Source organism: Flavitalea antarctica, from assembly GCF_054461535.1.
Genome location: NZ_JBTLQG010000004.1, coordinates 173,014 through 230,684 on the forward strand (window position 1 = coordinate 173,014; position 57,671 = coordinate 230,684).

Below are 57,671 nucleotides of genomic sequence, written 5' to 3' on the forward strand. Positions count from 1 at the left end.
GGAAAATGGTCATTCATTTTTTCACAGTTTAAACGGTTCTTCCATATGATTTTCGGGTGACATAATAGATGATCATAAACGCGCCCAGTACACCGAGGCCGGTAAGGGCGGTCGCATAGTCATCAATTGCGATACTGATGCCCACAAAGGTATAGGCAGCAATAAAAATCAAAGGAAGTAATGGATAAAGTTTCATTTTATAAATCCCGGTATTGTCAAGATGTTTGGTTCTCTTCCTGAGAATAAATATGGTTGCTGCCGAAGTTGCCATGCCTATGCAATCAAGAAATATGGTAAACTTCAGGATCTTATCAAAAGTATCCGCAAAAAACAATACTATAATACATATTGCCGCAAAGACGGTAAGACTAACCGTGAGCACATCTCTCTTTTCATCCTTTTTCATGAACGCGGCCGGAAGAATTCTATCAAGGCTCATAGCATACATAACACGGGGATTGCTTAGCAATAAAACGTTTACATAGGCCAGTACCGCAAAAAACAATAATACCGAGAAAACGTAGCGGCCAGTTGGCCCGAACATTCTCTCTGCTACAATAGCAGCAATACCCTTTGATGTTTTAAGCTCCTCAAATCCGATCACCTTGTAGTAGGCAAAATTTACAGTGAGATATAAAAGGATGATGACTATTATACCGGTTATGATGCCCCTCGGGAGGATCTTTGGGGCATTTTTAACTTCATCGCCAAAATTAATGGTTTGCTGATAGCCGCCATAGGTAAACGAAACTGCAATTAACGCCAGCCCAAAAGATTTTATGTATTCGGTCCAGGTGTATTCAGGCATTTCAGTAATGGATGTATTGACAGGGGCATGGATGGATGGAAAAAACAAAGCACTGATCAGGAGCATCACCATCGCAATTTTGATAAGCATCAAAACATTCTGGGTTTTAGAACTCATCCTGAGACCCATGAGATTAATTCCATAGAACAATACAATGGCTCCCATTGCTATAAACGCTTTTATATAATTTGGGGGCGATATATCCCATATTACCTGGGAGATGTATTCACTTCCTATTAATGCTACACCAGATAAAGAAGATGCATTTGAAATAAGTATGATACAATTAATAGCGAAGGCAATTGATGGATGATATGCATATGCAAAGATCTTATAATATCCGCCGACAACGGGATACCTGGAACCAATCTCTGCATAGGTTAGCGCACCGCAGAGGGCTACAAGTCCGCCCGCAAACCACGCAATAAAAAAAACGGCCGGTGTTAAAGCTTCCCTTGCTGAATCCGAAGACGTTCTGAAAATGCCCATGCCAATAACAAGACCGATCACAATCATGGTCAGATCAAATAAATTTAGCTTGGCGGACTTCATTGCCGGAAGATAGAAAATATTTAGTTCTACCTTTATGATAAATCAGGCTAATCCATTATAAATGAGAAAAACTTTCTTAGCTGCTGCGGCATTGGTTATAACTAATTTTAGCCAGGCGCAGGTGAGACCATTGGCAACAGATTCTTCAGAGATATTGAAAGAAGTAGTTATATCAGCTTATGAGCAAAACAGGAAATTACTAAACCTGCCGGCACCTGTGAGTTTTGTTGGCAAGAGCCAACTTGAACGATATAATAATATCAGCATTTTACCGGCGCTGAATACTTTACCCGGTGTCAGAATGGAAGAACGATCTCCCGGGAGTTATCGGTTAAACATACGAGGTAGTTCGTTGCGCTCACCCTTCGGTGTTAGAAATGTAAAATTATACTGGAACGACATTCCGTTTACTGATCCGGGTGGCAACAGTTATCTTAACCAACTCGGTTATTATAATATAAGTTCTCTTGAGATCATAAAAGGGCCGGCGAGCAGTTTATATGGAGCCGGTACAGGTGGAGCCGTTCTTATCCGGAGTCTGCCTGCAAAATGGGAACAGATGGCCGCCGTAAATTATGGTTTTGGCAGTTTTGATACCCGTTCACTGAATGCTACCATAAGATTTGGCAAAGAAGATTTTCAGAATACGATAACTTATTCAACACAGGAATCGGATGGTTACCGCGTTCAATCTGCGATGAAAAGAGAAGTGTTGAGTTATGAAGCGAAGGTGAAGGCAGGAGATAAAGTCGTTCTGAATGCCTTTTTCCTTTATGGTGACCTGGATTACCAGACACCCGGCGGACTTACAAAGGCACAATACCAGGCAAACCCAAAAGCGGCAAGACCGGCAGGGGGTCCCTTTCCTTCTGCGGTTCAGGCACATGCAGCGATCGGCCAGAAGACATTCCTTGCCGGCTTTAGCAACAGGTACCAGTTTACCTCGAAACTGGAAAACGTGACTGCTTTGTACGGCGCATTTTCGCAGATCCGGAATCCGGCGATCAGGAATTATGAGAAAAGAAATGAACCGCATTTTGGTGGTAGAACTGTCTTCAAATACAATGAAGAGATCGGGACCTCGAATTTGAAATTAGTATTCGGAGCAGAGGCGCAACAAGGATTTTCGAATATCAAGGTTTATGGCAACAAGTCCGGCGTTCCTGACACTTTACAAACTGATGATGAAGTAAATAACCTCCAGTATTTTCTTTTTGCACAGGCAGAGCTCGAATTAAATGGAGGCTGGATATTTACCGCAGGTGCAAGCCTGAACAAATCATCGGTTGAATTCAGCCGGGTTTCGAGCGTTCCACCGGCAGACCAGGAAATTAAATATAGCAATGAAATAGCTCCACGGATCAGCATCTTAAAAAACATAAACGATTACTATGCTGTTTATGCGTCAGTATCAAAAGGTTTCTCACCTCCTACCCTTGCAGAGTTACTACCTTCAACCGGTGTGATCAATACGGCACTTGAAGCGGAATCCGGAATAAATTATGAAATCGGCCTGCGCGGATCATTTTTAAAGGATAAACTTTTTGTGGAGCTGAACGGTTTTGTGTTCCAGATGAAAAACACCCTGGCCCAACGCCGCGATGCAAGTGGCGCAGATTATTTTGAAAACGCCGGTTCAACGAGTCAGAATGGAATTGAGACAAACATCAACTACCAGTTGTTCCAGGCAAAACTAGGATTCCTTACTAATGCTAAGGTGTTCTTCAGCCATACCTTTAACGATTTTAGCTACGAAGAATATAAGCAGGTTAACAATGATTTCTCCGGTAATATGCTGCCCAGTGTCGCCCGTCACGTGACTTCTGCAGGGCTTGATCTTATGACACGTATTGGTGTGTATGGACATGCAACCTGGTACTATAGTGATCCCGTTCCGTTAAACGATGCCAATACAGATTTTGCAGCACCTTTCAATTTGCTGGGAGCAAGATTGGGTTTCCGCAGCCTCATCTCTTCATCGGTTACCATAGATGTTTATGGAGCCGTGGATAATATTTTTAACCGTACCTATAGCCTGGGTAATGATATCAACGCTGCAGCAGGAAGATATTACAATGCGGCTCCGGGAATCAATTATAACGGAGGTGTGTCCGTTCGTTTCGCATGGAAATAGTCATTGATATTTATTTCAGATCCTAAAATCCTGATCGCTGATTTTGTCTGAATCCAAAAATCTTAATCGCTGAGTTGTCTGAAGATGAAAATATAAGTAAGGCCTGCGGGAGATGTATGCGACCTTTTCAGTGTATGCCCGGACGGATAGCCGAATGCCAGTGCAGCAAGGTCCGGCTTACCGATGAGGAAAGAAATTATATCTCGCAACAGTATAAAGATTGTCTATGCCGGGATTGCCTGGAAGATCTTAAAATCAACTTTGAGTTATGGAACTGGAAAAACTCCTGACCGTTACCTTTACGCTGTTTGCAGTAATTGACATTATTGGATCCATCCCCCTGCTCATTACCCTGAAAGAAAAAATGGGCGGTATCCGCGAGCTTGCAGCAACCCTCATCTCCGGTGCACTGATGATCTTATTTATGCTGGTGGGAGAAAAATTTCTGAGCGTTCTGGGACTTGATACCGGTTCGTTTGCTGTAGGCGGCTCAATTGTTATTTTTATACTCGGGCTTGAGATGGTACTGGGTCACGAGTTTTTCAAAAGCGACCAGGACCTCAAATCTGGTACAATGGTTCCCATAGCTTTTCCATTGATTGCAGGATCCGGAACGCTTACCACCATCATCTCGCTGAAAGCAATATATGATAACACCACTATCCTGGTAGCCATAATTGTAAACCTTGCAATTGTTTATGCCGTGCTTAAATCCCTGCGTCACATACAAAAATTACTGGGACCAGCCGGATTGATTGCGGTTCGTAAATTTTTTGGCGTAATTTTGCTGGCCATTGCCGTAAAAATATTTACGAGTAATGTGGGTGAACTGTTGAAATAGAATTAGTTACCGGCGTTTTTTGACATAATGGCCTCGTCGTACAATGGATAGTATAAGAGTTTCCGAAGCTCCAGATTCAGGTTCGATTCCTGACGAGGCCACCATATGAGCCTGCAACTCATAAAAGTTGAGTGTTTTCCGCTTCGCTTTTCTGCACTGTCGTTTCGCATCACCATTTGATTTTCGTCATTAGTAACGTATTTTCGCAACTAGTGCAGGTGTTTTAGATCCAAAAGCCCTGAAGTAAAAAAATCTTATGCTGAGAGACAAGATACTAAGTAAAGAAACCGGTTTGATCTTTTATAGCCTGACACCCCCCAAGATCGATACTGCCCATGAGAAGGTGAAAGAGATCGCAAAAAAACAGGTCGACCGGCTCAAAAACTTAAGTATCGACGGGCTGCTGTTATATGATATCCAGGATGAATCTTCCCGGACAGAAAAAGAAAGGACCTTTGCCTTTTCACCGACCATTACGCCTGAACAATACAGCCGGGAATTTCTGACTGATCTCAACTCGCCGAAAATTATTTATAAAAGCATAGGAAATTTAACAAAGGAGCAATTTGTTGACTGGGCAAAGTTGAACCAGGATCTTGAATATGCAGTTTTTGTTGGCGCATCATCCAATCAACAATTACTGGCCACGAACTTCTCCTTAAATGACGCCTATGAAACCAGGAACAGTCATTTAGAATCTTTGTTGGTTGGTGGCGTAACCATACCCGAGCGACATACGAAAAAACGCGATGAGCATCTGCGTCTGTTCAACAAAGCTGATAAAGGTTGTAGCTTTTTTGTTTCCCAGTGCGTGTACAGTATTAATGATACCAAAAACCTGATGTCCGATTTCTATTTCTCAGCGGTTGAGAACGGAAAAGAGTTATCCCCTATCATTTTTACGCTCGCGCCTTGTGGATCGTTGAAAACATTGCAGTTTATGGAATGGCTGGGAATCGAAGTTCCCAAGTGGCTTTACAATGATCTTAAGCATTCAAAGGATATTTTGACCGCATCAGTGCATACCTGTCGAAATATAGCCATGGAAATCATGGAATATGCATCCAATAAAAAAATCCCAATCGGATTTAATATCGAAAGCGTCTCTATTAAGAAAGATGAAATTGAGGCTGCCAATGAATTGCTCATCGACGTGTTGAGATTATCAAAACTTTACCTGAAAGATAATAATCCGATTGTTAAACCAATTCACAGTATCAAGGCAGATATTATTCCTGTTGACAGTGAAGTGAACCAGTAGCTATTATGTAAAACGATGATAGCATGATGGCTACATCTTTGCAATATTAACGTTCGGAGGCAGAACCTTTATGAGTGTTCGTATAACGTTGAGGCATATCCGCGAATCGGGATGATAATTGTAACTACCCGGTGATCATGAGGCAACAGGTAACATATTTCTTATCGCACTGATCTTCCATGATCCTTTTTCAGACACAACGATAAAGGTACTCCACATCTTCCGGGGAGTTGGGGTTGCATTCTGAATCTCATACCTGCAGTCTATAATTGCATTGCCTGGATTCAACAGTTTTATCTTTTCTATGATAAGTGTCCTGGTGCCCGGCGTCGTTGCAGAACTGTTCAACATTCCCTTCACTGCTGCAACAATACCTGTTCTCCATTCACCATTAGAGACTAACTGGTCGATATCGTTGGTCAGAATCTCTTTTAATAAAACGGTGTCCCTGTTTTCTCTGGCTTTTGAATATTTATCAATCAGGGCATGAAGATCTTTCCTGCTTTTACTATCCCCCAAATCATTCTGACCGTATAAAATGTTGGTTATAGTCAGACTGACTACCAGCAATATGATTAAATTTCTCATAACGTATAATGGTAGTTAAGATCTCAGATTAAATCAAAATTTGTTAATAACGCGCGAGCCACGTCGGACGTTAAATTACAGGTTTAACGGTGAATAACTCCAATTATCTATTTAATCATCCTAACCTTTGATACTATTGTCTGCAAAAGGATAGCCTCAAAGAAAAAGTTGATCAGACCTTTATGTGCTGTGCTATATGATAAGCGGTGAGGGCCGCACTTGTTAGTTACGCACTTCGTCAGGAAAAGTATCCGTAAAATACCGGATCAAGCATATAAAAAAATCAGTTTTATGTGGGAAGAACCGCCAGGTGATTTTCAGTCGGAATCTCAGACAATTACAGAACGACTGGCTGCAGGGAAGGCCATACGTCAATCCGTTCCCCGGGAAAGGCTTGGAGATTTTAAGGTTTTGCCAGACAGGGCTGATCCTATAGCCATCCTGGAAGAACAGAATAAATCACGTCTACAGGATCTCGTCCCGATCCGACATACCCGCATGCTTAGTTCGTCCTTCGCTTTTCTTCGTGGAGCTGCAAGGATAATGACATCGGACCTGGCCGCCACCAATACTACAACGGGAATTACGGTCCAGGCATGCGGAGACATGCACGTTGCGAACTTCGGGGTTTTCGCATCTGCGGAACGGAACCTTGTATTCGGCATCAATGACTTCGACGAGACATTTCCGGGTCCTTGGGAATGGGATCTGCAAAGGTTAGTCACAAGTATTGTTGTGGGCGGAAAGTTCCTGGGAGCAGACAAGGCCTTATGCGCTGCCTCCGTTAAAGCGGCCGTTAGTACGTACAGGAAACGACTGCGGCAATATGCAGATATGGGTAATCTGGAGTTGTGGTACTCCACCATAAATGAAAAGGACATCATGAAAACGATTACCCCTGCGCAGCAGAAAGGCATGAAAAAGATAACCAGTAAGGCCAGGTCCAGAACGCATGTACAGGTATTGGGCAAACTGACAGACATAATAGAAAATTCACATCGCCTGAAAGATGATCCTCCCCTCGTTGTACATGAAACGCATTCAAAGGCTGGTGTACCTATTGAAATTGCTCTTGCATCTTTACTCAGATCTTATCTTGGCTCGCTCAACGATGATCGTAAAAAGCTGTTGAGTCACTATAAGATTGTTGATGTTGCAAGGAAGGTGGTTGGTGTTGGCAGCGTTGGAACAAGATGTTGGGTGATTTATCTTAGGGGTGCCCATTCCCGAGATCCTTTATTTCTCCAGGTCAAAGAAGCACAACAGTCCGTACTCGAAAGGTTTCTGCCAGGTTCAGTTTATGTTAACTGTGGCGAGCGGATCGTCCAGGGACAAAGACTTATCCAGGGTGCCCCGGATATTTTCCTTGGATGGGGAGAGCTGGACGGAATTCATTTTTATGTGCGACAACTGAGGGATATGAAAGGCGGGGTCGAATTTGATCCGCAGACCACTAAGCTCGAAAATATGCAGGCATACTGCAGCCTTTGTGCCTGGGCTCTGGCCCTGGCTCACGCAAAATCGGGAGATGCCGCAATGATTGCAGGTTACACAGGCAACAGCGATGTACTTGATCAAGCGATGGTCCGTTTTGCATTTGCCTATGCAGATCAGAATGACCAAGATTACAGGGCCTTGATTGCAGCGGCAAAAAGTGGCCGCATTCAGGTAGCACGCGCATAGACTGCGCTTTTTCGGCATAATATTATAAATCGTTTCAAAAGCAGGCCACAGCCGGCAATAAGATGCCAAGCTTTTGGCTTAATTGCACGTGCACATCCAATCCTGAACATCACCTTAATCTAAATTATCACGCGGCTTAATACGTAAAAAGATTTTGGATCCTGAGCAGAGGATTTTATGCATCTATTCGTAATAGCAAGGCCACGTTGGGAGAAACAAGGCTTATTATGAACCCCGATGAAACTGAACCGCGAACAACATAATGCTTTCTAAAATTCGAAGTATGAAAAATGTTGTCTTATTTATACTTGTCTTGCATACTTTGCTCCAGGCTTTGGTTGCACAAGAAAAGGTGGAAGGAGAAAAAACCTACAAGAACACCATACGTTTTAATATCACGAATCCGTTTATTTTAAGCACGAAATCGCTCATTTTCGGATATGAAAGGCTGATAAACAATCGCCAGTCTTTTTCGGTGAACGTTGGCCGAGCGAGTTTTCCTACGCTTAATCTCATAAGTACTGACTCCCTCAGAGCCAACTCAAACGAAGAAGAAAAAGGGTTCAATTTGTCGTTTGACTATCGCTTTTATCTTTCAAGAGAAAATAAATATGAAGCACCAAGAGGCGTCTATATTGGACCGTACTATGCCTACAATTTTAACGAACGAACTAATGAGTGGAGCTTAAAAAGCGCCAACGGAGGAGCCCCGCAGACGATTGAAACAAAGACTTCATTTTCCATCCATACGATAGGATTTGAACTGGGATACCAATTTATTCTCTGGAGACGGATTTCCCTGGATATGATACTTGCGGGACCCGGTTTGGGTTTTTACGATATAAAAACATCGGTTGGGGGTAATTTATCGGAATCAGACAGGCGGAAGTTCTTCGAGGCCGTAAACGAGGCTCTTGAAGAAAAATTTCCCGGATACAATAAGGTTATTGATGAGGGAGAGTTCAAGAGACAAGGTTCTGCCAATACAACCAGCCTGGGATTCAGGTACATGGTAATGGTTGGATATAGATTTTAGCCAGCCAATTTGTTGCTAACAAATAAATAAACCGATGGAAACTTTCTATTACGCCACCGCACTCTTAGCGTCCGGAATCGCCATAGCTATGGGACTTCTTAGCTTATTGAAAGCAATGCATAAGAGCGGAAAAAAGATTGATCTGTTTTTCTCAGTTTTGTGTTTGTCTGTTGTGCTTTTCATTTTGCTGCCACCTACCGGCTTCATTATAACGGATTCCGCTTTTTATCCAGCCAACCTGAATATTAAACGATTCTTCAGCTTTGCGTTTATAGCGATGCTCCCCTGGTTTGTTTCCCTCTACTCCGGGCACAAGGCCAGAATAATTCCTATAAGCGTAAGTGTTGCGCTCATCATTGCTTATATACTGATGACCCGGACACCCGCAGGAAGCTCAGAGAAACTATGGATAATAGCCTCAGCAGGCATACTGCTGGTGGTGTTTGCATATGGTTTTTATGCAGCGTACTTCCAGTTCAACGCCGGTGAAAAAAGCAGGGCATACTGGCTTTTTGCAGCATTGGGTGTCTTTACATTGTTTAACTTGTTTGGCGCTCTCAGCCAGTCAGGCAGCCTTGCTTCTTCACAACAATGGGCCGATATCTTTTTCCCCCTCAACCTTTGCCCCATTGCATTTATCGTGATCATAGGGATACAATTGCAAGCCAATCCGGATAAAAATTTTCACCTCGAAAGAATTATTGGCTTGAAGGAAAGCCGCTGGCAATCTATGATCGACGAAATTCAACTCATCATCATCAACACGGACATAGCGGGGAGAGTAAAATACATTAATCGTTTCGGTTTAAACCTGTTGGGCTACAAGCAGGCTTCAGAGTTAATAGATACCAACTGGTCCGATCACTGTATAAACGTCCAGGAAACGTCAGAAAATACAGCAGCTATTGATGATACAATGCTAACGGGTGGAGCCATAACAAAATGCAAAAATGCGGTCTTAACCAGGGATAAAAAACAAAGGATCATCAACTGGACAAGCGACCTGTTATATAATGATAACGGGGACATGATAGGCAGAATGAGTATTGGGTCAGATGTAACCCGTCTCGAAGATGCGCTTAAACAGATACAACAATTAAAAGCGGAACTGGAAAAAGAAAAGCTCGAACCACATGAGGATGGTATGCCGACCGGGATGCCGCAGAAAGTGGTCGGGAAAAGCCGGCCATTTATTTATGCCATACAAAAATCAAAGCAGGTGGCTCCGACAAATGCGAGTGTTTTACTGCTTGGGGAAACGGGGGTCGGGAAGGAAGCATTTGCCGATCTTATCCAGGAGACAAGTCTCAGGAATAAAATGCCTTTTGTAAAAGTGAACTGCGGTGCCTTGCCTGCTGAATTGATTGAGGACGAATTGTTTGGTCATGAAAAAGGAGCCTTTACCGGCGCCATCCAGTCAAGGGTCGGAAGATTTGAGAAAGCAAATGGAGGTACCATTTTTCTTGACGAGATCGGGGAACTACCATTGGTGTTACAACCCAAGCTCTTACGGGTATTGCAAAACGGTGAATTTGAAAGAGTCGGTGGACATCAAACCATAAAGGTGGATGTCAGGGTTATTGCAGCAACAAATTCCGACCTGGAAAAAGAGGTGAGAGAAAACCGGTTCAGAGATGATCTTTTTTACAGGCTGAACGTGTTTCCGATTACCATTCCGCCTCTCCGCAAGAGAAATGCAGACATTCCTTTGCTGATCCAATACTTTATTGAGCGAAAATCAAAAAAACATGGCAAGCAGTTCGAAAACATGTCTAGAGCCGATATGAATCGACTTTGTGATTATGACTGGCCCGGGAATATACGTGAACTAAAAAACGTTATCGAGCGGGCCGTCATTTCAAGTGATAATCATACGCTGAAACTGGACTGGTTCCATGAACACGTTGAAACCAGTAAATCCGAAGCAGCTCCAACAAATTCTCTTGAACAGGTGGAGACGGCACATATTCTCAAGGTATTGCAGGAGTGCAACTGGAAAATAAATGGCGAAAATGGTGCGGCAGAAAAGCTGGTAATGCATCCCAACACATTAAGATCCCGGATGAAGAAGCTAAAAATCTTGGTCCCATGGAAACATGAAACCGTGTAAAACAATCGTTCAGGATTAGCCACTTTTTACATCAATCTTCTCATTTTTACTGAATAACAAAACGAATTTCCCAGGTTGACTTACGATATTTCGTATATCTCCGATATGCGGTATTAGCGGCGTTTGAGGCATTTTATAAAGCATGTGAGTCTAATATTTTTCTTCTTCATCATTATCAATGCACTATAGGTTGTTTGTCGTTTTAGGTTTTTCATCTGGCATACAATTAGCAACTCCTGAACACCTGTTGCAAACTCTGCAAAGTGATTCGGCCCATTCTTCACCTCTACCGATATAAAACTGGTTACCAAGATGGAAAAAAACACACTGCACTTCCTAAGAATGTCTGGCGATGTTCCCGGTAACAAGCGTAAGGAATTTGAACAAACATTCAGGTTTGTATTTAATCAATTACCGCCCGAGTGTATAGAACACAGCCTTTCAGCAGATGTATTCAACGATGGTCATTACCATTTCTTTTCGCTTTGGCTGAACGGGAACTCTATGAAATTATTTATGTCTTCAATGGAATTCCAGTTATTGACAGGTGCTTATTTCACCCTTGGAGAAGATGAAAAAATAGTGCATGGACCTATAGCTGACATACAGGCGTTCCGGGTAAGCAATATGAACTGACTATCGGATTTTGAAGAACGGGAAAAAAACAGAGACAGGGATAAAGAATAAAATAGTAGAGAGATGCTAAACACAAAATCATGGCAAATATGACCCAGGTGCATTTTGTTCAGCTTGTCTGGATGTTCCTGCTCCCGCTTGCGGCAGTGATCATTCCGATACTGATGGGTCAATGGCTTGGGCTGGAACATCGTAAAAAAGACCTGGAGATCCAGAACATACCTATTGAATCTGTTGTGTCTGCTGCTTTTGCTCTCCTGGCGTTCATGGTGGCATTTACATTCCAGATTGCTGCTAATCGTTATGATTCAAGAAAGACCATGCTGATGGAAGAAGTAAAAGACATCAGAACCGGTTACCTCCGTGCCGGGCTTATTCCGGAACCATACCGGTCGCTGACGAGGAAACACCTGGTGAAATATGTTGACCTGCGAGTTGAATTGGTGAAGGACCTTTCCAAAATGGAGCAGGCACTTCGCAGTTCTCAGACCATACTCGACACTTTGTGGAGCTATACTGAGGCACTTTCGGCTCAGGACCGTAGTTCGGAATCATATGCATTGTACACGTCCTCGGTGAATGATATCATAGATGCATACTACATCCGTGTTACGCTGGTGATCGTGTATCGCATACCCAGGGCGATACTCACTGTGTTATTCATTATTGGATTTCTGTCAATGTTTGTGCTTGGTTACCAGTTCGGGGTATCCGGTAAAGGTAGTTTCAGCATGAACCTGTTGCTGGGAGTCACTTTTGCAGTAGTGATGTTCCTGATTTTTGCGTTGGACCGACCCGAAACAGGGCTGGTACCTGTTAACCAGGTGCCCTTGTTAAATCTTCATAAACAACTACATGAGAGACAGGCAGGCCTGGAGGTGAGCCTGCCGGGAAATTAATAATCATTGTAATCATTCATTAAAAACAAAAAAAATGAAACGAAGCTTTTTCTTCAACACAGTAGCCGGATTGCTATTCCCGGTGTTGTTTGCGGGTTTTTTTCAAACAGTTGCCGCGCAGGCACCGCCTGCTTTACCTGATACTTCGAAGATGACATATAACCAGATGTCAAATGGTTTGAAGCTGATTGTATTTCCGGCTAAAGGGCAAAGCAAGGATCAACAGAAGAAAGATGAATTCGAATGTTATAAATGGTCCATGGAGCAAACAGGTATTGATCCTTTAAATCTGCCAAAGGTGCAGCCGGCAGAAGTTCAGTCTGGTCCCACCGGAGCAGCTGTTGGAGGAGCCGCCAGAGGCGCTGCAGCCGGTGTGGCCATCGGTGCGATAGCCGGGGATGCAGGTAAAGGAGCAGCCATCGGAGCCGTAGCAGGGGGCCTGGCGGGAAGAAGGGCCGGAAAACAAGCGCAGGCGCAGGCAAACCAACAAGCCCAGGCAAACGTGAAAAGCCAGGAAGCCGAAATCAAAGCAACTTTCGTGAAAGGGTTCTCCGCATGTCTTGAAGGCAAGGGATATACAATCAAATAATGCTGATCAACAAAAACATTTAACTATCACCCCACAAAAACATCCGATTATGAAGCAAGTACTATTAATAGTCCTCATAAGCATCAGCCTGAATTCCTGTAAAGATGAAGCTCAAAACAAGGAAAAAGAAAATCTGGCCCTTGCCAAAAAATTTATGACAGCAGTAGAGTCAAAAGATGTAGCAACCATCGATTTTCTCCTGGCTGATAACTATATAGGATATGGGCCTTCGGTTGGTGATTCGACTACAAAAAAAGAAGCGGTCCAGGCCTTTAAATTCAACGCTGAAAACCTTTACGAAACATTTGAGTACACTAAACACAAGGAACTCGCAATCAGCTCTACAGATGGAGAAGCAATGGGTGACTGGGTGTTGAACTGGGCCTTTCTCACCATAAAATACAAGGACGGTCGTGGCCCGATCAATTTATGGGTGAATGCAGTCTATAAGATCGAGAACGGGAAAATTGTGCAAAGCAGAACTTTTTATAATGAAGCAGATGCATTGCGCCAACTGGGCTTCTCATTTGAAGCTCCTACCGGCGAATGATTAAAACTTAAGGCAACAAACACTTGAATGGAAAAATACACACTTAAACCTGAGATTATGTTTTTTATCAGCAATATCAAACCGTTTGTTCGCCATACGATCCTGGTGGCTTCCATGGCTGTATTTTCAACAACTGCTTTTGGCCAGGTCTACTCAAATATGGAAGTTGGTAAAAAGAACGTTGAATTAAAAGATAGCCTCACAAAGTCAGAGTATCCATACATTTTACCGATCCTTGGGAAGAAAGCGACGAAAAAAGGTTTTAATCTCCCCTATTCTGCCGGCCTCGGGATAAACACCGTCTGGCAAAAATCTGAGCTGATCATTGAAGACCTGAAAGTCGGATTTAATAATGCGCCACCATATGATCTCGATGAGGTCATCAGGTTTAACGAGGCGATATCTGAAGCTACAGCTTTAAACATCAGGCCCGATGTATGGATCCTTCCATTCTTAAATATTTATGGAATTATAGCGGTAGCCAACCCCTCGACTGTTGTCGACTTTGGCCTTTATGTTCCGGATAGCACTGATACCTGGAAGGAGGTTGCGAACTACAGAACCGAAGCAAATTTTTCAGCTACCACGCTGGGCTTCGGATTAACCCCGACTATAGGAATAGGTGGTGGCTGGCTGGCACTCGACATGAACTGGACCTGGAGCGATGTCAGTGCATTGGATCATCCTGTCAACACTTTTGTATTCGGGCCACGCTTCGGTAAATCATTTAAGTTGAAAAAACCTGAGCAGAATATTGCCATGTGGGTAGGCGGATTCCGTATAAAATACGGCGCTGAAACCAATGGATCAGTCGCCATTAATGAGGTGATAGAGGGGGATGGCCAGGCGAGTGCAAAAATTGATGCCGGTCAGCAAAAAGTGGCCGAAGCGCAAAATCAGGTTGATGCATGGTGGGGAAGCCTTACACCACCGCAACAAAACAACCCTGTCAATAAAGCCAAATATGAAACGGCCAACAGGGCGCTTGAAAAAGCCGGCAGTATATTGTCGGCTGCAGACGGAGCGCTGAATACCATCAGCAATTCAACAGTGCAGTATTCATTAAACAAGAGATTAAAAGATGCGTGGAACTTCATAATTGGTGCACAGTTTCAGCTCAATAAACACTGGATGATAAGAGGAGAATATGGTTTCCTTGGCAGCCGTCAACAATTCATCGGAGGATTGCAATACCGTTTTGGTTTGTAATTAACACTTGCACCCAATGAGAAAACTGTCATTGATAATCTTGTGTTTGCTTGTTTACTCTTCCTCCAGATCGCAGGTGCTGATTTCTCTTTTGCTGGGAGATAAACTTAACACAGGAAAGATTGAATTTGGACTAGAAGGTGGCGTTAACTGGTCATGGTTGAAAAACCTTGACGGATCCAGGGGCCTGACCGGCTTCAACCTGGGTTTCTATTTTGACATTAAGACCAGGAACCCAAACTGGATGTTCAATACGGGGGTAATCGTAAAGTCGCCAATGGGGGCAGATGATCTACCTGTTTATACACTTAAGGATCCAGGTCTTGATAGTGCGTTTGTGGGAGGGCGGGTAGCGAGGAAACTCAGATATTTCAATGTACCGCTAATGATGAAGTACACTTTCAAAAATTACTTCTTTGTGAAAGGCGGTATACAACTTGGATTAAGAAGCAAATGTTTCGATGAGTTTACAAAAAGTGTAAATGACAAAAATGACCTCCGGTATAAACTCGATACAAGGGATCTGTACCATGCACTTGACGCGGGTCTCGCAATCGGTTTGGGGTACAGGTTACTGCGTGGAAATGGCATGAACCTGAACCTCCAGTACTACTATGGTTTCATAGATGTTGTTGTTGACGATTCAACACCGAGTCAATTTAACCGGGTCCTATATTTAACAGCTGGCATTCCGATTGGCAAAAATCCAGCGAAAAAAAAGGATAAGCAGGAGTATAAACAATAAAAATAAATATGGGCAAACTGCTACTTTTAATGTTCATGCTTAATTGTGGCAGTTTGCTTTACGGACAAAGCTCCCCCGATACGTTGAAGCACGAAAACCATACTGCCGGCGCCGAGGATCCATCACAATTTTTCACGAGGGTGGAAGTTTTTAATGAGTTGCAACGCTACGACAAGAGGGATTCTTACCTGAACCAGACTGTTCTCAGAACCATCGTGAAGATCGGGCAGAAGTTTACCACACGCCTTGACTTACCTTATGTTCACAATACATATGATTCACCGGCAAAACCAAAACGATCTGGCATCGGTGATATTTCATTTCGCCTGCTGGGCTTCAAGTTTTTCGAATCGAAGAAATCAGCCTTTACAGCTTCGGTAGAAGTAAGCCTCAATACCGCACAATCTCCTTTACTTGGCACAGGAAAAAACCTGATCATACCGGTAATCAGTTATTCGAAGATTGTACCAGCCAGAAAGATAATTTTGGCTGTGCTTCTTCAGCAGGCAGTTTCTGTGAGTGGAGAAGAATCACGCAATGATATCAATTTCTCAAAGATCCAGCTCATCGGCATCAAAACATTCTCAAGACGAGCCTGGCTGGTTATAGCGCCGGAATGGTTTATCGACTATGTAAATGGTGGCTTATCAATGAACCTCAGAAGTCGTTTCGGATATGCAATAACTCCAAGAATTAATGCATGGGTTACACCAAGTGCAGGTATTTTCGGAGACTTTATCGGCCGCTATACGTGGAGCGCTGATTTAGGTGTACGCTATTTTATGTTTAAAGGACTGGGGTATAATAAAAAAACAACCGCACAAATATGAGAACGAAAATTAAATATCAGCGCCTGCTGACCTGGATAAGTAGTCTTCTATCTATAGCTTTTTCTTTTTCAGAGACATTTGCACAAACCGATACGCTTCCAACATCATTGGCGGATACTGCCGCGCCAGCCAAGCCGCTCTCAAAATTTGACCAGTTCAACAAAAAGGCCGAACGATTTTTTAAAATATTTCCTGCACCGATTATCTCGTATTCGCCTGAAGCGGGAAACATTTTTGGGCTGGCAAAAAATAACATTTTTGAGCTATCAAAAAAAGATACTATTTCCAAGCCTTCCAAATTATCTGAAGTGGTGACCTTCTCTACCAAAGGCAGGATCAATTTTTCTGTCGCAACAGAATTGATTTTTAAAGAGAACAAATATATGATCCTGGCCTATTTCAATTATCGCAAGCAACCTGAATATATTTTTGGGATAGGCAATGATGTAACCAAAGAGGGAATGGAGGAAGTGCAGGCCGAACGGGTAAAGTTTTTCGCAACTAATCTTGTGCGCGTAAAACAAGATTTCTATGTAGGTATCCCCCTGGATGTCTCCAGCTATTTTAATGTTAAGCCAGATAGCAATAGTTTCCTGATCAAAGACAATGTTTCGGGTTTGAAAGGAGGATTTACTGTAGGAACGGGCCTGGCTGCAGCCTTTGACAACCGGCTAAACCGTTATAATCCTACTCAGGGAGCATACCTTATGGGGATATTGGTTTATCACCCGGAATTTATCAGCGACTATGAGTTCACCCATATCGAAATTGATCTCAGAAAATATTTCAATCCCTGGCTGAAGCATGTAATTGCCGTTCAGGCTACCACAAATTATAACGGTGGCAATACTCCGTTTTATGAGTTATCAATGATGGGCGGGGAAAGGCAGATGCGTGGCTACTACCAGGGAGCGTACCGGGATAAGGTACTTGTTGACGCGCAGCTGGAATACAGGGCACCGGTCTGGAATATATTTGGCGTTGTAGGGTGGATCGGTACAGGGAGGGTTGCTGATAAATACAGCAACCTGAACTTCGACGGATGGAAATTATCTTATGGAGGTGGTCTTCGTATCAGGGTTGATACTAAACACAACACTAATCTGAGGCTTGACTTTGGATTTGGCCCTGGCGGTATCAAGGGCACCTATTTCAGTTTTGCCGAAGCGTTTTGATTAACTGCCATCCATCAAAATCAAAGAACGAGTTGCCTTATACTTCTCAGGATGTTTTGCGAGTCTATTTCCCGAATTTATAGGTGATAGTGAATGAGACGCTATAGTCGTTGTTTGAAGCAGCACTCTCAGAAGGTTTATTATCATAGTTATCATAAAAGGTTAACCCGACCAAAAAATCCTTAAAAACCTCGAGGCTTGTATTAACCCTTACATTCATGCGCACCCGGCCCCAGTTAGAGAAGCTGGGATAAACCACGTATTGTGCATCAATACTAACTTTAGGGAAAGAATACCGGAACTTTTTAAACTGGATTATTGCCAGTGCCTCCAGATTGCCAACGTATCCACTGCTTTCAAAAAACTGTTCGATATTATATGAAAGCCCAAGCCCTGTCAGCAACCTTTGATGATTGTTCGTAAAAAGCATTTTACCAGCGCCGGTACCAATCAGAAAGCGGTTTGCAAGGTCAAGCTGCGTATTTCGCTCCCAGCCAACTGTATTCATCAGGAAGTATAGGCCCCGGAGTTTCCGGAGATCACTGAAAGTTGCGTCCTGCTTTTTGGAGGTGATTGTATCATTGGACGACCTGGAAAGAACCATATTCAAACCAAAGGTGGTTTCCTCCTTTGGTCTCCTGTATGTCGTCGAATTTGCTAAATTAAACTGGAAGATGTCACTTGACTTGTTATAATTGAAGCCGAGAGAGACATCTCCCTCAAGTCTCCTGAAGAACTTGTTTTTTATCTTCACTATCTCTATTATATCATTCAAACTGATGTTCCGGGTTTCAAAAAAAACGCTATCCAGCTTTGTGACATAAACATCGCCGTTCTGCAGGGTTATCTCGAAAGTTTTATCAGATCTCAACTTTACAATCTCTTCCCATTTTATGCTGATGATCCCCGGCCCGGTCATATCAAAGTTCAGCTTCGCCAATTGCATATTTTTCATCTCGCCGGTAATCACGTCCCCATTCTTCAGATACACCTTATCAGTTTTCTGTGCACCTGCCTCCCGGAGGGACATCAAAGCAATGGTTATGAAGAAAAATCTTAAAAGCGCTGCCGGCATAAACAAGGAGGCAAAATTGTCGGAGTGGAGAAATCGGTATATTAAATCTAGTGATAAATATTTATTTACCTGGTTTGTAAACCTGGTTTGATTGCAATTTCCCGGCTCATTTTAATAAGAATATGCAGGAGCTTTAATATCCTCGTTTTGTACCAGATAAGCCTCTACGAACTCACGATATTTCGTGAATCTCCGATATCCGGTGATCCACTCTTTGAGCAGGATTATCAGTGATTTAACGCTAAAAATTTTCTTTGCTATAGTAATCAACCTCCTAGGGAACAGCAACCTTTACTTTCATTTATCTGGCACGCAATTAGAATCTGTATACAACCATCAATCTCCCGTTCTACAGGAAATTTTCTGAAAATTTCAATTGATTACACCACATCAAAAAATCATCGTCATTAAAAAACGCAACATGAAAAAGTTATTTGTTCTTACCGCCGTATTAATGTTTTCAATTGTCCTTGTCGAAGCCCAATCTTCAGATCCGGAGCTGGATTATATCAAAAAAGCGTACTCGAAAGATAAAAAAACCCTTGTTGAGGAATACATGGCACTTGACGTACAGGAAGGCGGCAAGTTCTGGCCGATCTACAGCGATTATGAAAAGAAAAGAGAAAAACTTGCTACTGAACGCCTGAAACTTATTGAAGAGTATGTAGCCCTCGATTCCATTAACGCTACCATGGCGGATAAGGTGGCGATGGGTGCGTTATCCAATACGCTGAGCCTTGACAAGTTGAACCAGGAATACTATGGCAAACTTAAAAAAGCAATGGGACCGGTAAAAGCCGCAAAGTTGCTTCAACTGGAAATATACCTGCAAACTGCCTGGAAAGGATTTGTGCAAAGCAATATCCCGTTGATCAGCGAACTGGACAAGACACAACAGCGTTAACAGCGTCAGAAAAAAAAGCTCCCTGAAAATAAATTCCATGGTCGAATGCAATGTTACCCAATCAATTAAAAAAACAAAGATGAAAAAGCTAGTTTTACTGACCCTTATCATCAGCACCCTGGTTGCCTGCTCACCTTCAACAGAAATTGTAAAATCCTGGAAAGAACCGGGTGGAAGCGTTGACGTCGGCCCATCGAGCAAGGCACTCGTTGTAGCAATGGTTAAAGATGAAACATCGCGCCGTTTAATCGAAGACCAGCTTGCCCAGCGAATCAGCAAGATGGCACCGGCAGTTGCTTCCTATACCCTGCTGACCTCAGATATGATCAAGGCCGCAAATGATGAGGTGTTGAATAAAATGCTGGTGGACGGGAAATTCACTCATATCGTGCTGATGCGTTTGGCTGATATAGAGAAAGAAACCTCTTACGTACCTGGAAGTTCCCCGGTTTATTATGGAAGCTATGGCAGGTATTATGGTTATGGTGCCGGCGCTTATTCATCCCCGGGATATTATACTACTGATAAAAATTATTTTATTGAATCGACTGTTTACTCGGTGAACCCGGATAAACTACTATGGACCGCCACGACCAAAACCGTTAATCCATCTAAAATAGACAAAACAGTAAATGCCATTGCTGACGTAGTATCGGCACAGATGAAAAAAGATGGATTTTTAAAATAACCCCTTAAAAAATTATTTGCCCGCCGGGTACGTGGGAGGTATGGGATTGCCTGCGGTCGTCCTGGTGATTACCATGAGCCACGTGATTAAATCAGCAAGGGAATATGGAGCCAGCCAGATCCGGATCATTTACGGCGGAGATCAAAACAGATCAGCTATTACATAACATCGGATAAATCGATTGCCTCAGCGCAGTACAATCATGACAGGGCAGCAAAACAAATCTATTCTTGATTCCGTGTACGCAGGTTTAAGATTAGTATTGATATGTTCGGTATGTTTCCTGACAAACATTGCTTATTCCCAGGAAGAAGTTATTCCGGCTGATACTATGGTGGAGAATGTGACGGACTTCAGTGACATTCTAAAAAAGATATTTAAAAAGAGCAAAGGAGATTCAATAAAACCTAAACAAAGCCAAACCATTGCATTACTCCCGTCAATAGGTTATAACCCAAGTTTTGGTTTCGTGATCGGGGCAAAAGTTTCTGCCATAAAACAGTTTGGCGAAAAGGGAAACACTGATCTGTCTGCATTTGGACTTGAATTTCTTTATACTTCAAAAGGCATTATAACCGCCCAGGCGCGACACAATGTTTTTACAGCCGGGAATAAATGGAATTTCCAGGGAAACTGGCAATTATCAAAATTCATGATTACCGATTATAATATCGGGACAGGCAACGCAGATTATCGCACCGGCAGTGATAGCTCTTTCCTGATAAGATTCAATTATGTGCGGCTGACCGAGAAGTTATATAAAGCGATCGGCCACCATCTTTATGCAGGGATCGGAGTAAGCATGAATATCCGGTATAAAATTGACGATGACAAACTTGATACCCTCAAGAGTACTCCACACTACCGTTATAGTCAAAGAAATGAGCTGAACCCGGAAAGATATTCGTCTAACGCAGTATTACTCGCCATTCAATATAACACCCGTGAACATCCGCTCAGATCATACGGTGGAATCTATGCCGACTTCAATATTGTCGTTGACCAGAAATGGTTGGGTAGTACAAAAACCGCTGTACAGGTAATTTATGATTTCCGTAAATATTTTAGCCTGAGCAGTAAGCGACCTGAACACGTCCTTGCATTCTGGCATCTGGGAGCATACAGAATTGACGGAACAATCCCCTATCTCTCACTGCCGGCCACCGGATACGATCTGTATAACCGGAGCGGCAGGGGATATACAATAGGACGCTTCAAGGGTCCTGCCTATGCGTATTTTGAAAGTGAGTACCGGTTTCCTATCACCAGGAACAAGTTGATCAGCGGGGTAGCCTTTATCAATGTCACCACTGCCTCAGACGATATGGGAAAAAAAATATTCCAATACCTGGATCACGCCGCCGGTGGCGGGCTACGGATTTTGTTTAAAAAAGAAAGCAGATCAACCATCTGTATCGATTATGCTAAAGGAAAGTACGGGTCGGGTGGTTTCTTTTTTGGGTTGAACGAAGTATTTTAAGTTTCATGAATGAGGTAAACATATCGTATGGTGGATAAGTTTTTTCAGCAACCGACCTATTTACTGTTTATCGTTTTTTTCCTGCTGATTGTCGGAAGTAACTGGATGGGTTACCTCTACAAGAAGAAGAAGCTTGAAAATAATCCCGGGACAAAACAAGAAGAGATGGGATCGATTGAAGGCTCTATTCTTGGATTGATGTCTTTGTTAATGGGATTTACCTTTTCGGTTGCTGTGTATAAGTTTGAAGCAAGAAGGCAAATTATAGTTAATGAGGCTAATATCATCGGGACCGCCATACTCAGAGCCGATATGTATCCGGACAGTGTACGGACCCCTCTCCGTGAAAATTTCAAACAATATGTGGAATCAAGAATTGCATATTATGAGGCAGGAGCAGATGCCGGTAAAATACAGAAAGAACTGGAGAATGCCGATCGGCTCTCCATGAAGATCTGGAAAACCGTAACGTTTCATTCCCACGATGAAAGATACCGGCTTCGGTCAACGGTGATGATCCCGGTGCTTAATGACATGATCGATATCATTACTACCAGGGATGTAGCCAGGGTCAACAGGGTGCCACCACTTATTGTAGGGACCTTATTGTTCCTGGTTATTGCAGCGGCTTTTCTCCTGGGATCAGACTACAAGGGTCACAAAAGAAATTACTTGCTGCTGGTGGGCTATTGCATCGTAATGACAATAACCCTCAATCTTATTAACGAATTAAATCATCCGCGTGAAGGCTTTGTTAATCTGAATGATGTTCAGGTCCGAATGGAAGAACTAAGAAAACATTTCCTTTAAGTGCATAAACCATTACAGTCAATTACCTGTTCAACACTCAACCCCCCGACATCCGACGTCAAATTTCCCGTCCTGGCTGCAGTTTCTGATCAGCATCATGGTCGTCATAGCATTCATCGGGGTTGGACCCTGGTTTGGTTATAGGCATCATTTCAGATCCTGGCCGATTGACGTCTAAACATTTCGAGATATCCCAGCAACCATTACTGGATCTGCAGCATAAATTAGCAGGCACCTCACCAACAAAAAATGTTCATTAACGCCGCGGGTTTACTTGGTTAGCAAGTTCCTGACTGTTGGAAAATAGCTGTCGCTGATTGGCAGTTCTATTCCTGGCAGAACCACCTTTTTGCTTCGAACCCATTTTATCTTACTTAAGGGAATCACATACCTCCGGTGGATCCTCACTAATCTGTCCTTGGGAACTCTCTGAAAGAGTTCTTTCCAGGTCATTAGCGTCATAACCGGTTCGTCGTTATTCAGGATGATCTTCAGGTAATTTTCGATGCTTTCAATATATTCCACGGTTTCCATTTCGATCCTGATCAGCTTGTACTCTGAACGGACAAAAAAGCTGGCCAGGGAAGACCCGTCCCTGTTGCGGCAATAGTCCACCGCCCTGGTGATTGCAGATTCGAAGCCGCTCAACGCAAGTGGCTTTTGGAGATAACAAAGATTGAATTGTGGTTTTTTCGCTGGTAGGCTATCATCACTGTCTTTCATCACTATTACGAAGAGATTGCCGAATCTTGAGCGTATTCGTTTGACCCAGGAGGCATCGTCTCTGTCACTGGAGGTTATTATCAGGTCCACCTCGTTTGTCTTAAGAAATTCTTCGGCTGAAGTCCTGTTGTCGAACATTTCAACAATTCTGACAACGGGTAACTGTTCAATCCATTCATGTAGTTGAAACATGACGGAAAACACGCTATCTATCACAACACATCTGATGATCATAAGCTGGTTTGACTGGATATTGGATAATATGTAATATGAAAGACTGAATATTGATTATTTCAGGACAACATTTTCAAAATAGCTGTGATTCAGCATCACAGTGATGAACTAACTCGCAAAAGGGGGGCCAGAATTTACAACAGGACAAGAAGATGATGCTCCGAAAACCTGATCGAGCAGGGTCCAGGACGAACCACCTACACTGTCCCGGCCTGTTAATTCAATTACGATATTTCGTAGATGTTCGAAATGCTGTTATTATAGATAGAGAACAAAATCACAGATGATGATTAAATAATTTTTCTTTGGGGTAGTAATCAACAACCTAAGAAGCTGCGATTTGCTCTTTGCCTTAATTGGCATGTAATTGGAACCCCCAGGTGCACGTCTCCCAGGCATCTCCGTATCAGAGAGAACATAAGTGACAACCTTATTACTCACCCAATAACCCCTTAGAAATTTATGAGCAAAGATTTTTCAAATAAAAATATGCGGGGGAGCTCTTTCAGCAACCAGGATCTTTCAAATGCCAGTTTCGCCGGTAGCGACCTGCGTGGAGTGAGTTTCACCCGGTCAAATCTAACCTCTGCAGATTTCAGTCGTACTAAAACAGGCATTACGCCACTTAATACCTTCATGATCTTGTTGGCTGCCACTGTGGTCTCGTTGTTTTCCGGATACGTCGCTATGCTGGCAGGAAGGTATATCCAGGGGATGGTTAACTCTGAAGATTCAAACATCCGGGCCTCCGGATTTGCAACAATCATAGTTGTGGTGCTTTTTATTGTCTATTTCTACCTGAAAGGTGGCGCAAAAGCTATCTCCCATTTACTCGGACCGCTCATCGTGATCGCTGTCGTAATAGGTTTCCTCGGGTATGTGTCGGGCCTTGGTACCGGCAAAGGAATGATGGACCTTTTACTCGCTATGTTCCTGGTAGTAATCATGTTTATTGTTGGAACTATTGCCAGAACCGCCGCCGGGTCGGTATCCGGCATCATTTTCCTGGTGGTTGCCCTGGCAGGTGGCATGTTTGGCAAAAGCCTTGGAGGAGGAATAGGTAGCGTGCTTATGGCAGTCTCCTGTGCCATGATCAGTAAAAGAGCATTGAGTGGTAAAGAGGGATTTAATGGACTGCGAAAGATAGCCGCATTTATCACCAGGAAGTTTGGTACATCCTTCCGGGGTGCTCAACTTTCAAACGCTAATTTTTCTGATAGCAAATTACACAATGCAGACTTTACCGATGCGGATCTTAGTTCAGTTGATTGGGGCAAGTCCAAAAAAGTAAACTGCCTTACGAATGAGGTTGTGGGATGAAGCCAGTTGACAACGTATCACCAAACCCATCTAAAACATCTGTATCCGGTCTTTTGATGCCTGTGTCAGGTCATCGACCCAGTAATTATTGTTTAAAAGGCATACCTGACCATATTCAGGTTAGGGCTAAAGGGTTTATCACCAGTGTCGCCGACAGTTCCTCCCGAAAATAAGTATCACCAGGATTGTTTTTTCCTTCCCGGTCAGTCAACAAATTAATCATCAATTCCATTGCCTTTTGACCTTGTTTCAGGGGATATTGCTCAAGCGAAGCAAGTGGCGGGTATGCCGTGTAACTGGTTATAGGCAGGTTGGCATAACTCACGAAAACGATGTCCTTGTTCACTTTGATGCCTTGCCGCTCAGCATACTGAACAGCATCCATATGTACGTAATCGTTGAAAGTGATAACGGCAGTGGGAGGATTTTTTAACCCGAGAAGTTTCCTGGTAGCAGCATAAGTACTCTCTTTCGAAAGATCCGTTTTTTCAACCAGCTGCATATCCACTTTCAGTTTTTGTTTTGATATGCCTTCGATATAACCATTTAACCTTTCCCTGCTGGCCATGATCTTATCCGGACCATTGATGAAAGCAATTCGCCTGTAACCCTGGTTAAACAACCAACCCACCATCTCAACGGTTCCCTTATAAAGATTGCAATAAACCTTGTGGGCCGTCTCAAAAGGCGGAACACGATCAAAATAAATTACAGGAATATTATATTTTTCAAGCGCGTGGAGATGATCGTATGTGTTTGTTTGTTTTGATAAAGAAATAATGAGCCCGTCTACCCTTTGTTTTTTCATCGCTTCCACCACCTTAATCTCTTTGACAGTGTCATCATAGCTCTGACCAAACAAAATGGTATAGTCGTGTTCGATCGCTGCCGTTTCAATGCCGCTGATCGCTTCACTAAAAAACTCTTCCCGGATATATGGCAGTACCACACCGATGACCTGTGTTCTTTTTTGTTTAAACAGTATGGCCTTGGCATTGGGCTCATAGCCGATTTCCTTTGCCAGTTGCTGCACCTTCAGCCTCGTACCAAGACCGATGCGCGGATGATCTATCAAAGCGCGGGACACCGTTGAGACAGAGACGTTCAAACGACGGGCGAGCTCTTTTAAGGTGGGAAGCTTATTGTCATCAGCAGAAGACATCGACACAATGTAACAAAAGAGGAAATATCAGCAAATAGCTATTTCCCGTCCCTGTACCTGTATCAGAAGTATAAAGTTCCAAAAAATTCAGGTAGGTGAAAATCGGGTTCCGGTGCGTTTACCTGGTTCCAGCTGAGATAGTGCGGATCATTTAAGGCGTCACCACATTTGTAGAAATTAGCACTCGCAGTGACACCGGCCAAAGCATGTATGTTATCATGAATAAAAGCGGTCAGCGGAATCACCACGGTCATGTCCCAGTGAATGAGTGAAGGAGTACTCAATCTGTCAATCAGGGAAAAGGTTTTGATATTGTTTATCGTTGCTTCCGGTAGAAAATCCCGGTGATGCCGATCGATACCATGGGCCGCCAGGATAGTGCCTATACAATTTACTTCGAAGTTATAATAAGTTTTTCCCTCATTGAAACTTACAAAAAATTCCACGCAGCTATCCTGCCAGACCGGCGAATTGGGAACATCATTTGCCGCCCTGATTTGTTTCTCACTGATGAAATACTTGAGGAACAAACAATCGGGACCATAAGCAATAGTAAAACTTGCAGAAGGTTTATAAGGATATGAAGGCCACGGAACATTATTCATTTGATGTTTATCCAACCTGTCCAATAAACCTGAAATCTCAGCAATAGGACTTGTGAAAGCTATCTCTTTGACGCCAATTACTTTTAATTCCTTCATAACCTTCCTGTTTAAAAATAAGATAACCCAATAAGCTGAGTTCGGCAGCGCTCAATAGCTGCACCACTAAAACCAAGCCACCTATCAGCGGTAATCAGCTCATTTACCAGGTAAGCAAACGAACTCGGGCTAATGAGAACAATCTTCAACTAAGCCAATCGGCCAGGGTTAATGAGATCAATCATCAGTTAAGCCAATCGGCCCGGCCTGATGAGAACAATCATCAACTAAGCGCATCAGCCAGGGCTAACGAGATCGTCGACTAAGCACATGGTCTCAGCCCGATTAGCTCAGTTATCGACTAAGGCCACCAGCTCATCCTCTTTTTTGATAAGTTTTTCCAACAGGTCAGCCTGGTTGCCTGCCCTTACGAAGTTATGCTGAGGATAATTGGCTTTATAATATATATCATTGTTCAAATGATCTGTGAGAAACCGGATGGCCTGCATATAAATCATGAATTTCCCGGCATAAAAAAAATACCGTTTTTCCTTTTCAGAAAGCACATCCTTCATTTCTTTATAGTACCCTTGAACAACAGCCCTGTAAAATCCGGGGCGCACAACAATCTTCTCAAAGTCAGTTTCTTCTTCACTTACCGGTGAAAGATAGGTCCGCATCATATCACCAACATCACTGATAAAATAACCTGGCATCACTGTATCAAGGTCAATAACACAAATACCTTTTTCTTCCTGATCAAAAAGCACGTTGCTGATCTTTGTATCGTGATGAGTGACTCTTAACCTGAAACCGGGATCAACGATGATCCGGCGGTATTCATCCACGATGTCAGCATGGCTCAACAATATTTTTATCAGTTGTTCCGCCTCAAGCACGCGACGGCGATTGCCCGTTTGAATAGCTTCACGAAAGCGATCATACCGGTATCCAAGGTCATGAAAAAAGGGTATTGTAGTATGAAGTATCGAAGCATCGAAACTGTCAAGCAACCTTGTAAATTTTCCGAACTGGGCCGCAGCCTCGAAGGCTTGCGACGGTGAATCAACAACGTCTGAAGTATGGGAGTCCGCAACAAAGGGGAACAGCCGGTAAAAACCTCCGTCCTCGCCCTGCACCAGGTCATTCCCATTTTCACTTTGCACAGGTGCAATAAATGTATAGTCACCAAATTTGTTGTTGAGATAGTCTGCTATCTGCCGGATATTGGCCGCCAGTTGTTGTGGCTCCTTGAAAACGCCGGTGTTGATCTTTTGCAATATGAATTCCCGTCCCGGCACTTCGACCTTCCAGGTATAATTGATCAGGCCGTTGCCATACGGGATCAGCCTTAGCATATCTTCTTCAATGCCGTACTCCTGTAACACGGCCCTGGTGAGAACAGCACTCTTGTATTTATCAGTATTCATCATTCAACGCAAAAACCGGTTTGCGATACATCCACTTGCCACCGGTGAAGTCAGGAAATTCTACTGTCTCATTGCCTAGTTCAATAGATTGTTCACTCAGGGGCGTAATCGCGCTCCATGCCGCGGCATCATAAACATCCATAGGTGTTGGCAATTTTCTTTTCACCGATTCGATGAACGAATGGATAACAAAAAAGTCCATTCCGCCGTGTCCGGCGCCTTCCGCTTCCTTAGTCCATTTTACCCAAAGCGGATGATCATACCTGGTCATCCATTCTTTCTGATCGTCCCACTGATGAGCTTTGGCAGACTTCCCCTCAATATAAATACCCTTGTTAAGATCCATCCAGATACCATTTGTACCCTGCACCCTGAAGCCGATGGAATAAGGCCTGGGGAGGTTTGTATCATGCTGAAGCAAAATGGTTTCTCCGTTAGCGCACTTGATATGCGTGGTTACTACGTCACCAAGTTTGAAAGACACCTTCGAGTTCGGGTGTGATTCACCACCTTTGCTCACCACATAATTATGAAGCCCCCGTGACTTGGAAGAAAAACTATTCAGATTCACAAAACGGTTGCCCCTGTTAATGTCAAGATATTGTGCGATGGGCCCTATACCGTGCGTCGGGTACAGGTCACCGTTACGGCGGACGGAATGTTCTGTTCGCCATCTTGCTTCTGACCATCCTTTTTCGCCGAACTCTACTCCTCCCCCATATGCTTTGACCCCATCATTAAATTTCACTTCACGCAGATCGTGCTGGTATCCACCCTGCAGATGAATTAATTCTCCAAATACACCCTGGCGAACCATGTTGAGTATTGCCATGACATCACGCCGGTAGCACACATTTTCCAACATCATAACATGTGCATTATTTTTCTCCGCCTCATGAACTATATCCCAGTGATCCTGCACGTTAATGCCGATGACCACCTCGGATCCAATGTATTTTATGCCTGACCCGATGGCCCCGATGATCATTTCTTTATGCCATTCCCAGGGCGTGGCAATAATGATTGCATCCAGGCCTTTTAACTCCAGCATTTTTTTCCAGGAATAGGGATTGCCGGTAAAGATCTGTGGCATTTTTTTTCCGCTTGTTTCGATGATCTTTTTTGAGGAAGCGAGCATACGGTCATCAATATCACAGATGGCGACCAGGTCAACATCGGCCCTACGTAACAACAGGTCAAGGTGGTTCTGACCTCTCAACCCAACACCTATGATGGCAACCCTTACATTTGGGGCCGCATTCGATGAACTGTAGGCAGCTGTTGGCAATACAGCCATAGACGCCAGTGCCAGTCCGGTGGTTTTTACAAAATCTTTTCGGTTCATCCGTAAATGTTTTAAGCGATGTTGAGGGTAAAATGCGTTATCAATATTAGGTAAGAGCAAACTAATTTCGTTGCGCACCCGTTTGCGCAAAATTTACGGATTAACTATCTTACTTCAACATTTATTCAAGGAACCAACCCATGTTTGAAAATTTCACCACAGCGCTAGCCAGGTTTGGTAGCTTTTCTCCTGAGCAGCTGGCTTTGTTAACCGACCGCCTGAAAGTGGTGAACCTGGATAAGGATGAATGCCTTATTAAAGAAGGTCAGGTGTGCCAATCATTTTATTTTATCAATAAAGGGAGTTTCCGGCATTACCTGGTGCAGGATGATGGCATTGAAGCAACGGTTAACCTCTATATAACAAACGACTGGGTGTTGGAATATAAAAGCTTTATGTCGCAGCAACCTTCTGCGTCCATCATTCGCGCTGCAAGTGACAGTGAGGTGTTTGGTTTGAGTGTCTGGGACTTTCATGAACTTGCCAGGATTTCTGATGCATTTTTCCGCATAGGCCGTATTCTTGAGCAGGCTATTCAAAACCAGGATTATCAGCACAACCGGCTGACCCCGGAGCAAAAATATGATCGGCTACTTGCCACTAATCCGGGACTGTTACATCATTTTCCCCTGAAAACAATCGCCTCATACCTGGGTATGACTCCAGAGACTTTGAGCCGCGTTCGAAAAAAAATCAGTTCTTGATTTCAATCAAGGTACAAACCATTTGGGTCTCCTAGATTTATTCCAGGAAACAACTCAATCTATATGAACAAGTCATCTCTGGAAAGCCCCGTAACTGCCGGTAGCTATGCGTTCGAAAAATATTGTGGAATTGCTTTAATTGTCTTTACCATTTTGCTGCTGCTAACAATGATCATGCACCCAGCAGGGGGCAGCGTTGAACATCTCATCAGGATCACCAACACGATCATGATAACGCATGCAATAGCTATAGTTTCATTACCGGTTGGATGTATCGGGTTCTGGGGATTGACCAGGAAGATAGGAACGAACCACTTTTTATCAATGATGGGATTTGTAATGATGTCGTTTGCACTGGTAGCAGTACTCCTTGCGGCAAGCACTAATGGACTTGTGCTTCCGTTATTTCTTCAGCGTTATGAAACATCAGGGGCGGATACAATCGTAACCACGAAACTCATTCTGAGCTACAGTTTTTCGGTGAACAAGGCATTTGATTATATTTACACCGGGTTGTTTTGCCTCGCGATCCTAACCTGGTCCATTGCCATTTTGCAAACCAGAAAACTACCGCGATGGATAGGATGGACAGGTGTTGCCATTGTTGCTATGATGGTGGTTATGATTTTGTCCGGTGTTGCGGTTAATACTGTATATGGGCTGCGCATGTTTTTCTCCGGAATTGTATCCTGGATCGTTGCAACGGGACTCGTTATGGCCAGGCATCACTATGAAACACCTTCAACAGCGAATGCCCATTCGCTTTGATGGCAGTTACAGCATCCCGCAGTACTATTTCATAACGCAAATCGACAGGTGCCTGGGTAGCACAGTTATTACAGATAAGCTGCTCCGTCTTTTTCAGCTTCTTCGTGATACATTCCGGATCCGCTTCTGGAAGGACAATAAGTAAGGGGACTGGTTCTTTGGCTTCAGGCCATTTCCAGTACCTGGCCCGGTTTCTTTATATATGCCTTTCTCACTTCATCCACAACAGCTTTTATATTATCAGCAAAGATCACTGAAATGGAACCCGAAGTATGATTATTTAACACCTCCTGAACGGCGTGAATTTCAGTATCCACTATCGTGATTTTCTTTTCCGGATCCAACTGTTTTATTCCATCTGTCAGTAACTGGTCAAGTTCAGCTATATCCCTGCCCCTCATGTCCTCATCATGCCTTATGACTATCTCATCAAAGATCTTCGCAGCCTCGTATGCCAGCGCGGTTATATCTTCAGAACGCCTGTCGCCGACGCCCGTTATCACCCCGATTTTTCGGCTTGCGGGCATCGACCTGAGAAATTCCGCTATGGATTCAACGCCATGTGGATTGTGCGCATAGTCAACAATCACCTTGTGATCAGGAAACTCGAACACATTCATGCGGCCGGGAATGGTTTCGGGTCCGGGGATAAAACCCATCAGCGCTTCAAGGATATCACGGGGATGTATTTTCTGAATAAATGCGGCAAGAACAGCCGCAAGCACGTTTGCTATATTGAAAGAAGCGGCTCCACCAAACGTAATCGGAAGCTGGCTGGCCCGGCCAATCCTGAATAACATTTTTCCTTCCAGTATGGTGATAAAGTTGTTCTCATAAATGGCAGCCAGACCGCCTTTGGCAACGTGTTCCCGCAGCCTGGGGCAGTCGCTGTTCATCGAGAATAAAGCAATCCTACATTTCAATTTTTCACGCAAAGCATAAACCATCGGGTCATCTGCATTGAGGATGGCATAACCATCCGGTTTCACCGATTCAACCACGGTCGATTTTACCTTTGCCAGCTGTTCCATGGTATCTATACCTCCCAGGCCAAGGTGATCGCCTGCAATGTTTGTAATGATACCCACATCACATTGATCAAAGCCGAGACCTCCGCGAAGTATGCCCCCTCTTGCACACTCAAGGATTGCCATATCGACCCACGAATCATGCAATACGGTCCTTGTTGAAACCGGACCGGTGCAATCACCTTCCAGGATCATCTCATCGTCTATATAGATTCCATCTGTTGTAGTATATCCAACATGATAGCCGGCGTGTTTTGCAATATGTGCCAACAGCCTTGTAGTAGTAGTTTTGCCGTTTGTACCCGTGACAGCCATTATCGGGATGCGTCCGTTCCCATTTCCGGGAAACATCATGTCTATTACCGGCTTTGCCACATTTCGTGCTTTACCTACCGTTGGATTGAGGTGCATACGGAAGCCCGGGGCTGCATTTACTTCGATGATTGCTCCCCCATTCTCAGTAATAGGCTCAGCAATGGAAGGCGCCATCACGTCAATACCGCAAATGTTCAGGTTCATAATCCTGGCAACTCTTTCAAAGAGTTTAATGTTGGCAGGATGAATCTGATCGGTCACATCTGTTGCCGTTCCGCCTGTGCTCAGGTTTGCAGTAGGTCTCAATAGCACCTCTTTTCTCCTCGGCACTATCGCATCTGGAGCCAGATGCTGCTGTTTGAGGAAGTTAACAGTGATCTCATCGAGTTTTATTTTTGTGAGTTCATTTTCGTGATCATCACCCCGGCGCGGATCTTCGTTCTCCATTTGAATCAACTCCGCAATAGTGTGTACTCCGTCACCTGTCACCCTTGCCGGCGTACGGAGTGCCGCCGCCTCAAATTTGAAATTTATGATCAACACCCGAAAATCGACTCCGCTGATGAACTTCTCACCGATCAGGTAGTTGGAGAAATCTTTGGCCAACCTGAAGGCAGCAAGCGCTTCGTCATAATTCCTGATATTGGTTGTTGCACCCTTACCCTGGTTGCCATCCACCGGCTTTATAACCAATGGGTACCCCAGGCTTTCGCAAATCATTTTCAGCTCTGTTTCGGTACTGAATTTCTGACCTTCCGGAACCGGGATATAATTGGCACTAAGGAGTTTTTTCGTTGCGTTTTTGCAGCTTGCCAGGCCGACAGCTATTCCGCAGGTTGTTGAGGCTATGGTGGCTTCTATCCGGCGTTGGGCCGCCCCATAACCCAGTTGGATGAGCGAATCTTCATCAAGCCGTATCACAGGAATGTTCCTGCTCTTTGCTTCATCAACTATGGATGCGGTGCTGGGACCAAGCCTGTTCCTGGCAGCAATCGCCCTGATCGTCCCAATTTCACTGTTTATGTCATATTGCTGGCCACTCACAAGTGCCCCCGCGATCCGTACCGCAGCTTCGGCGCTATATCGGCCGCTTTCCTGGTCCTCGTAGTCAAACACCACATAGTATTTCCCGGGTTCCCCGGCGCCCCTGGTCCGGCCGAAGTCCGCTTTGAGCCCTGCCAGGACCTGCAGTTCAAGTGCAATGTGTTCAATGACATGACCCATCCAGGTCCCATGTTTTACCCTTTCAAAAAATCCGCCCTCCATGTCTTCCGAACAGTGGTGTTGCCATAAGGTCGGAAGCATCTCTTTAATTCTATCGTAAAAGTGAGGTATCTGGTTTGTTGGTTTTTCTTCCAGCTCTTCGAGATCGAGAAGCATCACAATTAATTGTTGCCTCCTGATGGACCAATAGTTTGGACCTTCTGTTGCTTTGATTTCAAGCACTTTCATAAATGGCAATTTCGTTAGTGAATCCTGTAAAAATCTATACCACATTTCGACCCCTGTAATGATTCTACACAATGAGGGCATATTCGCCGGCCTTAACGTTTCGGGGACCCTGTTTCTACAATAGGAGGACTAGTCACGCCTGGAGCCTAAAAGGATTTCCACAGTTATCAGGACGGGGCTATTCCATGCCTTTTACCTGACCCGGGTGAAGTGGTGCTGTCTGCGGGCACAGCTTAGACTGGGACCACTTCAGAGCGATCTCAAAGTTCTGATTCTTTCAGTCTTCAGGCAAGTGGCCTTTTTTCCTGGCCTGACCGGCAAAAGATGGCCTTTCGGGCTTGAGTCAGAAACGGCTTTACAAGACCGGCACGGCCGGGGCGGGGAAAAGTGAGACTTTCATTTGCAAAACCACGGGCAGTAAGATTGCCAGAACCATAATTATTAGTAAGTTCATCGTGTTGACGGTTTTAACACCTATATTCAAACCGCAATTGAATCGGGTCCAAACGTTTAATTTCATCCAGATAAAAAATAGTTATGAAGTCACGCCGCCACTTTCTGCAACAACTTTCCGCTTCTGCACTTGCTATTCCTTTTTTCCCGGTAGACGCATTGGTACCCAAACCAGCGCCGGAAGAAAAACCTTACCAGGGACCAGTTTTGCGTGTCGCTATATGTGGGCTAGGCAGTTATGCCGGCCGGGTGGCTGATGCAATGAAAGATTGTAAAAAGGCAAAACTCGTTGGTGTTATCAGTGGCACACCTTCAAAGATCAAAGACTGGCAGGCGAAATATAATATCCCCGAAAAAAACTGCTACAACTACGAAAACTTTGATAACATAAAAACCAATCCGGATATTGATGCCGTATATGTAATTACTCCCAATAGCTTACATAAGGAACAGGTGATAAGGGTAGCCAGAGCTGGCAAACACGCGATCTGTGAAAAACCGATGGCCCTGAATGCAAAGGAAGGACGGGAGATGATTGATGCCTGCAAGAAAGCAAACGTAAAGTTACTGGTAGGGTATCGCATGCATTTTGAACCGAAAACGCTGGAGATAATCAGGATGCGGAATGAAGGCGAATTCGGAAAGGCATTATTCTTCCAGGGACTATGCGGCTTCAGAATAGGTGACCCAACGCAATGGCGCCTGAATAAAAAACTGGCAGGCGGCGGATCAATGATGGACATTGGGATTTACGCGGTTAATGGTGCCCGTTATATGATCGGTGGAGAACCGACCTGGGTTACAGCACAGGAAACAAAAACTGATCCTGTAAAATTCAAAGAAGGAGTAGATGAAACGATACAATTTCAGCTTGGGTTTCCGGGCGGAGCAGTTGCATCGTGCCTGTCGACCTATGCCATGAATAATCTTGACCGCTTTTTTCTGAATGGCGAAAAGGGCTTCGGCGAAATGCAGCCATCAACCGGTTACGGACCAATAAAAGGAAGAACCAATAAAGGGGAACTGACCCACCCGCATGTTACTCATCAAACGGTTCAGATGGACGAGATGTCCGCAATTATCCTCGAAAATAAAAAACCTATTGTGCCGGTAGACGGCGAAGAAGGATTCAAAGACCTGAGAATTATTGATGCTATTTATGCCGCGGTAAAATCGGGCCAGAAGGTAAAGCTTTAAGCTCAGGTTACCTATTACTGCAAGAATCGCCGGGTTTTTGAGATGCCGGATGTTAAATTGAATTTAATATGCCGGGCATTTTGAAAACAGGAAAACATTTGTACATTAGCAGTCTACCCCCTAACCAATATTAAACCAAAAACCGGACGCGGGAAATCGCGTGCGGATAACTACGCTCCAACATGAGAGTAACCAGAATGGTCAGTTCTTTAATGAACTGCCTTGTCTTACTGCTATTGGTTGCCGTTCCCATATTGGCCACGGCTCAGGATTACCGGTTACAATTGCAGGTAACTGATGATGCAATGAATGCATTGAGTCATGCGAACATCAGTATCGGAGAGTTAAAGATAATTGCAGATTCAAACGGGCGCACCAGTATCCAATTGGTTAAAGGTCAATACGAATTGGCTGTAAGTGCTGTCGGTCACCATAATTCAAATATAAATCTCCGGTTGTATAACGATACTGTTATCACAATTATTTTACACCTGCGCCAGAGCATGTTGGGCAATGTTGTTGTAACTGCAAGCCAGCGGCTTCATCGTGCGCAGATGAGTTCACAGGTGTTGGGAATTGCGCAGATCAGGAAATTGCCCGTTATCCTCGGTGAAACGGATCCGATGAAAACTATAACCCTGTTACCCGGTATAAAAAGCGGGGGTGAAGCAAGCGCAGGTATCTATGTGCGCGGTGGAGGTCCGGATCAGAATCTCGTGCTCCTTGATGGTATCCCGGTGTATAACCCCAATCACCTGTTGGGATTTTTTAGTGTCTTCAATGGTGAGGCTATAAAAAACGTTGAGGTTATTAAAGGAGGTATTCCCGCCGAATACGGTGGTCGCTTAAGTTCAGTAATAGCAGTCGAATCAAGGGACGCTAACAAAGACTCACTGAAGATCAGTGGTGGACTGGGTTTGATCGCTTCAAGACTGGCTGTCGAAGCGCCCATAGTCAAAGGAAAGTCTTCTGTGATGATCAGCGGAAGAAGAACTTATATAGACCAGGTAGGAAAACTGGTAGCGCGGGAACGCATTGGAGATAATGGATATTATTTCTATGATTTTAATGGTAAGATCGATTACCTGCTGAATAAAAATAATTCGCTCAGCTTTACATTCTATACAGGGCAAGACCGGTTCACTTATATGGATTATGACAAGGAAGGCACCAGGTCGTTCAACGCCAATTGGGGAAACAGGCTGGCAGGACTCACCTGGAAACAACAAATAAATAAGAAGCTAAAACAACAGTTGTCCGTTGTCTATAACAAATTCAATCTTGACAGCCGTTTTGGCTTCAGCACAAACAGTGTATTATTTGCATCAGGGTTAAATGACTACCAGGTAAAAAATGACTGGAGCTATAATGCCAATAAGTGGCTCCGGCTCAAAGGTGGAGTTCAATACATCTGGCATCGCTTTAACCCCGGGGCCGGTGGCCTTTCAGCCGGAGAACAAAACTTCGATTCAAAAATTAATAATCAATATGCGCGCGAAGCTGCCGCCTACGTGAGTGCCGACGTTGACATAACTAATAAACTGAATGTTGTTGCAGGTCTTCGATATAGTTATTTCAGCCAGGTTGGTCCAACCCAGAACGTTATCTACCAGGAAGACGGTTTACCTTCCGGCCAGACGGAAGTTTTTGGAAAGGGTGACCGCATAGCAAGTTATTATAATCCGGAACCCAGATTGAATGTACTTTATAAACTGTCTCCCGCATCCGGTGTTAAGCTTTCATACACACGCACCGTTCAATACCTTCACCTGGCAACTACCAGTGCAGCAACTTTCCCGAGTGATCTTTGGATACCCAGCAGTCGCCGGATCAAGCCCGCACAAGCACAACAGGTGGCCGGGGGATACTATGTTGATCTTTTCGGAAGAAAGCTGGAACTGAGTGTAGAAGGGTATTACAAGGAAATGACCAACCAGATCGAATTCAAACCGGGCGCCCAGTTACTATTGAACCAGAACCTTGAAAACGAAATGATATTCGGTAAGGGAAGGGCTTATGGTATAGAGTTACTGCTTCAGAAAAAATATGGCAGACTTACCGGCTGGATCGGTTACACCCTGAGCCGGGCTGAGAGAACCTTTGCTGAGATGAATGATGGATTATCTTTTCCGTATCGTTACGATCGCACACATGACCTGAGCCTGGTAGCCAGTTATAAGATCAATAAACACTGGGAAGGATCTGCCGTTTTTGTGTATGGTACCGGGAATGCTATTACGATGCCGACTGGCAGGTACACCTATAACATGGGCTATAACCGGGTGGACGGTCATTATATTTTCACAACCATAGATCAATACGATAAGATCAATGATTACCGGATGCCGGCTTATCATCGTATGGACATCGCATTTGTTTACACTCACCGGCCGGATAAAACCAAAGGTTTAAGAAGCAGCTGGAACTTCAGTATCTACAATCTCTATAACAGGGCAAATCCATATTTTATATACCTCGACATCGAGCGCGTTGAAAAACAGATCAAGGGAAAGAAGGTTTATTTATTTCCCGTGTTACCCAGTGTAACATGGAACTTCAAATTTGGATAATGAATGAAATTTTACGCCGGCTGTTTCTTTACGAAAAAAACCTGAAACTACTCATAGCGATGCTGTTGACAGGGCTGCTTTCATCATGTGAAAAAGATATCACTATTGATGTAAAGGCCAATGAACCACAATTAATAGTGGAAGCCTATATCAACAACCTTTTGCCTGAGTATAACTATGTGATCCTCACAAAAAGCATGGATTATTTTTCGCCGGATTTCCAGGGAGCGGCGGTCAGCAACGCCCAGGTAACGATCACCGAAGGCGAAAGCAATGGAGACGGTACCTTCCGGTGGAATTCGTCATCAAGGATAGTTTTGGAAGAGACGAATAACTCCAGGATACCGCCGGAGTATCGTAAAGGATTGTATGTTGATCAAAAGACAATTGCTACCCTGCGTACCGGGCCAACGGGGCTGATCGCAAAGCCAGGGAAATACTATCTGCTGGAGATCAGCAGCGAAGGAAAAAACTATAATGCTATTACCTCCCTGCCTTCAATCATTACGATAGATACCCTTACAACGGGTCACCCTTATATCGATGTAGCTGAAGGTAATGTTCCAAAAGCAAGGGTCACCGTTAATTATAAGGACCCGGATACAATCGGGAACAGGCAATTATTTTACTGGCGCCAGGAGAAAAACAGGGATGGCTTTGGCTGGGGCGCGCTTTCAAGTAACCGGCGGATCAATGGTACAGACGATCTGACCAACGGACAATACCTCACACTCACACAGCCTTATGGTTTCAACTATAACGAACTGGTTACTTATTACATGGTCAGCGTAACCCGCGAGGTATACACATTCTGGGATACTTTTAATAAAGCAAGAAACAACGATGGGCCCTTCTCAACGCCGGTTGAATTAATCGGAAACATTAACGGACCAAACGTGACAGGTTGTTTTAGTGGATTTTCGGTCAGTTCAAAATCAGTAGTTGTCAAACCGTGAAGAAAATGATGAGTTGAGAGTTATGAATTATGAGTGAGTTTTGAATTTTTGAAGTACTGAGTGAAAATTCATTTAGATATTTGTCTTTTAGTGGTTATTGAATCTTACGTTGATGGATTAGTTCTGGGTTTCTTTTTACAGGTGAGAATAATACTTTTGAGGATTTTTTGAATTTCATTTGCGTCAATTATCATTGAATTGAATTCGCTGTGACTGAGGTATTCTGTTGCATTGAGCAATTCCAGCCAGTACACAGCTTCACTTGCTTCCTTTAAGGCGATCGAGATTTTGTGTATGAAATCGAGCCGGCTTTCGGCATTCTGAGACTCTCTCACATTGGCCCCGATCGAGGTCCCGCAACGCAGCAGTTGCTTGCCTAAATGGTAATCCCTGTGCCTTTCATTCAGACTCTTGTAGAGTTTGATTATTCTCACAGCAAATGCAAAGGACTTCTTTACAATCGGGCCGTCTGATCCACTCATAACAACTATTTATGCCTCCAATATACCAGTCAGGTCGATCAACCCAATATGTATTATTACCGGAATAATAATGTATTAACGCGATGTCGGACCCATAAATAACTCCTGGACTATTTACTCACCACACACAATCCATACACGCTCTGACCCTAAGCCACTCACAACTCAACCCCTCATACCTCACTCATCACTCATAACTCTCAATTCATCACTTTCTTCGCCTCTTTCCGTTATTCATCTCTGAAATAAAGGCGTTTCCTATTGTTTCTTTGGCTGCGATAACCATTTTTTTGTAAACCTCGTCGGGAAAGAAGAGTGCCGTCATCACCGTGGTGCCATCGTCAGCGAATAATTCAACGGATGAATGATCAATGAAAAGATGGAATTTTATTTTTTGATCTCTGCTGTTTCTGGTGGCAACTGAGCGCTTAAAGAAAGAGTTGTTAAAGCCCTGCCTACCTGACGAACTACGATCAATGTAGAATTGATTTTTCTGACGATCAAATCCGATGGTTACGAATTGATTGAGATTGTTAGCAAGCTTAACACTTACATCGCTTGCCGCATCAGCTTCAAAATATACTTCGTATAATCCATTTGTGTTCTTCCCGGCTTTTGACCCAAGATCATAGGTTCCGTTCACTTTGACATCTCCGACCTTAAACTGTCTTCCCCGGAGTTTTTGCGTTTCATTGACGGGCTTCGAGGTAAGAATTGGTTTACCATCGATGTTTGTCAGTCCCAACTCACGGGGTAGAGTCATGGCACTTCGCCATTCCAGCGTAGGCACATGGTCTGCGTAGTCCCAATTACTCATCCACCCCATCAGTACTCGTTGACCTGCCATATTTGAAAAGGTAACGCCTGCATAATTATCCGGCCCGAGGTCCATCCAACGGGTAAGGGTGTCAGTAGGAATGAACGTTTTTCCATCAAATTGCCCGGTAAAATATTGGGTCGCAGATCCGCTGTTCGGGGCGCCCGGATTAATGCTTACCAGCAGTACCCATTTTTTGCCACCATCATAATTTAATTCAAACAGATCGGGGCATTCCCACACTCCGCCATGGGCGCCGAATTTTTCGCCGAATTCTGAGAGGAAGGTCCAGTTTTTCAGGTCCGGAGAAGCGTAAAAATGGATGCGGTCTTTGGCCGCCAGGGTCATAACCCAGCGTTTGCTATCTTCATGCCAGATCACCTTTGGATCTCTGAAATCGGGGATGCACGGACTTTTCAGGACCGGATTGCCGGCATATTTTGTCCAGGTTTTTCCTTCATCGAGGCTGTAAGCAATACTTTGATACTGGTGATTGTTTTGCTTTCGTTTTTCAAGCGAATCATTATGATGGGTAAAAACAGCAACCATAGGTGGCTTACCATTTTTTCCAAAACCGCTGGTATTATTAAAGTCAATCACCGCACTGCCCGAAAAAATGTAACCAAGAGAATCCGGGTAAAGGGCAATTGGTTGTTCCTGCCAGGCGATCATATCCCTGCTGGTTGCATGTCCCCAATGCATAGGACCCCAAACCGTTTTTTCAGGATAATACTGGAAAAACAGGTGATAGGTTCCATTAAGATAGACCATACCATTCGGATCATTCATCCAGTATCGTTTAGGGGAGAAATGGAACTGGGGCCGATGTTTATCCTTCATAAAATCTTTCTCCTGGCCTGAGGCGCTAATCGCCACAATAAACAACAGGATAAGGGTAATGGATGATTTTCTCATGAGATGTCTGAAAAGCAAAAGTGTGATTGGATATTTTACCGGGGATTGAAGTTAAGAAACTACAACTTATCAGCATCTAATTTGCCACAGAATGAAATATTTCTAAATCCTCAACGTCATACCTGGAATGAACAAGGATAAAGAAAGGGTGATGCGCGCCCAGCGGATCAATAATTCGGTCAATTTCAAGAACGGTTCCTTTGCGAATCTCAGTCCCACCAAAATGAAGCCGGATGATGTTTCCTATGTTACGATGATCAGGAAGTCATTGAATCGACCAAATGCCTCCAGGCCCGATCATAGCCTCCCGGTCGTTAAGACCAATCTTAAAAACCTGTTTTCCCCAACACCCGTTATTGTATGGTTCGGCCACTCATCCTATCTTATTCATTACAAAGGCAAAAACATCCTGGTCGACCCCTGCTTCAGTGGTTATGCCTCTCCTTTTTCTTTTATGGTGAAGGCCTTTGATGGAGCCAATAGTTATTCGGCTGATGATATGCCAGCTATCGACCTGTTGATCATCACCCACGATCATTATGATCATCTCGATGTGCATACGGTAAGGGAACTTGCCCCAAAGATAAAATCGGTTTGCACCTCGCTTGGTGTTGGAGACCGGCTGGCAGACCTTTTACCCGGGACAAGCATTTCTGAACTGGACTGGTGGGAATCGGCATCGTTTGATAATATTCAACTTACTGCCTGCCCTGCAAGACATTTTTCCGGCCGGGGTCTGAAACGTAACGGCAGCCTGTGGTCATCGTTTGTAGTGAAGCTCGACGGCTACTCTGTATTTGCCGGTGGAGATTCGGGTTATGATTATTTTTTCGAGGAAATTGGGGATCGGTTCGGCCCCTTTGATATCGCCTTACTTGAATGTGGTCAATACAATGACATGTGGCCGATGATCCATATGATGCCGGAGCAAACCGCCCAGGCAGCCCGCGATCTCCGGGCGAAATGGCTGATGCCGGTTCACTGGTCGAAGTTTGCACTCTCTTTACATACCTGGAACGAGCCCGTGCAAAGGGTAAAACTGGCGGCTGAGAAACTCGGTCAGTCTCTAACCACGCCAAGGATCGGCGAACAGGTGATCATTGGTCAGCAATATCCGCAAGAGACCTGGTGGAGCTGAACCTTAGTGGTCTCAGCCCAGTTCATCATATATTGTAGCGGTCCACCCACGTGGCATAAACCTAAGGAACCCCGAAAAGAGCTTTGGTAGTGTACCGGGTACAATGATCATTTTTCCATTCAGCGTTTCGCGGACCGCTATCTCGCCTACTTTCTTCGGCGGCACCGCCATCAATTTGCCGACAAAACCCAGGCGTTTTTTTGTCTCCTGTATAACCACAGGTTTTGTAAAAACCGGTCCCGGTGCAAGACAACTCACGCTGATCTTTTTATCTTTTAGCTGATGTTTTAGTGAATAGGAGAAAAAGGTAACGGCCGACTTGGTAGCCGAATAAAGATTTTTCTGCGGAATCGGGGCAAATCCTGCCATGCTGCCCACATTCATAATATAGGAAGGGGCGTTCTGTTCCAGCAGTGGCAGCAAATTCATCACCAGCGCAATTTCTGATTTGATGTTGAGGTCGATCATGTAGTAGAGCGAATCAAGCGGCAGTTCCAGGTAATCCTTTGCACCACCAATACCAGCCACATTGCACAACATACGCAAAGGAAGCCTGCGCGATAAACAGTATTGGGAAACTGCGGCAACTGACTCAACTTTACTCAGGTCATAAGACAATATATCAACAACCACCTTGTACTTGCTTTCCAAAACCTGCTTTGCTTTTTTCAGGGTATCAGCATTCCTCGCAACCAGGACCAGGTTGAAGTTTCGTTTGGCGAGCGCTTCGGCGATTGCATAACCAATGCCCTTTGAACCACCCGCCACCAGCGCATAAGGGTAGCTGTTGGTAGCCTGGCTAAAAACAGATATTACGAAAACAATAAGGAAACATTGAAGAAGAAGGCAGCGCTTGAGCATACCAATAATGCCAAAAAATTGTGCCAGCGGTTAACCGTTCATGACTGACAACGCAACGGGTATTGCATATTCAACGGTCTACTTCTCTTATTTTTGCAACATGGCAGAATCAGTTGAAAGGTGGCTGGCAGGCCCCGTCGAAAATATACCTTCGTTGCTACAGCCTGTTGCGCATGCGCTTATCCAGGCGGCAAAAGAGATCAGGACAATGATGACCGGTTTTCCTGAAGAAAAATTGTTCGAAAAGCCGGCGGGAGTCGCGTCGCCGGGTTTTCATTTAAAACATATCACGGGTGTGCTGGATCGCCTGCTTACTTATGCCAATGGCCAGCAATTGAGTACCGATCAATTGCTGTATCTCAGCAGTGAAAGCGACACAATGGGCAGTGCGGCTGACCTGGTGCAAAAACTGGAGTTCCAGGTTGGGGGGTTTCTCAAAGCCCTGGCTGAAACGGATGAATCTACGCTGACCCAATTCCGCGGCGTTGGCAGGCAGCAGTTGCCCTCAACGGTAATCGGATTATTATTTCATGCTGCCGAACATACCATGCGCCATACGGGGCAGTTGTTGGTGACAACCGCTGTGCTGAAACACCGAGACTGAAATGCGGTTATGATTATTGGGCAAAGGCTTTCTAACTTACAACTGGCTAACTGCAGTATCGTCCGTTGTATACATCGAACTTTCCGGAGTTCCAGAAAGAATGCATTGAACTGCCCCCATCCTGCGGTTCGTAGCTACTGATCGCTTATACATTGCGAGGCGCAATCCACAGATTTCTTTTCTTATTTCTTTTGCTGCACGTATGCATAACCGTTAACGGTCTGCAATAAATCTTTTAATACAAAAACTGCTTCTCCGAGATAGAGGTCCTTTTTCAGGCTGTTTAACCAAAACTTGTTGTTCTCGCGACGAAATTCTTCTTTCCTGGCTAAGGCCAGGGAATCTTCCTGGGTATTATGAATTTTTAATTCATCCTTCATCGTACTTGAATTTCTTACCTCGCGGACAGCCTGCGTCACCTTTGCCCTGTCTTCACGGAACTTAAGAAGGTTGAGTGAATAGGTATCGGTCGACTTATCAAGCCAGTCGATGTTTTTGTTCAGCTTGTTATAATTCTGATCAAGCTTTATCCTTGCTTCACTCCGGTTTTTCAGTATTGAGAAATAACTGGTATCTGCAGTCGGGTAATAATTAGCCTGGTGTATGGTATCCCAGGGCAGTGCACTTGGGTTATATTTTTCCTGCGCGTGTGAAAGCTTGTTAAACCCGGGTAACACTATATCCGGAGACACTCCTTTGATCTGGGTAGCTCCACCACTGACACGATAATACTTCTGGATGGTGAGATGCAAAGTTCCAAGGTCAACATCCTTTGCCCTGATGTCTTTGCCCGGAACGGAGAAACCACGCTGAACAGTCCCTTTACCATAGGTATTGGCGCTACCGACTATAATCCCGCGCCGGTAATCCTGTATCGCTGCTGCAAAGATCTCTGAAGCAGAGGCACTGTATTCATTTACCAGTACTACGAGCGGGCCATCATACAAAATGCTTTTATTATTCACCCCGTCTGATTCCGCTTGTTTGTCACGTGATTTCACCTGCACAACAGGTCCTTCTTTCATAAAAAGGCCCACCATCCTGATCACCTCGCCAAGGCTGCCGCCACCATTGTCGCGTACGTCAATAATGATCCCCTTAACGTTTTCCATTTTCAATTTAATGATCTCAGTGGCTACATCGAATGCGCAGCTGCGGCCATTATCATCACCGAAGCTTGTATAAAATTTGGGGAGATAAATATATCCCAGTTTTGAAGTACCATCTTTTGTTGAATCTTCAATCACGGCACTTTTTACAAAGGTATCCTCTAACTGAAGGGCATCCCGGGCCAGGGAAACTCTTTTGATTGTACCATCTGCTTTTTTGAAACCTACCACTACCACTGTTCCCTTTTTACCACGAATCAATTTGATAACTTCAGGCATGGATAAACCTTCGGTAGTCTGTGCAGGTTGTTTTTCCTCGGCAACAGAAACTATGATATCACCTTTTTCTATCTGGCCGGAGCGCCATACCGGGCCACCGATCATGGGTTCAGAAACTTTTACAACACCATCGCTCTCCTGCAAAAGGGCACCGATTCCATAGTATATTCCACTCAGACTTTCCTGGAACTCGCGACGATCCACCGGCAAAAAATATCCTGAATGCGGATCCATAAGGCGGATGATCGCATTCACATATTGTCCGAAGTTTTCTGATTCCGTTGCACCTTCCAGCATACGTTTGAAATTTCTTTGCTGACCGCGGTTCACGATATCACGGGCACGTCTCTCAACCGATGTATCTATCTTAGGTCCAAGCTTAGCGGCAATGCTGTCGTCCAACAGATCATCATACGTATTCAATACAGAATAAGTCATGTACTTCCGCCATACTTCATCCTTTTCTTTTAGCGTTGCAGGGAACTCTGCACTGTCGCGATCAGCTGTATACTGCTCATCCTTATCAAACTGAAAAGGCTGCTTAAGCAAACGGGCAGACAACTCCTGGCTTTCGAGTATACGTGTACGGTAGATACCACTTACTGTTTTAAAAAAAGTAAGCTTATCGCCTTTGATCTCATCATCAAGCCTGGTTTCCCATCTTCTGAAAGAATCAATATCGCTTTTGATGAAAATAAGTTTGCCGGGATCGAGGGCTTCGAAGTAGCCCGCAAAAACCTGTTTGGAAAATGTATCATCTATTGCCTTCGGCTGATAGTGAATGTATTCAACCATCTTACCGATGTTATGAACAATTTCATCATAGTTCTCAGCTACTTTTTCTTTTTGTGCGAAGGTAAACAGTGGTAAAGCCAAAATGCACACTGCAGCCAGGATACATTTCAAAGATTTAGATTTAATCATCAGTGTTACGATTGAGCGACTATAAATATACCAAATTTATGCCTTCCGGCAGGCTGTTATGGCAGTTAATGATACAAAATAAGTACGGTAATTGTCAATAGCATGAGCAGGAATTCTAACATCTTTTAAGTGCGGTAATTGTCAGAAGCTGGACGGTCGCAAGGTCATCCTGAAGGCGAAATACTTATTACGAAAAGGAGCGGGTGAAACATCTCTTCTGATTAAGGCATTGTTAATAACAGGAACAGGATAAATATCACTCATAAATAAGGCATTTGTTAATACCAGGAACAGGAGAAATATTGCTTGCAAATAAGGCATTTGTTAATACCAGGAACAGGAGAAATATCACTTCTAAATAAGGCACTTGTTAACACCAGGAACAGGAGAAATATCACTTCTAAATAAGGCACTTGCTAATACCATGAACAGGAGAAATATTGCTTTTTATGAAGGTACTTGTTAATAGGAGGAACGGGAGAGAAATTGTCTTTAGCTAGAGTACTGTCAACAACCGAAATGGGAAAACCCACATCTTTGACCGGTGTTAACAGCATTGCACATGACAGCTTTATCCTGAATTTTGGGATAGCCGCCTGGTTTATGTATGGAGAACCGGTGAACCGGGCGGTTTTGTTGCCTGCTGGACGGCGGCTTTTGCAAATGTCAGTACCGGTAACGCACGGATCACGGTAAGATCCTGGGCCAGGCTGGATTCATTATCCAGGAACCTGAAGACGTCGGCAATCCTGTTTTTACGGAAAAGTTCCGTAAAGATAAAGGCGCCCGGTAGCTTACCCGTTGCCAGTACGTTCAGAAGGATGGAATCGTACCAATTGAACTTTTTGGCTGCGAATGTCGTTTTTGCAATGGGAAACTTATTTGTTGCCAGGCGTGAAGCCATGGCGTCGGCCTGTTTCTGGATAGATGTAAAGGTATAGCCGGTCGATGGTTTCGTCTGACCGCCTGCGGTGCCAATATGTATCACCCTGCCGTCGTAAGCGGGGAATGGAACGTTTGTCATCGGGATCACGCCGAACTCGGAGGAAACAATTTCATAGGTGTTGATGTTCAACACGGTTTTTATGTATTCGTGAATCGCCACGTCATATTCCTGTTGAGAGAGCAGACCCGCAGTAAACAAAGTATACTCCACCAAGGCTTCCCGCTCAGATAACGGCAACACATAAACGAAAGTGGTACCGTTGTGCTGGCTCACCCGGAAGTCCATTAGTGTTCCTTTGTTGGGATCAAATACATCAGCGGCGGTCCTGATAAAAAATCCTTTAAAATGCTGGAGAAGGGTATAGTATTGCGAGATGGATGGATTTGGTGTTAAGCTATTGATGGTTTGTGCTGAGGTTGAAGCGGGACCAGGTTCCGGGTGAATTATTGGTGACCCGTTCCATTGTGATGCGTTAATTTTTAACGCAGGTAGTTGTGACAAGGTATGATTCAGCAACGTGCTGTTGAAAACATAATCAGCTGTGAAGGCGTCTCCTGTTGTGGTCACAAACGCGGCATTGCCGTGGTTCCCGATGGCAATTATTTCATCCTGCAGCATTGTCACCTGCGGTGTTGACCTGATCTGATCAAGACAGTGATTATAAAAATCAATCCCCCGGATCATCTTATACCGGTAAGGCGCTATATCAAAAGTGCCGGCATATTCTTGCCCGTATATACCGAGATTATCCCAGGAATGGTGAACAAGCGATTCGAAAAAACCCGTTTTCTTCTCCCAGAAACACCAGGTGCGATCGTTTGCGGTTTTTGAAGACTTATCAATGATCAACACCTTTTTATCTTTCAGACTACCGGATTTGATCAGTCGCATCAGCAGGCTGAATCCCGCGCAACCGGCGCCAGTAAAGATGTAATCGTAATGATTGGTCATTATAACGGTAACTGAAGGAGCTGTTAAAGTTAATGGCAGGGAACGGGTCACCGTCACCCAGCCGCCTTCCTACCGGGCTGTCGCTTCAAAACCTGTAGAATGCGTTCCTGACTTTTTGGTGGCAGCATCTTCCTGCATTTTTTTGTCGCGTTTGATCTTGTCCCAATACTTTTTATGCACGATCAGCATGCCGAAACATTCACCGTCGTGTTTTCCAAGATGTTTATGGTGCATTTTGTGGCCCCAGCGGATGGCCCTCACATAGGTGCTGTTGGAGCGGCTGAACCATTTGAAACGTTGATGTATTATCACATCATGCACCACGAAATAGGCAATACCATAAGCCATCACCCCGTAGCAAACAGCCTGTAACCAATAAATGCTGTTAAGGGTGCCATATAAAATGCCGAAAAAAGTCGGAATGCCGAAAATAAGAAAAAAGGCATCGTTTTTCTCAAAGAAACCGGGTCCTTTCTGGTGATGATCTTCATGCAAATACCAGAGAAAACCGTGCATCACATAACGGTGAGTAAGCCAGGTAATTACTTCCATGAGGGCAAATGTGCCAAGAAAAATGCCTATAAATACGAATGGATTCATTTTGCACAGTTTAAATTAAAGCCGCCCCTGCCTCGGCCAGTTTCATTTTCACCTTTGGAAAAGCGATATGAAACCAACTCGTGTATTTAGCCGGATGTGACTGCAGGGTCGCTTCAATCTCATCGAGGCTCTTAAAACAATAGTCCTTCACTTCATCAGGGTTGGGTTTGATAGTGCCTTCGAAAACGCCGGTATACACATGATCATATTCATGCTCGGTCAAACCGTTATCGAAGCGGGTCTGGTACGTGAACTCGAAGATCTTTGTCAGCGCGGTCGAGAAGCCCATTTCTTCTATCAGTCGCCTGCTGGCTGCACTCAATGTGTCTTCACCGGGTGAGGGATGGCTGCAGCATGCATTTGTCCATAACCCTGCGCTGTGGTATTTGTTGCGGGCACGTTGCTGCAACAACATCTCCCCTTTTTTATTAAAGATGAATACACTGAACGCACGGTGCAAAACTGCTTTCTGATGTGCTTCCAGCTTCTCCATCTTCCCTATCTCCACATCCTGTTCATTAACAAGGATCACTTCCTGCGTACCTGGCATATTTAATTTACAATAAATTCAATTGATTTTTCAAACCCGCCCTTACCACGATCATCGCTTTTCCATAATTCGGAATCCTGATTCTTTCATCCATGATCCTGGAAGGTTGGAGTTTTTTTATTTTATTGAACAGTGAGAAATAATATTTGTATGCAACATACACACCAAATTTTGCTTTCCATGGTAATCTTACAATTCCCTGGTAAGCTTTTTTGAAATCGACCGCAATATCGTCCTCAATCAACTGTTTCATAGCCGGCGTAAAGTTCTTAAAATCAACCCCCGGGAAATAAGTGCGGTTCAATAGCTGGTGGTCATTTTTGACATCCCGCAAAAAGTTAACTTTTTGAAAAGCGGCACCCAGCGATTTGGCCGCAGGCATTAACTGGTTGTATTTATCCTGATCTCCTTCACAAAAAACATACAAACACATCAACCCCACTGATTCCGCACTGCCATAGATATATTCATTATAACCATCCTGGGTGTAAAACTGTTCGTGCAGGTCCATCTCCATGCTCTTGAAAAAAGCATCGATTAGTTTCCTGTCTATCTTGTATTGATTAGCGGTTAGCTGGAAGCTATGTAATATCGGGTTAAGACTTATCCCACGATCAAGTGCATCATAAGTTGCCTGTTTAAATTCCTGCAACAAATGTTGTTTATCATAGTCATGAAAAGTGTCAACAATCTCATCGGCAAATCTTACCAATCCATAGATATTATAGATCGGATTTCGAAGATCCTTATTTAATAAGTTAATTGCCGATGAAAATGAGCTGCTGTATTCCTTTGTTGTAATGCAGCTACACATCTGGCTGACCTTGTGAAAGAGGGGCATCATGCTTCAAACAATTTAACGATTTTAAGTCATTTCATCCTAAAGAAATTCACCACGATAGGTGGTTTGTATTATTGCCTGGACAAACCTGTTAAGATATAGTGCTCTTAATTACGTTGCTATCCTTGTTTAAGGTTTTGCAATGATGATCTGATAATACTTAAACATTCAACAGAATGAATCTCTTAATGTCTTTATTACAATGTCTTTATTGCAAACGTTCGTTTAACGCACTGCCTTCAGAAACTTCACTACTTCCCCTGCTACTATTTCGCCGCTGATCAGGCTGGGCGGCACTCCTGGCCCAGGCACAGTGAGTTGACCCGCGTAAAACAAGTTCCCGATCTTCTTTGATTTACACGAAGGTTTCAGGATAGCCGTTTGCTTCAAGGTATTAGCCAGGCCATATGCATTCCCTTTAAATGAATTATACCTATCTACGAAATCAGCATATGCAAAAGATTTTTTGAAGACGATTGAATTTTTGATCGATACGCCGGTCCTGTCTTCAAATCTTGATAAGATCTTTTGAAAATATAATTCACGTACGGCCTCTGTGTCGTCTTTCATACCAGCTGCAACCGGTATAAGGAAGAACAGATTTTCATGACCTGGTGGTGCAGCTGCGTCATCAGTGACTGATGACGCACAGACATAAAATAACGGATCAGTCGGCCATGCAGGTTGCTCATATATTTCAGTTGCATGTCTCTCGAAGTCCGTATCGAAGAACAATGAATGATGCAGAAGGTTGGAAATTTTTTTATTTATTCCTACATAATAGAGAAGGCAGGATGGAGCCATCTTCCGGGTGGCCCAGTATTGGCCGGAATATGATTGACATGAAGAAGGAAGCAGTTGTGTTTCGATATGATGATAATCGGCCGCGCCAATTACTGCATCGGCATAATAAACATTGCGACGGGTGAGCACTTCGTGTACGGATTTTTCTTCGACAGTTATTTCTGTAACTGCTTCGTTGAAGTTGAAGTCCACGCCGAGTTCCAGCGCCAGTTGATACATTGCATCTACCACCGCGTACATACCGCCGTCGGGATACCAGGTTCCGCCCACGATGTCAGCATAGTTCATGAGACTGTATAAAGCTGGTGTATCTTTTGGAAGCGCACCCAGGAACAAAACCGGGAACTTCAGTATTTCCCGTAACCTCGGATGCTGGAAATAATGGTTGACATGTTTTTCCATGGAGGTGAGGAGATCAAGCTGGAATGCTCCTTTCATCACTTCCAGGTCAGCAAATTCAAATATGGAAAGTCCGGGTTTATATACCAGCTTTTGCATACCTACCCGGTATTTGTATGCAGCTTCAGCAAGAAATTTATCGAGCCGGGCTGAGGAGCCGGGTTCAATGGATTCGAATAGATCTTTTAGCTGACCGAGATCAGCCGGGAGATCAGTATAATCCTGGAGATGATCAGTGGCATCGTTCCGGGAATCGGTGGCATCGTCAAGAGAATCAGTGGCGTCGTCCGGAGAATCAGTGGAATCGTCGCGAGGACCTGTCGCATGGCTTGGGGAGTCAGGCTCATCATTTGTCCCTGACTTTGGCCAGTAGATCCGGTAGGAAGGGTCGAGCCTCTCCAGTTTGTAGTAACCGGAAGTCTGTTTACCGAACGATCCGAAAAAACGATCGAAGACATCAGGCATCCAATACCAGCTTGGCCCCATATCAAAAGTGAAACCTGCAGTTTTTAGCTGGGCGGCTCTTCCGCCCGGTCCGGGTTGTTTTTCAAGAACGGTCACGCGCACTCCGGCTTTCGCGAGAAAACATGCGGATGATAGTCCGGCGAAACCGGCCCCTATGATAATAACGTGATGGGAATTACGAGTAATGAGTGATGAGTTATGGGTTAGTGATATGGGTTTGAGAGTTCGGCTTAGTGATGATGGTTTGAGATATGGATTTGAGATGTAGGCTTAATGATATTGGTTTGAGCTATTGGTTTGATCTATTAGTTTGAGTTATTGGGTTGAGCTGTTAGTTTGAGATATTGGTTTGAGCTATTAGTTTGTGATATGCTTTTGTGATATGGATTTAGCGATATGGCTTAGCGATATAGGTTAAATATAGTCGGTTAATGATCACGAATTAACTGTGGTTAGTGCTCAAGGGTTAATTATTGTAATGTGCTTTTTGGTTATTATCAACTATCGTTTGATAGCGGTCTGAGTTGGCATCATTGGTTAGCGCACTTGAGTGACTATCATTGGTTAGTGGTCTTGAATGACTGTCCTTGGTTATTGTTAGTGAGTTAATGTTATTTGGTTAGTGTTCGCAGGGCATTGCCAGTGTATGGTTTCAGGCAAAGCGAATGGTTGTTGAAGTTAGGAAATAAGAAAGGCATAGTTCGTTGAAATATGCCTTTCTTATCCGTGAGACCTGTTATTGCCAATATCGTCTGATTAATACCTGTTGATCTGTGACTTAAGCAGTTTGCGCGCAAAGTGGATCCGGCTCTTGATAGTTCCAAGGGGTTCGTTCATCATCTTCGAAATTTCATGGTACTTGAAACCGTCGAAATAAAGAAGGAACGGGTTCCGGAATATCTCCGGCAGATTATGAACCGCTTCCTGGATGTCTTTCAATCTTAAGGTGCTTTCCGCCGCATTTGACGCCACCGACTGGCTCTGGTTAAGCAGAAATTCATTCGGGGTATTATCGAAAATGGTGTTTTGCTTGGATTTCCTGCGGTAGTTATTGATAAATATATTCCGCATGATGGTATACAGCCATGCCTTAATGTTGGTGCCAACATTGTATTTTTCCTTATTCGCCAGGGCACGGAACAGTGTTTCCTGGAAAAGGTCCTTGGCCGCTTCTGAATCCCGGGTTAAGGTGATAGCAAACGGCTTCAGAAATTCCGCATTGTTCACCAGCATGTTGTTGAATTCGATTGTTGACATGGTCTGCGTTTATTATATTCCTAATAGTTTTATTAGCGTATTAGTGAGTTTTTGTAAGTGCGATTCTACGTTTTCTTAGGGGGTGATCCTGAACTTTCCTGGTTTCTTCCCCGCGGTTTGCGAGCGTTTTTCCGATTGTGTTCCCAAATTTAACCCCCGATTAGTTCCCGGCAAAGGATTTTGTTTAATTTTTCTGTTAAAAAGTTAAACAAAGTTTTACCCCTAACGATTACCTAAGCCTAAAAGATTGTGCCACTTGATTTTTGATGGCTAAACACTGACATAATGGCTGAATATCGTTTTTGCAACAATAAAAGGGTCATTTAAATCTGCAATACGACAGTAAGAGCCGCATCTTTAGACAGGAGTAACCTTGAGAAACCCCGAAACATACGGAAACCGAAACGGGTCAGATCGCAGGAGATGCGGAATTAACAATTCGATCAAATTGCATTGATAAATTCCATTACCTGCGGCAAAGATTTTTTCAATTGCACATTAGGTGGAATTTTGCGGTTGTAGTTCTGGGTGACGCTTCCCGAGATAACAAGTTGTGAGGCAGACGCAGCTTTCGAAGTGAATGAAATGAACTTAGCCAGATCAAAATTATCGGCTATGCAGGTAAGGTGGGTGTAGAGGAAGTCTGGCTTCTTAAGACTATAGACAAATTCGACATCCCTGGCCGGCACATTGGCACCCAGGTAGAGTACGGCGATGCCCCGGTTTTTCAGAAGATAATGTGTATAAAGTAACCCAAGTTCATGGTGCTCTCCTTCAGGCAGAAAAAGCAGTACCCGTTTTGGAGCTTCATGCCCGATGGGAACATCTTCACAGGCGTCAATTCCTGCTATGATCTTTTGCCTGATGATATTACTTACCAGGTGCTCCTGGGCAGGATTAATATTGCTGACGAGCCAGAGAATACCGAGTTTATCCAGGAAAGGAAAAATAACCTGGGTGATAGTTTTGTCTATTCCGCGCAGCGCAACCTGTTCATCCAGCAGCTTTTCAAAAAGATGCACATCCAGGTCAACCATACAATGGAGGAGTTCATTAAGGATCCTTTCCTGCTGGGCCTCACTGTGCGTGAGGGTTGTCAGTTTCTCGCGCATCTCCCGCTGACACATACGGTCTATATGAGAGATCTTGAACCCGTATTTATTAAGAAGAGCAATGTTCAGGATGGACTTGAGTTCTTCGCAGCTGTAGTACCTGATATTGGTGGACGTACGCTGTGGTTTTAGAAACGAATAGCGTTGCTCCCACATCCTGATGGTGTGAGCCTTTACCCCTGACAAATTCTCCAGGTCCTTTATAGTGAACGCATTCATGGGATTATTTACAACTGCTGAGGGCAATTGTTTGGCGATTAGCTGTTAAAGTAAGGGATTGAGTATTTTCCCGGTATCCAGCAACGCCTTTACCGGTCCCATTATCTGGGAGGATGATCTTAGCACTTCGAGGTGACGGTAGTGGTGCATATCGGTACCAATCATGTCGATATAGCCTTTTTTGATCAGGTAGTGGGCAAGCTCAGCGGCGGTTTTGCCATAATAATTAGCCACAGAAAGAATATTCATCTGGAACAGGATGCCCATGTCTTTAAGATGATCGTACATCAGTTTGTCACCAGCCAGGTAGAGATAACGTTCAGGATGAGCGAGGACTGGTTGATACCCTTTCATCTGCATGGCAAAGAGCATGTCCTTAAAATTTAAGGGAGCGCTGGAGAAAGAGATTTCCACGAGCACCATTTTATCCTTGATGGTAAGCAGCGGAGCGTCGGCCAGGAGGAGACTTTCAAAATATTCGTCCATATAGTATTCCGCTGCTGCGCGGGTAGTGATATCCAGTTCGTGGTCCTGTATCCCTTGTTGAAGCACTTTGTGCCCCGCTCCTATGGTTTCCGGATCGTTTTTATACATGTCTGAAATGACATGTGGAGTGGTTACTATCCGGGTGTAACCCAGATCCATGAGTCCTTTAATGAGAATTACGGAACTTTCTACATTATCGCAACCGTCATCTATTGCCGGAATAAAGTGGGAGTGCATATCTGTGGCAATCTCACTCAGATCTATTTTGTTGGAACCGTGTTTTTTGAAGATCGAGAACATAGGGGTACAATATTAGATAATTTGTATTACAAATTATAATGGTACGAATCAGGGCATAACCGGCTTGCATTTGGTGATTTTTCGGAATTAAACCAATAAAAAATCCCCGTAGCAAACTACCTTCCGATGATGCAGTTTCGACATTTGTGATGTAGTACGCTGCAGAATTGGATAGTAATCACCTAACGGGGATCTACTAAAAATATTTGATCAGTGACCGAATTTGACGGCGGTCATGGGTCGGTGTTCGCTCTAATGCTGAGGTTGATATTTTGCCGCGAACTCCTTATATACCGATTCAATTCCTTCCCTCAACCCAATTTTTGCTTTCCAGCCAGCTTTGGTGAGTTTACTTACGTCGAGCTGCTTCCTCGGTGTACCGTCGGGCTTTGAATAGTCATGGACTATTTCACCCTTATACCCAACAATTTCCTTAACAAGCTCGGCCAATTCCCTGATCTCTATATCCACTCCTGTTCCGACGTTTACCGGGCCGGGTTCGTTATAGTTCAAAAGCAAATAGTAGCACGCATCAGCCAGGTCATCCGCATGCATCAATTCACGCCTGGGCTTACCTGAACCCCAGATTGTAACGGTCGGCTTACCATCGATTTTAGCATCGTGGAACTTCCTGATCATAGCCGGCAATACGTGTGACTTTTCCAGGTCGTAGTTGTCATTCGGACCATACATATTTGTTGGCATTACCGATATGAAATTGCAGCCGTATTGTGCACGATAAGCATCGCAAAGTTTTATACCTGCTATTTTTGCTATCGCGTACGGTTCATTGGTTTGTTCGAGCTCCCCGGTCAGCAGATACTCTTCTTTTATTGGTTGTGGAGCAAGCTTGGGGTAGATGCAGGATGAACCCAGGAACATTAATTTTTTGACACCGTTTACGTAAGATGCATGTACTACGTTATTCTGGATCATCAGGTTTTCATAGATGAACATGCCTCTATAGGTGTTGTTCGCCATAATGCCGCCAACCTTTGCCGCAGCCAGTATTACATAATCAGGCTTTTCTTTTTCGAAGAACTCGTTAACATCGTGCTGGTTCGTTAAATCAAGATCATTGGAAGTCCGCAGAATCAGGTTAGTATAACCTTCTTTTTCAAGCTTGCGACGTATTGCCGAACCAACCATCCCTCTATGACCTGCTAAATAAATTCTATCTGTTTTCTGCATTGCTCATTATTGTTGTTGGAAATACCGGATCTAAAGACAAACCAATATCCACACTAATTTATTTATTCGTATTGATTCTTGATGGCAAATCCGGATTCATGTAACAGTTTTTCTCTTTTAAAGAGTTCCACATCGTGCTCAACCATTTCTTCGACGAGCCCATCGAGATCATACTTTGGTTTCCAGCCAAGTTGTGTCTGTGATTTGGTGGGATCACCAATCAGCAGATCTACTTCAGTTGGACGGTAATATCTTGGATCAACAGCCACAACAGTTTTGCCAATTTCTACCGGGTAGTCAGGATTATTACTTTCGACAACTATGCCTATTTCTTTTTCATTTTTTCCCTTAAATTCCAATTCAACACCCACCTGCCTGAATGCCTTAATGATGAAATCACGGACAGAGGTAGTTACTCCAGTAGCGATCACATAGTCTTCAGGAATATCCTGTTGTAAAATCAGCCACATCGCTTCCACGTAGTCTTTGGCATGACCCCAGTCACGTTTTGCGTCCAGGTTACCCAGGAATATTTTATCCTGGAATCCAAGAGCAATTTTGGCGACCCCACGAGTAATTTTACGGGTAACAAAAGTCTCACCACGTAAAGGAGATTCGTGATTGAACAGGATTCCGTTAACCGCAAACATTCCATACGCCTCGCGGTAATTAACCGTGATCCAATAAGCATACATTTTTGCAACAGCATAAGGCGAGCGTGGATAGAATGGTGTTTTTTCCGACTGGGGAATTTCCTGCACCTTACCATATAACTCAGAAGTAGAAGCCTGGTATATTTTCGTCTTTTTGGTCAGCCCCAACAACCTTATAGCCTCGAGCAATCGAAGGGTCCCGATACCGTCAGCATTGGCAGTGTATTCAGGCGTTTCAAAACTTACAGCCACGTGGCTCATTGCGGCGAGGTTGTATATCTCGTCAGGTTGAACTTCCTGGATTATCCTGATCAGGTTCGTAGAATCGGTCAGATCGCCGTAGTGAAGGGTAAGTTGAATATTTTTTTCATGCGGATCCTGGTAGAGGTGGTCGATACGATCGGTATTGAACAATGAGCTACGTCTTTTGACGCCATGAACCTGGTAGCCTTTTGACAAAAGAAGTTCGGTGAGATATGCGCCATCCTGGCCCGTAACCCCGGTAACCAATGCTGTTTTTGACATAATTTATTTTCTTATTATTTATTAATACAATTAGCAAGCGATGCGACAATGGTTTATCAGGGTCGAAAGATTAATCCAATGTCTGAATCCGCCGATTTAACAGCTTTATATGATCAGTTCAATTTTCTTGCCCAATGTCATTTATTAATGAATTGGAAAATCTTCCTGATTGGTTTTAAATAGGTCGTGAAAAAATATGGCCTGATTCCGTTCAGTCGCCAGGCTTCCCGGTCTTCGCGGTTTGCTTTGAGGCGGTTTTGGAAAGATGCGTTACTGATTCCTCCTGTACGCATTTTGACCAGAACTTCAGGTATATAGCGGGCTTGCAACTTATGCTTCAAT

At 44.0% G+C, this 57,671-nt stretch carries 52 protein-coding genes and 1 tRNA gene (2 of these 53 only partly in view); 28 read left to right on the top strand and 25 right to left on the bottom strand.

Translation table 11 applies throughout. The features are described from left to right. Positions 1 to 17: the 5' portion of a trans-sulfuration enzyme family protein gene (locus ACX0G7_RS06560; RefSeq protein ID WP_458922635.1), read on the bottom strand. 1,204 nt of this gene lie to the left of the window's left edge; the window shows 17 of its 1,221 coding nt (coding positions 1-17); it begins with the start codon at positions 15 to 17; its stop codon lies beyond the left edge, outside the window. Positions 18 to 28: 11 nt separating this feature from the next. Continuing rightward, positions 29 to 1,360 (bottom strand): APC family permease, encoded by a 1,332-nt coding sequence (locus ACX0G7_RS06565; RefSeq protein ID WP_458922636.1) that lies wholly within the window; start codon positions 1,358 to 1,360, stop codon positions 29 to 31. Between the two features lie 61 nt (positions 1,361 to 1,421). Here ACX0G7_RS06565 and ACX0G7_RS06570 point away from each other — a divergent pair, with 61 nt between their 5' ends. The 5 genes from ACX0G7_RS06570 (at position 1,422) to ACX0G7_RS06590 (ending at position 5,596) form a co-directional block, all read left to right on the top strand. After that, on the top strand, positions 1,422 to 3,494 hold the full coding sequence (locus ACX0G7_RS06570) for a TonB-dependent receptor (RefSeq protein WP_458922637.1): 2,073 nt from the start codon (positions 1,422 to 1,424) through the stop codon (positions 3,492 to 3,494). 116 nt (positions 3,495 to 3,610) lie between these two features. Next, positions 3,611 to 3,784 (top strand): cysteine-rich CWC family protein, encoded by a 174-nt coding sequence (locus tag ACX0G7_RS06575; protein ID WP_458922720.1) that lies wholly within the window; start codon positions 3,611 to 3,613, stop codon positions 3,782 to 3,784. Then, positions 3,763 to 4,335, top strand: coding sequence for a MarC family protein (locus tag ACX0G7_RS06580; protein ID WP_458922638.1), 573 nt, complete (start codon positions 3,763 to 3,765; stop codon positions 4,333 to 4,335). The genes ACX0G7_RS06575 and ACX0G7_RS06580 overlap by 22 nt, the downstream gene beginning before the upstream one ends. A gap of 29 nt (positions 4,336 to 4,364) precedes the next feature. Further along, positions 4,365 to 4,439: transfer RNA gene (locus tag ACX0G7_RS06585), tRNA-Arg, on the top strand. Between the two features lie 152 nt (positions 4,440 to 4,591). Further along, positions 4,592 to 5,596, top strand: a complete 1,005-nt coding sequence (locus ACX0G7_RS06590; protein WP_458922639.1) for a methylenetetrahydrofolate reductase — start codon at positions 4,592 to 4,594, stop codon at positions 5,594 to 5,596. Between the two features lie 135 nt (positions 5,597 to 5,731). On the opposite strand, the gene ACX0G7_RS06595 is transcribed toward ACX0G7_RS06590, so the two are convergent. After that, positions 5,732 to 6,184 carry a DUF4440 domain-containing protein gene (locus tag ACX0G7_RS06595; RefSeq protein ID WP_458922640.1) on the bottom strand — a complete coding sequence of 151 codons (453 nt, stop codon included), beginning with the start codon at positions 6,182 to 6,184 and terminating at the stop codon, positions 5,732 to 5,734. 291 nt (positions 6,185 to 6,475) lie between these two features. Between ACX0G7_RS06595 and ACX0G7_RS06600 the strand changes: the two genes are divergently transcribed. From ACX0G7_RS06600 to ACX0G7_RS06650, 11 genes are all read left to right on the top strand, one after another. Next, complete coding sequence (locus tag ACX0G7_RS06600; RefSeq protein ID WP_458922641.1) at positions 6,476 to 7,867, top strand: DUF2252 domain-containing protein; 1,392 nt, start codon at positions 6,476 to 6,478, stop codon at positions 7,865 to 7,867. Between the two features lie 283 nt (positions 7,868 to 8,150). Further along, complete coding sequence (locus tag ACX0G7_RS06605; protein ID WP_458922642.1) at positions 8,151 to 8,903, top strand: hypothetical protein; 753 nt, start codon at positions 8,151 to 8,153, stop codon at positions 8,901 to 8,903. Between the two features lie 34 nt (positions 8,904 to 8,937). After that, complete coding sequence (locus ACX0G7_RS06610) at positions 8,938 to 11,013, top strand: sigma 54-interacting transcriptional regulator (protein WP_458922643.1); 2,076 nt, start codon at positions 8,938 to 8,940, stop codon at positions 11,011 to 11,013. 312 nt (positions 11,014 to 11,325) lie between these two features. Continuing rightward, the gene (locus tag ACX0G7_RS06615; protein ID WP_458922644.1) at positions 11,326 to 11,649 is read left to right on the top strand and encodes a hypothetical protein; all 324 of its coding nucleotides are present in this window, start codon (positions 11,326 to 11,328) and stop codon (positions 11,647 to 11,649) included. An 80-nt stretch (positions 11,650 to 11,729) separates the two neighbouring features. Continuing rightward, complete coding sequence (locus ACX0G7_RS06620; protein ID WP_458922645.1) at positions 11,730 to 12,548, top strand: bestrophin-like domain; 819 nt, start codon at positions 11,730 to 11,732, stop codon at positions 12,546 to 12,548. A gap of 34 nt (positions 12,549 to 12,582) precedes the next feature. After that, complete coding sequence (locus ACX0G7_RS06625) at positions 12,583 to 13,137, top strand: glycine zipper domain-containing protein (RefSeq protein WP_458922646.1); 555 nt, start codon at positions 12,583 to 12,585, stop codon at positions 13,135 to 13,137. A gap of 49 nt (positions 13,138 to 13,186) precedes the next feature. Next, entirely contained in the window at positions 13,187 to 13,687 is a 501-nt protein-coding gene (locus tag ACX0G7_RS06630; protein ID WP_458922647.1) for a nuclear transport factor 2 family protein, read from the top strand. A 27-nt stretch (positions 13,688 to 13,714) separates the two neighbouring features. After that, positions 13,715 to 14,896: a hypothetical protein gene (locus ACX0G7_RS06635; RefSeq protein ID WP_458922648.1), complete on the top strand. Its 1,182-nt coding sequence runs from the start codon at positions 13,715 to 13,717 to the stop codon at positions 14,894 to 14,896. Positions 14,897 to 14,912: 16 nt separating this feature from the next. Then, complete coding sequence (locus ACX0G7_RS06640) at positions 14,913 to 15,641, top strand: porin family protein (protein WP_458922649.1); 729 nt, start codon at positions 14,913 to 14,915, stop codon at positions 15,639 to 15,641. A gap of 8 nt (positions 15,642 to 15,649) precedes the next feature. Next, the gene (locus ACX0G7_RS06645) at positions 15,650 to 16,471 is read left to right on the top strand and encodes a hypothetical protein (protein WP_458922650.1); all 822 of its coding nucleotides are present in this window, start codon (positions 15,650 to 15,652) and stop codon (positions 16,469 to 16,471) included. Then, positions 16,468 to 17,646: a BamA/TamA family outer membrane protein gene (locus tag ACX0G7_RS06650; protein ID WP_458922651.1), complete on the top strand. Its 1,179-nt coding sequence runs from the start codon at positions 16,468 to 16,470 to the stop codon at positions 17,644 to 17,646. The genes ACX0G7_RS06645 and ACX0G7_RS06650 overlap by 4 nt, the downstream gene beginning before the upstream one ends. A 64-nt stretch (positions 17,647 to 17,710) precedes the next feature. On the opposite strand, the gene ACX0G7_RS06655 is transcribed toward ACX0G7_RS06650, so the two are convergent. Continuing rightward, the gene (locus ACX0G7_RS06655; RefSeq protein WP_458922652.1) at positions 17,711 to 18,721 is read right to left on the bottom strand and encodes a DUF481 domain-containing protein; all 1,011 of its coding nucleotides are present in this window, start codon (positions 18,719 to 18,721) and stop codon (positions 17,711 to 17,713) included. 421 nt (positions 18,722 to 19,142) lie between these two features. Between ACX0G7_RS06655 and ACX0G7_RS06660 the strand changes: the two genes are divergently transcribed. The 4 genes from ACX0G7_RS06660 (at position 19,143) to ACX0G7_RS06675 (ending at position 22,603) form a co-directional block, all read left to right on the top strand. Then, positions 19,143 to 19,625: a hypothetical protein gene (locus ACX0G7_RS06660; protein WP_458922653.1), complete on the top strand. Its 483-nt coding sequence runs from the start codon at positions 19,143 to 19,145 to the stop codon at positions 19,623 to 19,625. A gap of 79 nt (positions 19,626 to 19,704) precedes the next feature. Beyond that, entirely contained in the window at positions 19,705 to 20,313 is a 609-nt protein-coding gene (locus ACX0G7_RS06665) for a hypothetical protein (protein WP_458922654.1), read from the top strand. 202 nt (positions 20,314 to 20,515) lie between these two features. Further along, a complete protein-coding gene (locus ACX0G7_RS06670; protein WP_458922655.1) occupies positions 20,516 to 21,793 on the top strand; it encodes a BamA/TamA family outer membrane protein in 1,278 nt (425 codons plus the stop codon). A 27-nt stretch (positions 21,794 to 21,820) separates the two neighbouring features. Beyond that, on the top strand, positions 21,821 to 22,603 hold the full coding sequence (locus ACX0G7_RS06675) for a bestrophin-like domain (RefSeq protein WP_458922656.1): 783 nt from the start codon (positions 21,821 to 21,823) through the stop codon (positions 22,601 to 22,603). 270 nt (positions 22,604 to 22,873) lie between these two features. Here ACX0G7_RS06675 and ACX0G7_RS06680 read toward each other — a convergent pair whose 3' ends face one another. Next, positions 22,874 to 23,560 carry a LytR/AlgR family response regulator transcription factor gene (locus ACX0G7_RS06680; protein ID WP_458922657.1) on the bottom strand — a complete coding sequence of 229 codons (687 nt, stop codon included), beginning with the start codon at positions 23,558 to 23,560 and terminating at the stop codon, positions 22,874 to 22,876. Between the two features lie 462 nt (positions 23,561 to 24,022). On the opposite strand from ACX0G7_RS06680, the gene ACX0G7_RS06685 reads away from it, so the two are divergent. Next, the gene (locus ACX0G7_RS06685; protein ID WP_458922658.1) at positions 24,023 to 24,880 is read left to right on the top strand and encodes a pentapeptide repeat-containing protein; all 858 of its coding nucleotides are present in this window, start codon (positions 24,023 to 24,025) and stop codon (positions 24,878 to 24,880) included. 115 nt (positions 24,881 to 24,995) lie between these two features. Here ACX0G7_RS06685 and ACX0G7_RS06690 read toward each other — a convergent pair whose 3' ends face one another. The 4 genes from ACX0G7_RS06690 to ACX0G7_RS06705 all read right to left on the bottom strand — a co-directional run bounded on the left by ACX0G7_RS06690 (position 24,996) and on the right by ACX0G7_RS06705 (position 29,458). After that, positions 24,996 to 26,042 (bottom strand): LacI family DNA-binding transcriptional regulator, encoded by a 1,047-nt coding sequence (locus ACX0G7_RS06690; RefSeq protein ID WP_458922659.1) that lies wholly within the window; start codon positions 26,040 to 26,042, stop codon positions 24,996 to 24,998. A gap of 62 nt (positions 26,043 to 26,104) precedes the next feature. Continuing rightward, complete coding sequence (locus tag ACX0G7_RS06695; protein WP_458922660.1) at positions 26,105 to 26,743, bottom strand: carbohydrate-binding family 9-like protein; 639 nt, start codon at positions 26,741 to 26,743, stop codon at positions 26,105 to 26,107. Between the two features lie 290 nt (positions 26,744 to 27,033). Continuing rightward, entirely contained in the window at positions 27,034 to 28,116 is a 1,083-nt protein-coding gene (locus ACX0G7_RS06700) for a phosphotransferase enzyme family protein (protein ID WP_458922661.1), read from the bottom strand. Beyond that, a complete protein-coding gene (locus ACX0G7_RS06705) occupies positions 28,103 to 29,458 on the bottom strand; it encodes a Gfo/Idh/MocA family protein (RefSeq protein ID WP_458922662.1) in 1,356 nt (451 codons plus the stop codon). Before ACX0G7_RS06705 ends, ACX0G7_RS06700 begins: the two co-directional genes overlap by 14 nt. 140 nt (positions 29,459 to 29,598) lie before the next feature. Here ACX0G7_RS06705 and ACX0G7_RS06710 point away from each other — a divergent pair, with 140 nt between their 5' ends. Further along, the gene (locus ACX0G7_RS06710) at positions 29,599 to 30,162 is read left to right on the top strand and encodes a Crp/Fnr family transcriptional regulator (protein ID WP_458922663.1); all 564 of its coding nucleotides are present in this window, start codon (positions 29,599 to 29,601) and stop codon (positions 30,160 to 30,162) included. A gap of 63 nt (positions 30,163 to 30,225) precedes the next feature. Beyond that, on the top strand, positions 30,226 to 30,930 hold the full coding sequence (locus ACX0G7_RS06715) for a hypothetical protein (RefSeq protein ID WP_458922664.1): 705 nt from the start codon (positions 30,226 to 30,228) through the stop codon (positions 30,928 to 30,930). A 164-nt stretch (positions 30,931 to 31,094) separates the two neighbouring features. Here the strand turns inward: ACX0G7_RS06715 and cphA are convergent, their stop codons facing one another. Beyond that, on the bottom strand, positions 31,095 to 33,725 hold the full coding sequence (gene cphA, locus ACX0G7_RS06720) for a cyanophycin synthetase (RefSeq protein WP_458922665.1): 2,631 nt from the start codon (positions 33,723 to 33,725) through the stop codon (positions 31,095 to 31,097). A 537-nt stretch (positions 33,726 to 34,262) separates the two neighbouring features. Between cphA and ACX0G7_RS06725 the strand changes: the two genes are divergently transcribed. The 3 genes from ACX0G7_RS06725 to ACX0G7_RS06735 all read left to right on the top strand — a co-directional run bounded on the left by ACX0G7_RS06725 (position 34,263) and on the right by ACX0G7_RS06735 (position 38,901). Then, entirely contained in the window at positions 34,263 to 35,375 is a 1,113-nt protein-coding gene (locus tag ACX0G7_RS06725; RefSeq protein ID WP_458922666.1) for a Gfo/Idh/MocA family protein, read from the top strand. 182 nt (positions 35,376 to 35,557) lie between these two features. Beyond that, the gene (locus ACX0G7_RS06730; protein ID WP_458922667.1) at positions 35,558 to 37,945 is read left to right on the top strand and encodes a TonB-dependent receptor plug domain-containing protein; all 2,388 of its coding nucleotides are present in this window, start codon (positions 35,558 to 35,560) and stop codon (positions 37,943 to 37,945) included. Further along, the gene (locus ACX0G7_RS06735) at positions 37,945 to 38,901 is read left to right on the top strand and encodes a DUF4249 domain-containing protein (RefSeq protein ID WP_458922668.1); all 957 of its coding nucleotides are present in this window, start codon (positions 37,945 to 37,947) and stop codon (positions 38,899 to 38,901) included. Before ACX0G7_RS06730 ends, ACX0G7_RS06735 begins: the two co-directional genes overlap by 1 nt. Before the next feature lie 104 nt (positions 38,902 to 39,005). Here the strand turns inward: ACX0G7_RS06735 and ACX0G7_RS06740 are convergent, their stop codons facing one another. Both ACX0G7_RS06740 and ACX0G7_RS06745 read right to left on the bottom strand, forming a co-directional pair. Next, positions 39,006 to 39,383, bottom strand: coding sequence for a four helix bundle protein (locus ACX0G7_RS06740; RefSeq protein WP_458922669.1), 378 nt, complete (start codon positions 39,381 to 39,383; stop codon positions 39,006 to 39,008). A 208-nt stretch (positions 39,384 to 39,591) separates the two neighbouring features. Then, positions 39,592 to 41,115, bottom strand: a complete 1,524-nt coding sequence (locus tag ACX0G7_RS06745; protein ID WP_458922670.1) for a glycoside hydrolase family 32 protein — start codon at positions 41,113 to 41,115, stop codon at positions 39,592 to 39,594. Positions 41,116 to 41,242: 127 nt separating this feature from the next. Between ACX0G7_RS06745 and ACX0G7_RS06750 the strand changes: the two genes are divergently transcribed. Beyond that, positions 41,243 to 42,253, top strand: coding sequence for an MBL fold metallo-hydrolase (locus tag ACX0G7_RS06750; RefSeq protein ID WP_458922671.1), 1,011 nt, complete (start codon positions 41,243 to 41,245; stop codon positions 42,251 to 42,253). Positions 42,254 to 42,265: 12 nt separating this feature from the next. On the opposite strand, the gene ACX0G7_RS06755 is transcribed toward ACX0G7_RS06750, so the two are convergent. Continuing rightward, positions 42,266 to 43,114, bottom strand: coding sequence for an SDR family NAD(P)-dependent oxidoreductase (locus ACX0G7_RS06755; RefSeq protein WP_458922672.1), 849 nt, complete (start codon positions 43,112 to 43,114; stop codon positions 42,266 to 42,268). Between the two features lie 100 nt (positions 43,115 to 43,214). Here ACX0G7_RS06755 and ACX0G7_RS06760 point away from each other — a divergent pair, with 100 nt between their 5' ends. Next, positions 43,215 to 43,718, top strand: a complete 504-nt coding sequence (locus tag ACX0G7_RS06760) for a DinB family protein (RefSeq protein WP_458922673.1) — start codon at positions 43,215 to 43,217, stop codon at positions 43,716 to 43,718. 182 nt (positions 43,719 to 43,900) lie between these two features. On the opposite strand, the gene ACX0G7_RS06765 is transcribed toward ACX0G7_RS06760, so the two are convergent. From ACX0G7_RS06765 to ACX0G7_RS06820, 12 genes are all read right to left on the bottom strand, one after another. After that, entirely contained in the window at positions 43,901 to 46,030 is a 2,130-nt protein-coding gene (locus ACX0G7_RS06765) for a carboxy terminal-processing peptidase (RefSeq protein WP_458922674.1), read from the bottom strand. Positions 46,031 to 46,631: 601 nt separating this feature from the next. Then, the gene (locus ACX0G7_RS06770) at positions 46,632 to 47,927 is read right to left on the bottom strand and encodes a lycopene cyclase family protein (RefSeq protein ID WP_458922675.1); all 1,296 of its coding nucleotides are present in this window, start codon (positions 47,925 to 47,927) and stop codon (positions 46,632 to 46,634) included. Positions 47,928 to 47,996: 69 nt separating this feature from the next. Then, on the bottom strand, positions 47,997 to 48,527 hold the full coding sequence (locus ACX0G7_RS06775) for a sterol desaturase family protein (RefSeq protein WP_458922676.1): 531 nt from the start codon (positions 48,525 to 48,527) through the stop codon (positions 47,997 to 47,999). Between the two features lie 10 nt (positions 48,528 to 48,537). Beyond that, the gene (gene idi, locus ACX0G7_RS06780) at positions 48,538 to 49,077 is read right to left on the bottom strand and encodes an isopentenyl-diphosphate Delta-isomerase (RefSeq protein ID WP_458922677.1); all 540 of its coding nucleotides are present in this window, start codon (positions 49,075 to 49,077) and stop codon (positions 48,538 to 48,540) included. A gap of 7 nt (positions 49,078 to 49,084) precedes the next feature. Then, a complete protein-coding gene (locus tag ACX0G7_RS06785) occupies positions 49,085 to 49,921 on the bottom strand; it encodes a phytoene/squalene synthase family protein (protein ID WP_458922678.1) in 837 nt (278 codons plus the stop codon). Between the two features lie 222 nt (positions 49,922 to 50,143). Next, positions 50,144 to 51,850, bottom strand: coding sequence for a phytoene desaturase family protein (locus tag ACX0G7_RS06790; protein ID WP_458922721.1), 1,707 nt, complete (start codon positions 51,848 to 51,850; stop codon positions 50,144 to 50,146). A 492-nt stretch (positions 51,851 to 52,342) separates the two neighbouring features. Then, positions 52,343 to 52,843 (bottom strand): RNA polymerase sigma factor, encoded by a 501-nt coding sequence (locus tag ACX0G7_RS06795; RefSeq protein WP_458922679.1) that lies wholly within the window; start codon positions 52,841 to 52,843, stop codon positions 52,343 to 52,345. A 443-nt stretch (positions 52,844 to 53,286) separates the two neighbouring features. Then, positions 53,287 to 54,174, bottom strand: coding sequence for a MerR family transcriptional regulator (locus ACX0G7_RS06800; protein ID WP_458922680.1), 888 nt, complete (start codon positions 54,172 to 54,174; stop codon positions 53,287 to 53,289). 45 nt (positions 54,175 to 54,219) lie between these two features. After that, on the bottom strand, positions 54,220 to 54,960 hold the full coding sequence (locus ACX0G7_RS06805) for a tyrosine-protein phosphatase (RefSeq protein ID WP_458922681.1): 741 nt from the start codon (positions 54,958 to 54,960) through the stop codon (positions 54,220 to 54,222). Positions 54,961 to 55,212: 252 nt separating this feature from the next. Next, the gene (locus ACX0G7_RS06810; protein WP_458922682.1) at positions 55,213 to 56,151 is read right to left on the bottom strand and encodes a GDP-L-fucose synthase family protein; all 939 of its coding nucleotides are present in this window, start codon (positions 56,149 to 56,151) and stop codon (positions 55,213 to 55,215) included. A 62-nt stretch (positions 56,152 to 56,213) separates the two neighbouring features. Then, on the bottom strand, positions 56,214 to 57,329 hold the full coding sequence (gene gmd / locus ACX0G7_RS06815) for a GDP-mannose 4,6-dehydratase (RefSeq protein WP_458922683.1): 1,116 nt from the start codon (positions 57,327 to 57,329) through the stop codon (positions 56,214 to 56,216). 137 nt (positions 57,330 to 57,466) lie between these two features. Beyond that, positions 57,467 to 57,671, bottom strand: partial view of a glycosyltransferase family 2 protein gene (locus ACX0G7_RS06820; RefSeq protein ID WP_458922684.1) — the 3' portion only. The gene runs 560 nt beyond the window's last position; only the last 205 of its 765 coding nucleotides appear in the window; the start codon falls outside the window, past its right edge; it ends in the stop codon at positions 57,467 to 57,469.

Coding starts and splice junctions, on each gene's coding strand:
- ACX0G7_RS06565 (WP_458922636.1), bottom strand. CDS start 1,360: ATGAAGTCCGCCAAGCTAAATTTATTTGATCTGACCATGATTGTGATC.
- ACX0G7_RS06570 (WP_458922637.1), top strand. CDS start 1,422: ATGAGAAAAACTTTCTTAGCTGCTGCGGCATTGGTTATAACTAATTTT.
- ACX0G7_RS06575 (WP_458922720.1), top strand. CDS start 3,611: ATGCGACCTTTTCAGTGTATGCCCGGACGGATAGCCGAATGCCAGTGC.
- ACX0G7_RS06580 (WP_458922638.1), top strand. CDS start 3,763: ATGGAACTGGAAAAACTCCTGACCGTTACCTTTACGCTGTTTGCAGTA.
- ACX0G7_RS06590 (WP_458922639.1), top strand. CDS start 4,592: ATGCTGAGAGACAAGATACTAAGTAAAGAAACCGGTTTGATCTTTTAT.
- ACX0G7_RS06595 (WP_458922640.1), bottom strand. CDS start 6,184: ATGAGAAATTTAATCATATTGCTGGTAGTCAGTCTGACTATAACCAAC.
- ACX0G7_RS06600 (WP_458922641.1), top strand. CDS start 6,476: ATGTGGGAAGAACCGCCAGGTGATTTTCAGTCGGAATCTCAGACAATT.
- ACX0G7_RS06605 (WP_458922642.1), top strand. CDS start 8,151: ATGAAAAATGTTGTCTTATTTATACTTGTCTTGCATACTTTGCTCCAG.
- ACX0G7_RS06610 (WP_458922643.1), top strand. CDS start 8,938: ATGGAAACTTTCTATTACGCCACCGCACTCTTAGCGTCCGGAATCGCC.
- ACX0G7_RS06615 (WP_458922644.1), top strand. CDS start 11,326: ATGGAAAAAAACACACTGCACTTCCTAAGAATGTCTGGCGATGTTCCC.
- ACX0G7_RS06620 (WP_458922645.1), top strand. CDS start 11,730: ATGGCAAATATGACCCAGGTGCATTTTGTTCAGCTTGTCTGGATGTTC.
- ACX0G7_RS06625 (WP_458922646.1), top strand. CDS start 12,583: ATGAAACGAAGCTTTTTCTTCAACACAGTAGCCGGATTGCTATTCCCG.
- ACX0G7_RS06630 (WP_458922647.1), top strand. CDS start 13,187: ATGAAGCAAGTACTATTAATAGTCCTCATAAGCATCAGCCTGAATTCC.
- ACX0G7_RS06635 (WP_458922648.1), top strand. CDS start 13,715: ATGGAAAAATACACACTTAAACCTGAGATTATGTTTTTTATCAGCAAT.
- ACX0G7_RS06640 (WP_458922649.1), top strand. CDS start 14,913: ATGAGAAAACTGTCATTGATAATCTTGTGTTTGCTTGTTTACTCTTCC.
- ACX0G7_RS06645 (WP_458922650.1), top strand. CDS start 15,650: ATGGGCAAACTGCTACTTTTAATGTTCATGCTTAATTGTGGCAGTTTG.
- ACX0G7_RS06650 (WP_458922651.1), top strand. CDS start 16,468: ATGAGAACGAAAATTAAATATCAGCGCCTGCTGACCTGGATAAGTAGT.
- ACX0G7_RS06655 (WP_458922652.1), bottom strand. CDS start 18,721: ATGCCGGCAGCGCTTTTAAGATTTTTCTTCATAACCATTGCTTTGATG.
- ACX0G7_RS06660 (WP_458922653.1), top strand. CDS start 19,143: ATGAAAAAGTTATTTGTTCTTACCGCCGTATTAATGTTTTCAATTGTC.
- ACX0G7_RS06665 (WP_458922654.1), top strand. CDS start 19,705: ATGAAAAAGCTAGTTTTACTGACCCTTATCATCAGCACCCTGGTTGCC.
- ACX0G7_RS06670 (WP_458922655.1), top strand. CDS start 20,516: ATGACAGGGCAGCAAAACAAATCTATTCTTGATTCCGTGTACGCAGGT.
- ACX0G7_RS06675 (WP_458922656.1), top strand. CDS start 21,821: ATGGTGGATAAGTTTTTTCAGCAACCGACCTATTTACTGTTTATCGTT.
- ACX0G7_RS06680 (WP_458922657.1), bottom strand. CDS start 23,560: ATGATCATCAGATGTGTTGTGATAGATAGCGTGTTTTCCGTCATGTTT.
- ACX0G7_RS06685 (WP_458922658.1), top strand. CDS start 24,023: ATGAGCAAAGATTTTTCAAATAAAAATATGCGGGGGAGCTCTTTCAGC.
- ACX0G7_RS06690 (WP_458922659.1), bottom strand. CDS start 26,042: ATGTCTTCTGCTGATGACAATAAGCTTCCCACCTTAAAAGAGCTCGCC.
- ACX0G7_RS06695 (WP_458922660.1), bottom strand. CDS start 26,743: ATGAAGGAATTAAAAGTAATTGGCGTCAAAGAGATAGCTTTCACAAGT.
- ACX0G7_RS06700 (WP_458922661.1), bottom strand. CDS start 28,116: ATGATGAATACTGATAAATACAAGAGTGCTGTTCTCACCAGGGCCGTG.
- ACX0G7_RS06705 (WP_458922662.1), bottom strand. CDS start 29,458: ATGAACCGAAAAGATTTTGTAAAAACCACCGGACTGGCACTGGCGTCT.
- ACX0G7_RS06710 (WP_458922663.1), top strand. CDS start 29,599: ATGTTTGAAAATTTCACCACAGCGCTAGCCAGGTTTGGTAGCTTTTCT.
- ACX0G7_RS06715 (WP_458922664.1), top strand. CDS start 30,226: ATGAACAAGTCATCTCTGGAAAGCCCCGTAACTGCCGGTAGCTATGCG.
- cphA (WP_458922665.1), bottom strand. CDS start 33,725: ATGAAAGTGCTTGAAATCAAAGCAACAGAAGGTCCAAACTATTGGTCC.
- ACX0G7_RS06725 (WP_458922666.1), top strand. CDS start 34,263: ATGAAGTCACGCCGCCACTTTCTGCAACAACTTTCCGCTTCTGCACTT.
- ACX0G7_RS06730 (WP_458922667.1), top strand. CDS start 35,558: ATGAGAGTAACCAGAATGGTCAGTTCTTTAATGAACTGCCTTGTCTTA.
- ACX0G7_RS06735 (WP_458922668.1), top strand. CDS start 37,945: ATGAATGAAATTTTACGCCGGCTGTTTCTTTACGAAAAAAACCTGAAA.
- ACX0G7_RS06740 (WP_458922669.1), bottom strand. CDS start 39,383: ATGAGTGGATCAGACGGCCCGATTGTAAAGAAGTCCTTTGCATTTGCT.
- ACX0G7_RS06745 (WP_458922670.1), bottom strand. CDS start 41,115: ATGAGAAAATCATCCATTACCCTTATCCTGTTGTTTATTGTGGCGATT.
- ACX0G7_RS06750 (WP_458922671.1), top strand. CDS start 41,243: ATGAACAAGGATAAAGAAAGGGTGATGCGCGCCCAGCGGATCAATAAT.
- ACX0G7_RS06755 (WP_458922672.1), bottom strand. CDS start 43,114: ATGCTCAAGCGCTGCCTTCTTCTTCAATGTTTCCTTATTGTTTTCGTA.
- ACX0G7_RS06760 (WP_458922673.1), top strand. CDS start 43,215: ATGGCAGAATCAGTTGAAAGGTGGCTGGCAGGCCCCGTCGAAAATATA.
- ACX0G7_RS06765 (WP_458922674.1), bottom strand. CDS start 46,030: ATGATTAAATCTAAATCTTTGAAATGTATCCTGGCTGCAGTGTGCATT.
- ACX0G7_RS06770 (WP_458922675.1), bottom strand. CDS start 47,927: ATGACCAATCATTACGATTACATCTTTACTGGCGCCGGTTGCGCGGGA.
- ACX0G7_RS06775 (WP_458922676.1), bottom strand. CDS start 48,527: ATGAATCCATTCGTATTTATAGGCATTTTTCTTGGCACATTTGCCCTC.
- idi (WP_458922677.1), bottom strand. CDS start 49,077: ATGCCAGGTACGCAGGAAGTGATCCTTGTTAATGAACAGGATGTGGAG.
- ACX0G7_RS06785 (WP_458922678.1), bottom strand. CDS start 49,921: ATGATGCCCCTCTTTCACAAGGTCAGCCAGATGTGTAGCTGCATTACA.
- ACX0G7_RS06795 (WP_458922679.1), bottom strand. CDS start 52,843: ATGTCAACAATCGAATTCAACAACATGCTGGTGAACAATGCGGAATTT.
- ACX0G7_RS06800 (WP_458922680.1), bottom strand. CDS start 54,174: ATGAATGCGTTCACTATAAAGGACCTGGAGAATTTGTCAGGGGTAAAG.
- ACX0G7_RS06805 (WP_458922681.1), bottom strand. CDS start 54,960: ATGTTCTCGATCTTCAAAAAACACGGTTCCAACAAAATAGATCTGAGT.
- ACX0G7_RS06810 (WP_458922682.1), bottom strand. CDS start 56,151: ATGCAGAAAACAGATAGAATTTATTTAGCAGGTCATAGAGGGATGGTT.
- gmd (WP_458922683.1), bottom strand. CDS start 57,329: ATGTCAAAAACAGCATTGGTTACCGGGGTTACGGGCCAGGATGGCGCA.